The organism is Marinobacterium iners (genome assembly GCF_017310015.1).
Classification (GTDB): Bacteria; Pseudomonadota; Gammaproteobacteria; order Pseudomonadales; family Balneatricaceae; genus Marinobacterium; species Marinobacterium iners.
In genome coordinates this window covers 573,885-631,555 of the sequence record NZ_CP022297.1, presented here as the reverse complement: position 1 = coordinate 631,555, position 57,671 = coordinate 573,885, and the positions used below count along the sequence as shown (strand labels likewise).

The window sequence follows — 57,671 nt, the reverse complement described above, 5'->3', positions numbered from 1 at the left end:
ATCCAATTTCCTTACAGATTCAGGAGACTCTGAATGCCTCAGGTTAAAGTAAAAGACAACGAGCCGTTTGACGTTGCTCTGCGTCGTTTCAAGCGTTCTTGCGAAAAAGCCGGCATCCTGGCTGAAGTACGTCGTCGTGAATGCTATGAAAAGCCCACTTCCGTTCGCAAGCGTAAGGCTGCTGCTGCCGTTAAGCGTCATGCCAAGAAGCTGCAGCGCGAAACTTCACGCCGCGTACGTCTGTACTGATTTGACGTTTTAGCATCTGAACTCACTGCCACCGGAGCCTCTTGAATGTCTGATCTGAAAAGTACACTGACAGAACAGATGAAAGATGCCATGCGCGCAAAGGACAAGGTTCGCCTTGGTACGATCCGCATGATTCAGGCCGAGATACAGCGTGTCGAAGTCGATGAGCGTGTTGAGCTCAACGATGAACGCATTCTGGCCGTGATGGACAAGATGCAGAAGCAGAGAAAAGACTCCATTACCCAGTACCTGGCGGCTGAGCGCCCGGAGCTGGCAGAAAAGGAGCAGCAGGAGCTGGAGGTGATTAAAACTTTCCTGCCGCAGCCACTCAGTGATACTGAGATCGCTCAGATAATTGATGACGCCATCGCCGCATCAGGCGCAAGCTCGATGCAGGATATGGGCAAAGTGATGGCACTCGTCAAACCCCAGGTTCAGGGCCGCGCCGACATGGGCAGCATCTCCGGCCTGGTGAAGCAGAAACTCTAAGGTCCGCATACGCTGACCTGTCCGCAGCGGAGCGAACATGGCAGGTCGAATACCCCAACACTTCATTGACGACCTCCTTGCACGCGTCAACATTGTTGACGTGATAGACGGCCGCGTAAAGCTCAAGCGCGCCGGCAAGAATTACTCTGGCCTCTGTCCTTTCCACAAGGAAAAGAGCCCCTCCTTTTCGGTAAGCCCCGACAAACAGTTCTATTATTGTTTCGGCTGCGGCGCCGGCGGCAACGCGCTCGGCTTCCTGATGGAATATGATCGTCTCAACTTCCCCGAAGCCGTAGAAGAACTGGCCAAACTCGCCGGTGTCGACGTTCCCCGAGATGAAGGCCGACCTGCCGACCATCAGCGCGAACAGGAGATCAAGCGCCAGTTTGAAGCATTGGAGCACTCCAACCGTTACTTTCAGGACATGCTGCGCAGCTCCTCCGAGCGCGAGCGCGCCATCGGCTACCTGAAGCAGCGAGGCCTCAGCGGCCAGATCGCCGCGGCTTTCGGTATCGGCTACGCTCCTCCGGGCTGGGACAATCTGTTGCAACACTTTGCTCATCTGGAGAATGCCGCCCCCCTGCTGGAGCAGTCCGGCATGGTGATCCACAACGAAGACAAGCAACGCTATTACGACCGTTTTCGTGACCGTATCATGTTTCCAATCCGGGATGTGCGCGGGCGTGTACTCGGCTTCGGCGGACGCGTTCTGGGCGACGACAAGCCAAAATACCTGAACTCGCCGGAAACACCGACCTTCCACAAGGGGCGTGAACTCTACGGACTGTATGAAGCGCGCAAGCACAGCAATCAGCTGGAACGACTGCTGATTGTCGAGGGCTACATGGACGTGGTCAGCCTGGCCCAGCACGGCATCCACTGGTCCGTCGCCACACTGGGAACCGCAACCACTGCGCAACACCTTGAGCGCCTGTTCAAGCTGGTACCCGAGGTGATCTTCTGCTTCGACGGCGATGCAGCCGGGCGCCAGGCAGCCCAACGCGCACTGGGCGTTACACTGCCAGTGATTCGTGACGGCCAGGAAGCTCGATTCCTGTTTCTTCCCGATGGCGAAGATCCTGACACACTGGTTCGCCGCGAAGGCGAAACGGCTTTTTCCCAGCGAGTAAACCAGGCCCTGCCGCTGAGTGAGTTCTTCTTCCGACAACTGTCAGATGAAGCCGATTTGAGCAGCATGGATGGCCGCGCCCGTTTCAGCAACCAGGCCCTGCCGCTCATCCAGTCGATGCAGCCCAGCCTGTTGAAGCAAATGATGCTGGATCGCATCTGTGAAATCACCGGGCTGTCACTGGAACAGATCAGCAGCGTTATCGACCTGCACCAAGCAACCAGCACGCCAGCACCAATCAGTGCAGAGAAAGGCTCGCAGCCGGCTTCCACGCCCAACCCTTACCAGCAAGTACGACCAGCATCTGTACGCAACAAACCAACCCAAAGCGAGCATCGCAACCTAGTCAATCAGGCCATTTCCATCCTGCTGCACCGACCAGACCTGGCTCGCTCTACAGCACCAGCGGCCGACTTTGTCAGCATTAGTGAAACCAACATCGGCGTACTGATCCGACTGCTGCATTATCTACAGCAGGAACCTGAAGGCTCTCTCGGCACGCTGCTGGTTGACTGGCAGGACGACCCCGACCATCGCGCCGATCTGATGTTGCTGAATGAGATCTCACACCTGGACCCGGTGATGGGTGATGTGGACGCTGCACGCCTGCTGGAGGACACTCTCAACCGCCTGTTGGGCCGTCGCCATGAGACTTTGCTTGACCAGCTCTTGAAAAAATCGCGTCAGGCCCCATTAACCGATGATGAGAAACGCGAGCTGCAGCAGCTACTGCAAAGCCGCCAACCATGAAGGTTTTTTGCTTTTTTCTGCAAGCGTCTGATTTCTGGTCTATTCTCATACCAACTCAGGTATATGCCTGCAGTGCAGTAAAGACCAGCTGTAGCCGCAACGTCGGCAAACAGGTATAATACTGCGCTTATTTTTACGCCATCCGTCACACCAGCATTCATTCGTCGCAGGGGCTCTATGTCAGACAAATCCCAACAGCAGTCTCGTCTAAAGGAACTGATCGCCCGGGGTAAAGAGCAGGGCTATCTCACCTATGCCGAGGTTAACGATCACCTGCCGGAAGATATCGCCGACCCGGATCAGGTCGAAGACATCATTCGCATGATCAACGACATGGGTATCCGCGTTGCTGAAGAAGCACCGGATGCCGAAGATCTTCTGCTGACAGGCGGTGACTCGGCCGATGAAGCCGATGAAGAAGCCGTTGCCGCCCTGGCCGCCGTAGAGTCAGATGCCGGCCGCACAACGGACCCCGTGCGCATGTACATGCGTGAGATGGGTACGGTTGAACTGCTGACGCGTGAAGGTGAAATCGACATTGCCAAGCGGATCGAAGAAGGTATCCGTGAAGTCATGATGGCCCTGTCCCGCTTCCCGGGCAGCGTTGACATCATTCTCAATGCCTATAATCAGGTATTGCAGGAAGAAGGCCGCCTGAGTGACATTTTCAGTGGCTATATCGACCCCGATGCAGAAGTTCCTGAAGATGAAACCGATGCACCGGTCGATATCGATGACGACGATGATGATCGCAGTGACGACGATGATGACGACGACGATGACAGCGACAACAGCGACTCCAGCACTGACGAAAAAGAGCGCGGCCCGGATCCCGAGGAAGCCCGTCAGCGCTTTGGCCTGATTCAGGAGTGCCTGGACAACCTGAACGCAGCTCGCGAGCGCAATGCCAGCAAGGATGATATCTCCGAAGCGGTAATGGCATTGTGCAACGCCTTTGCACCGATCAAGTTGTCGCCGCGTTACTATGAGTTACTGGTCGAGCGTGTGCGCAACTGCATTGAAGGCATCCGCAAGCAGGAGCGCAGCATCATGCGCATCTGCACCCAGAAAGCCAAGATGCCACGCCCTGCGTTCATCAAAAGCTTCCCGGGCAATGAAACCAGCAGCGAGTGGCTCGAATCACTGGCAAACGGCAACAAGCCCTATGCTGCTGCCATCAGCCGTAACCTGTATGATCTGCAGCGCGCGCAGCGCAAACTGATTCAGATTGAAGAGACCATAGGCCTGAGCCTGGCTGACATCAAGGAAGTCAACCGCGCCATGTCCATTGGCGAAGCACATGCCCGCCGCGCCAAGAAAGAGATGGTTGAAGCCAACCTGCGTCTGGTTATTTCCATTGCCAAGAAGTACACCAACCGCGGCCTGCAATTCCTTGACCTGATTCAGGAAGGCAACATCGGCCTGATGAAGGCGGTGGACAAGTTCGAATACCGTCGCGGCTACAAGTTCTCCACCTACGCTACCTGGTGGATTCGTCAGGCGATCACCCGCTCCATCGCCGACCAGGCTCGCACCATCCGTATTCCGGTGCACATGATCGAAACGATCAACAAGCTCAACCGTATCTCCCGCCAGATGCTGCAGGAGATGGGCCGCGAAGCGACCCCGGAAGAACTGGCCGAGCGTATGGAAATGCCGGAAGACAAGATCCGTAAGGTGCTGAAGATCGCCAAAGAACCGATCTCCATGGAAACCCCGATCGGCGACGACGAAGACTCCAGCCTGGGCGACTTCATCGAGGACACCACCCTGTCCTCCCCGGTCGACACCGCGACTGGCGAAGGCCTGCGTGAAGCCACCAAGGAGATCCTCTCCGGCCTGACCGCACGTGAAGCCAAGGTACTGCGCATGCGCTTCGGTATCGACATGAACACCGACCACACCCTTGAGGAAGTGGGCAAGCAGTTCGATGTCACCCGTGAGCGTATCCGCCAGATCGAAGCAAAGGCCCTGCGAAAGCTGCGCCACCCAAGCCGCTCCGATCACCTGCGCACCTTCATCGACGAAGGCTAAGTACTTCATTTCAATAGTATTGCGCCAATGACCGGAAATGGTATCATTGGCGCTCTTTTTGGGGCCTTTAGCTCAGTTGGTTAGAGCATCCGACTCATAATCGGCAGGTCCTGGGTTCAAGTCCCGGAAGGCCCACCATTATTTTCAATCACTTAGGCGAATTCTGTCACCCCAAGGCCCCTTCCCTCCGGTCCATCGCCGGTACAATTTCGCAGATCTCATAGCACAGGGCTTTTCCGAAACCACTGAACCAAAAGCAAGAAACACCTACCTCAAATTCAAAATTTGACCTCTATCCATGCGGACGGTCGAAAGTTCCCTCACTTAAGTTACTGCAATACGTGAGTCCTTTGCCCCTTCGGTAGCTCTATGCCGGACTCCTCCCGGGTGTTTGTGAATGATTGATTGACCACTACAAACTGATGCCAGCCCTGAATCAATTTATACAGTCTACTGTTGTTTTGCTTGGGAGTTGAATTCGCGGGATGCCCTATTTCCACAAAAAGTCTTTATATTGCTACACAACCCTTAAGCAGCATTACAATTATCCACCGCACTGTTGCCATCTTCTGTTTTATGCTTTAAAAACCCATACCAATCGGTTGATACAAAAGCACGACAATAATAATCGTTCTGACTCCTACTGGTAGAGCGACCGACGAGCAGGGATAGTACATGAAGATAGGGACGCTGGGTTTCCCCTCTGATCAGCTGAAAAAACTGGAAAAAATTCTCAGCCTGTCAAAACGGCCGCTTGTGCTCGTAAGTTTTGATCAGAATGAGTTACCCGACCTTCTTCTCGTGTTCGGGCCAGAGCTACTGCAGCAACCGGCGGTTTCAGAACTGCCACAGGAATATCACCGCCGGGTGATCCTGGTCAGCAAAGCCCGCCCAAATGACAGCAGCTTGCCTCACATCAAATCACCTCTGATCTCATCCCGCGTCATCCGTACACTGGAACAGTACCAACCGTTTGAACCGTCACTCTCTACACCTGTAGCCGAACCCACTGAAAGGCCACTTTCTGAGCCGGATGCCATTGATCTTGATGTCCAGGCGGAAACGGAGAACCCGTTCAGCAAATACGACGCCCGCATCGCTGAGGTCCAGAAGCTGAAAGATACCGCCCCTGAGACGGTGACTGATGCGTCCTATGCCGTTCTGGTCGTGGACGACAGCCACCCAATGCAGCAGATGCTTGCCAGGGAACTGCAACAGCTGGATCACCCAGTAAATCTGGACTTTGCCGATGATGGTGAATCGGCTCTGGCCAAGGTGGCCGACAACCATTATGACTTTATTTTCCTCGACATCATGATGCCTGGCATCGATGGTTTTGAGACCTGTACTCGCATGCGATCCATGCCAGCATTGAAGAAAACACCGATCATCATGCTGTCATCGAAAACATCTCCTCTGGATGAGGTCAAGGGAATCATGGCTGGCTCTTCAACCTACCTGACCAAGCCCATCGAGCATGCCGAGTTCCAAAAAGTGATCCGGCGTGTTTCCCGCTGGGTCAGCGAATTCAGAAAATAACGCGTTTCATCTACCGGAGTAAGATATCTGCCATGGCCATCAACAAAATCCTGATTGTAGAAGACGATCCTGTTCAACAGCAGCACCTGAAAACCATTCTTCAGACAACCGGCGCCAAGATTCTTGTCGCCGAAAACGGCCAGCAAGGCATCACCCTGGCTGAGCAGGAAAAGCCCGATCTGATATTCATGGATATTGTAATGCCCGAGGTGGACGGCTTTTCTGCCTGCCGGCATATCACCAGCGCCGAAAGCACCCGTTCTATTCCAGTCGTTATCGTATCCAGCAAGCACCAGGAGGCAGACCGGGTTTGGGCGCAGTTACAGGGTGCGAGTGCACTGGTCGCCAAGCCGTTTTCTGATCAGGACATACTGGATCAGGTCAAGGCCTTCAGCTGACAGGAGAGCATCATGGACGATATCAACAGTACGCTTGACCGACTGCTGCAAGCCGACATGGCTACAACGGCAGCAGCATCTGGTGAGATTCGTCACGGCTTCAGCCTTAGCGGCCATCATTTCCTTTTACAGCCAGGTACGTACTGCGAACTGGCGGCAAAGCAGAGCATTTGCGCCTTGCCAGACTGCCCCGACTGGTTTGCCGGGTTTATCAATCATCGCGGCCATGCCGTTCCGGTCTATGACCTGGCACGTTACCTTGACACGAACACTCCCAGGGCAGGACAGAAACGAGAATTCTGGATTCTGCTGCTGGATGCTCACCCCAATACAGCAGGATTTATGATTCCGACTCTGCCAACCGTGTTAACAGACCTCTCCTCTGTCGAACATCTCAACGCCACCGATCAGCCCGCAAACCTGTCATCCTTTATCAGCCAAGCATGGCAACAAAACGGGCAACGGTGGTACGAAATTGACCACACGGCGCTGCTGAACCATTTAAAGCTGCAATTTCAACCCTCCAAACAACAATAAAAAGCCAACAATACGTTTCAAGGGAACAGATATGACTTCTTCACGGAACCTGCAAGGCATACGGATAAGCACCAAGTTTGCGATAGCAGGCATTATGCTGCTCATCTGTATGGTAGCCATCGCAATTGCCTACTACCGTACCATCGTTATTGATGAGGAATCGCAACGCATTGACGCTGAAACCCGTGCCGTGTCGAATGTCGCTTCCGTTTTGACACAGCAACTCAATGAAGCGCAGCTGGCATTTACGCGGGCTCGCCTGACCCTTTCGGTGGCGTCTCTGAATACGCTTGAAAACAGTACTCGAGCCTTTTTTATTCAACTTGAGAAATTACCGGCTCTGTTGACCAATTTGCCCGGGGGCGATGAGTTGAAAGATCGCCTTTCTACACTGGACATTGAGCATGCTCTGGCAGAGCTGAGGGCTGTTAAAGCCTCGTCAGCCCCACGCAAGGAGCGGGTACTCCGGCTGCAAAAGGCGTTCGGCCCCATTTTCGCCACGCTGCAGCATGAAAACATCGTGCTGAAACTGCTGCCGGACATCTACAGTGCTGAAGCCATTGCCCAACGCAACGAAGCCAAGACGGAAATGCTCAAACTGTTTCTTGGATCATTGCTACTGCTCTGCTTCGCCCTTATCGCCGCCATGGCAATCGTCAAGCACGGCGTTCTGGATCCGATTGCCAAACTCTACGCCACTGTAAATGCAGTACGCAATGGTGATACCGATGCACGTACAGAGTTGGAAAGCCGCGATGAACTTGGACAAATGGCAAGCGTACTGAACAGTTTGCTGGATGAAAAGGAGGCGGCAATTGCCCGCCAGTCGGAAGAAAACAAGAAACTGAACGACTCAATCATTCAGCTGATTCAGAATGTATTCAAGATCAGTCAGCGTGACCTGACTGTACGCGTACCGGTTGCAGAAGATATCACCGGTGCAGTGGCGGACTCCATCAACCAGCTGACCAACTCGATTGAAAACGTATTGCGTGAAGTCAGCGCGGTCACCTCTGAGGTCAACAGCACCTCGGTACAGGTTAAAACACAGTCGGAAGCGGTGCTTCTGCACGCCAGTAAAGAACAGGAGCAGATCAACGAAACACTGCAAGGCCTTGATTCAGCCATTCAGGCGATGCAACTGATTGCCAAATTGGCAGCCGTTACCAACAGTGCCTCTCAAAAGGCGATCAATACGACAGAAAATGCCAAGGAATCCGTTTCGGCAACAGTAGCCAGTATCAACAAGATTCGCCAGACGATCCATGAGGCCGAGAAACGCATCAAACGTCTGGGAGAACGTTCACAGGAGATAGGCGGTATTATCAGCCTGATCAACAACATTTCCGAACGAACCCACATTTTGTCATTGAACGCCAGTATGCATGCCGCTTCGGCAGGCGAGGCCGGCCGCGGTCTGATGGTTGTTGTTGATGAGGTGCAGCGATTGGCTGAAAACTCACGTGAAGCGACCGCCGAGATCGAAAGCCTAGTTAACAATATTCAGTTGGAAACTGCTGATACCATTCACGTCATAAACACCGTAATTGAAGATGTGGTATCCGGTACACGATTGGCCGAACAGGCGGGTGAACGTATGGAAGAAACCCGCAAAACGACCCAGTCCCTGGTTGAGTCCGTGGTACGTATTGCGCAAAGCGCAACCGGCCAGGCAAAGCTGGCCCAGAATCTGCGCCAGCGTGCTGGCAGCATTAACGACTTCACACACGCAACCAATACCGAGATGCTGCAGCAGAAACAGTTGTCTGAACGACTGGTTGGCGCGGCCGATGAACTGCAACGCTCCATAAGCGTATTCAAGCTGCAGCAGGCCGAGTAAAGGGGGTCGTCATGGACCAGACCACAAGCACGACGGCTCTTGAGTCGCTGCAGCAACTGATTGAGTGCCTTCAAACCGACAGCGGGAGTGAGCCAGACAGTATCAGCGAGCAAATGAATCAGCTGGCAGATCTGTTTCACGATCTGGGGATGCCGGGATGTGGCGACCTGTTGGCCCTGCTGGCAGAGCAGATCGAGGCTGAACAGGGAGCAGCTCTGAGCCCGGACCAGGCAGAGAGTGTGCTGCACCAACTGGGCCTGATCTTGAATGCGGACACGCCGAAAAGCCTGCTGGAATATGTGCAGCAGGCGCATTTAACAGACGTATGGGACTCGCCACTCGACCCACAGGATCTGGAGTTACTGCCACAGCTGTTGGAAGAAGAATGGCCACGCCTGCGTCGCCTTACAGCTCCTCTCGAAACAGCTGCCGCGATCGCGGCTCAAGCTGACATGGACAGCTGCACGCCTTCAGAACAGTTATTGAACTGCTTTGAGCACGCTGACGACCCAGAGGCACTGGCCGAGGGGCTGGCTGAGCTAAGTGAAACACTTGCTGCGGATTCGCCGGTATTAGCGGACCTGGTGGCCCTGGCGGCCGAACGGGTTGAGGGAGTAGAAGCCCTTCATGCCACTCCCGTTCTTGAATTACAGTCTGCATTGCAACAGCTGCTGCAACACCCTGACCAACAGCGGGCAATCAGTATTCTGGATCTATTGCTCGACCCACGCTGGCCAGAACCGCTGGACCCGAGTGAACAAAAGGATCAGTTAGAGCTTATTCAAGAGACGTTGCCCGCCGCCCCCGAGGGGCCCGAAAATCACACACAGGCCGATGCAGATCCATTCATTGATGAGCACCGAAGTGGCGACCGCTTTTGTGAGGTGGACATGTCGCTGCTGGAGCAGGATGGCCCCGCCGTAGATCCGGGCATTATGGCCATGCTGACGAGTTCACTGCAGGCATTGGAGCTGCAGTGGCAACAACCACCCAGCGACACTATGGCACTATTGGAGACCAGCCTGGACGCCCTCCAGCCCTTGAGCCGCGCCTGCGCTACCGTCAATCTGACTGGAGCCCAGTTGCTGCTGCAGGGTCTTGGCGCCAACCTCGACCTCTTTCGCCAGCATCCGGAACAATTTTTCGACTATAACCGCACCCACTTTGCCCACTGCCTCAGCGCTTTGCATCGACACCTGGACGCTCCGGCCGACAAGTTGATCCGAGAAGATCTGATTGATTGCCTCAGTGATGACTGCCTGCCTATTCATACTGACCCCCAGCAGGCCGCTTTTATTTCAGGACTGCTGGCACTAACCAGTCTCCGATCACCGGACCAAATAGAACTTCAGACCGCCACAGCAGACGATATTGACCTGAGCACAGGTGATGAAATAGATCTTCAGCTGATGGATATGCTGTGCGCCGAGTTGCCGCTTTTGGTGGATGAGTTCCAGCTACAGCTGCAAGCTGTGATAAGTGATCGAGATGTCAACGGTTTGCTGGGCGCACAACGTGCCGCACACACCATCAAGGGGCTGGCCAACATGGCAGGCATACGCGGCCTTGCCAACTTGACTCATCATCTTGAAGACATTCTGGAAGTATTGACCGATACCTCCACGCTCCCCGGTGAGCAGCTGTCACAGGACCTGACAGATGCAGCCGACTGTCTGGCCCAGATGAGCGAGGCTGTAACCGAAGGCGGTCAACTGCCTGAAACCGCCGTGACCCAGCTACAGCAGTTGATGAACTGGTTCTTCCGGTTGCAGACAGAGGGGGTTGAGTGTGCTTCAGCAGCACTCGACGATGCAGAGCGCCACCGTCGTCGCGAACAGGCCGAGTTTCAAGCAGCAGAGCCGCAGCTCAACACTCCGGTTCAGCAGGAATCTCGTGACAATAACCAGATACGGGTTCCGGTCGGTATCCTCGACAATCTGTTCCGTATCACCGGAGAGTCAAGCACGCTGAACGCACAGCTGGATGACAGCCTGCTGCAACTGCGCCGCCTGACCCGCTCCAACCGAGACCGCCAGCGTGTACTGCAGACAGTGATGTTTGATCTGGAGCAGCAACTGCACGACCATTTCACCCTGACACCTTCCATGCAGGAAGGTGACACGGACTTTGACCCGTTGGAGATGGACCGTTATCACGATATGCACGCGACCTTGTCGCAGCTGCAGGAAGCCGTTGCTGACGTACGTGAAGTTGACCATCAGACAGCTCAGCAACTGAGGCAACTCACTGAACTGCACGTGGCTCAGGCCAACTTGCAGAAAGAGTCTCTGGAAAACGTACTCAACACCCGATTGGTGCCTGTCAGAAGCATCACCTCCCGCATGCAACGCATCATGCGACAAGCCTGCCGAGCCTCGGGCAAACAGGCGCGACTGGTAATTGAAGGTGAAGGCGTGATGATGGACAGTCAGATCTTGAATCAGCTGGCTGACCCTCTGATGCACATCATCCGCAATGCCGTCGATCATGGCCTGGAAACACCGCACATGCGGTTCGAGGCTGGCAAGGATGAAACCGGCACACTGAAAATCAGTTTCAGCCAGCGCCAGAGTAAAGTCCAGGTCAGTTGTGAAGATGACGGCGCCGGTATTAATCTGCAACGCGTACGTGAAATTGCCGAGCGCAAGCAGTTGATTCAGCCATCCTCGGTATTGAGCGATGCTGAAATCCAGCGCTTGATTCTTGTGCCCGGTTTTTCAACGCGGGACGAAATCAGCCAGCTGTCCGGTCGCGGTATCGGCATGGATGTGGTCTATCAGCAGGTTTCCCGCATGCAGGGTACACTCACCATTCATTCACAGACGGGCAAAGGCACCCGGTTTGACCTGTCGATGCCGGCATCTTCCCTCCTCGTACACACCCTGCTGGTACGTTCGGGCAACGGAAAAATCCATGCCTTGTCCAGCCACAGCATCAGCAAGAACCTGCTTTCACTTGACGGGCAGCTGCAGACACATAATGAACGGCCCGTTTTCGTTACGGCAGATGCAGAATACCCTGCCTATACCCTTGAAGGCCTGACGGGTGAAGCCGTTCCGGATTATGCCGCCATGCGCATACACCCTGTCGTACTGGTACAGCTTGATCAGGATGAGGAAGCAGCCGTATTTGTACCTGAAATACTGGCGCACCGAGAGCAGGTCTTCAAATCGATGGGGGAGCATATACCCGACATCCCTGGCATTCCAGGCGTGACCATTCTTGCCAACGGCGAAATCGCTCCCATTATTGACCTGCAGGCCCGCGTACGTCACCGGCACTCGGTACTGGCAACGGCTCTGGAATCGCCTGATGCCAACCTTGACCTGCACTTGCCACGCTTGCTGGTCGTTGACGACTCACTCAGTGCACGCAAAACACTCGAGACATTGCTCAGCGACAGTGGCTACGATGTCACCACGGCCATTGATGGACTGGATGCACTCGACAAGGTGCGCGCCAACCCGCCCGACATGATTTTGACGGACCTGGAAATGCCCCGCATGAGCGGCATGGAACTGGCGGCCATTGTACGCAACAGCCAAAACTTCAATGATATCCCCATCATCATGATAACCTCCCGCTCAACGCGCAAGCACCGTGGCGAAGCCGAAGCCGCAGGTGTTTCTGCCTACCTGACCAAGCCCTGGACAGAAACGGCCGTGCTTGAACAAGTACAACAGCTCCTGTTCTGAACTTTTCTGACATCAAGGCGGTCTTTTCACTGGCACACATGTTGCTGGAAAGTCCGCCCTGCTCGACCGCATTTGGTGGACTCTGGAGCCGTCAAAAGGTATAAATTACTCTCATTCAGCGCATATTTCATCGACCGCTAATACATGAATTCACCCGCTACCGACCGGAGCACGCCCAGCAGATGAGCCTATTCTGGATTCCGTTATTACCCCTGATCGGCACCCTGGTCCCCCTGTTCACCGAACGCTTCGGTCGCAGCGCCTGTGCATGGTTCACTGCCATGTTGCCGGCACTGTCACTGTTTCTGGTACTGCAGGCCGTGCCGCAGATATTTGCCGGCGAAACCCTGCAACAAACGTTCAGCTGGATACCCGAGCTTGGACTGGAGCTGTCGTTCCGGCTCGACGGCCTTGCGCTGCTGTTTCTGCTGCTGATTCTTGGCATTGGTCTGCTGATCATTTTGTATGCCCGCTATTACCTCTCGCCCCAGGATTCCATGGCGCGCTTTTATGCCTACCTGATCCTGTTCATGACATCGATGGTCGGCATCGTGACATCCAACAACCTGCTGCAGCTATGGATGTTCTGGGAGCTGACCAGTATCAGCTCCTTTCTGTTGATCAGTTTCTGGCACCACAAGAGCGAGGCACGCAAGGGCGCCCGCATGGCCCTGACGGTTACGGGTGCCGGGGGGCTTGCCCTGCTTGCAGGCCTGCTGCTGGTCGCTCATATTGTCGGCAGCTACGATCTCAGCGTGGTACTGGCCAGCGGTGATACTCTGCGCGAGCATGCAGCCTACCCGGTTGCACTGATTCTGGTTCTGCTCGGTGCATTCACCAAGTCGGCCCAGTTTCCATTTCATTTCTGGCTGCCACATGCCATGTCGGCCCCCACACCCGTCAGTGCTTACCTCCACTCGGCTACCATGGTCAAGGCAGGCATCTTCCTGCTGGCTCGCTTCTATCCGGTTTTGTCCGGTACCGAGCTCTGGTTCCTGACCGTCAGCCTGACCGGTCTTGCCACCCTGCTGCTGGGTGCCTATATCGCGCTGTTCAAGCATGATTTGAAAGGGCTGCTGGCCTATTCCACCGTGAGCCATTTGGGCCTGATCACGCTGTTGCTGGGCATGGACACCGAACTGGCCGCCGTGGCGGCCGTGTTTCATATCATTAACCATGCCACATTCAAGGCGTCGCTATTCATGGCTGCCGGCATCATTGATCACGAATCCGGTTCACGCGACATGCGCAAGCTGAACGGTCTGTGGCATTACATGCCGCATACTGCCACGCTGGCGATGGTGGCAGCAGCATCCATGGCCGGTGTACCTTTGCTCAACGGCTTTCTGTCGAAGGAGATGTTCTTTGCCGAGACGCTGCATCAGGTAGCTCTGGGCTCACTGTCCTGGATGGTACCGGTACTGGCGACGCTGGCGGGTATTTTTGCAGTGGCTTACTCGATGCGCTTTATCCATGACGTGTTTTTTAACGGCGAGCCGATCGACCTGCCCAAGACACCCCATGAACCACCGCGCTATATGAAAATACCGGTCGAGATTCTGGTAACACTGTGTCTTCTGCTTGGCATTTTCCCCGGCTTCATCGTGGGCGGGCTACTGGAGTCCGCATCGTCGGCGGTGCTGGACGGCAATGTGCCGGAATACAGCCTGTCGATCTGGCACGGCTTCAACCTGCCATTGCTGATGAGCATCATCGCACTGGCTGGCGGCCTGATGATCTACTATAACCGCCGTCACCTGTATCAGTTCCAGGCTCAATTCCCGGAAACCGATGCCAAGCTGGTGTTTGAGCGCATCATTCAACAAATGGTGCGCACGGCTCGCAGTATCCACGGCTTCCTCGAGAACGGCTCTCTGCAGCGCTACATGTTCCTGTTGCTGCTGTTTGCACTGGTTTTGATGGCAGGCCCATTGATGGATCTGAACACCACAGCCGGCCTGCGCCCTCACCTGCCGATCGATGCAGTTGAAATCACGGCAGCCGTACTGCTCTGCCTCAGCGCACTGGCGACGGTGGTGTGGCACCGCAAGCGTATGATTTCACTGCTGACCCTGTCGGTGGTCGGGCTGATCGTGTCCATTACCTTTGCCCGCTTCTCGGCGCCGGATCTGGCCCTTACTCAGCTTTCGGTCGAGGTGGTGACCGTAATCCTGCTGATGTTGGCCCTGTTCTTCTTGCCACAGAAGACGCCCAAGGAATCCTCCCCCAAGCGGGTGGTCCGCGATCTGGGTATTGCAGCCATGCTCGGCGGCATCATTGGCACCATCAACTATGCGTTGATGACCCGACCGCTGCACAGCATCTCTGACTTTTTCCTGGCCAACAGCAAAACCGGTGGCGGTGGTACCAACGTAGTCAACGTGATTCTGGTGGATTTCCGTGGTTTCGATACCCTGGGTGAAATTACGGTACTGGGTATTGCAGCTCTGGGTATCTATAAACTGATCGTACGCATGCGGCTCTACATGCCTGCCGGGGACGAGAGTGGCCGTGCCTGGGCCAGCGACCGTCACCCCATGATGCTGGCCGTCATTTCGCAGAGCCTGCTGCCCTTGGCCCTGCTGGTGTCGGTTTACATTTTCTTGCGCGGCCATAACCTGCCCGGCGGCGGCTTCATTGCGGGTCTTGTTACCTCTGTCGCTCTGGTCCAGCAATATGTTGCTCATGGGGTCGACTGGATCAAAGAGCGCTTGAAGGTCAATTACCAGTGGCTAATTGCCAGCGGTGTGCTGATCGCCACCCTGACCGGAATGGGCAGCTGGGTCTTCGATCGCCCGTTCCTGACATCCTGGTTCGACTATTTCAGCTTGCCCTGGATCGGCGAATTTGAACTGGCCAGCGCCATGCTGTTTGATCTTGGGGTTTACCTGACCGTTGTGGGGGCTACCCTGCTGATCCTGGCCAACCTGGGCAAACTGACTACCAACCATCGACCCACTTTGCCGGAGTCTGAATAATGGAAGCCGTATACGCGACCTGTGTCGGCCTGCTGACCTTTTCAGGGATTTTCCTCTGCCTGCGGGGCAGAACCTTCCCGGTGGTGCTCGGCATTACCTTGCTGTCCTACGCCGTCAATCTGTTCCTGTTTTCCAGTGGGCGTTTGAAGCTGGATGGTGCGGCCATTCTTGGTACCTCTTACAGTTACGCTGACCCGCTGCCACAGGCGCTGGTACTGACAGCCATTGTGATCGGTTTTGCCATGACCGCCTTCATCGTCATTCTGGCCATGCGTGCCCGTGCCGACCTTGGCAATGATCATGTGGACGGTCGTCTGCCTCCTCAGCCCGAAACCAAGGCCCGCAGCCGTAAGGAGAAGGCATGACCGCACACCTGCCCATTCTGCCGATCCTGATTCCCATGATTGGCGCTCTGTTGCTGCTGTTGCCTCCACTGTGCGGCAGTCCAGATCGACAGCGTGCAGCCGCTCTGTTCTTTTCGGCATTGACACTGCTCGTATCCATTCTGCTATTGCAGGTTCAGCAACAGGGGATTCAGCTTTACGTTCTGGGCGACTGGCAGCCTCCATTCGGTATTGTGCTGGTCGCTGACCGCCTCTCCAGCCTTCTGGTGCTGTTGACCTCGGTGCTGGGGCTGGCCTCGATTCTGTATGCCTGCGCCGGCGATGACCGCACTGGTTCCTACTTCCACCCGCTGGTACTGTTCCAGATCATGGGCATCAATGGCGCATTCCTGACCGGTGACGCCTTTAACCTGTTCGTCTTCTTTGAGGTGCTGTTGATTGCCTCCTACGCCCTGCTGATTCACGGTGGTGGCAAGCAGAAGACTCAGGCCAGCTTTCACTATGTCGCGCTGAACCTGGTCGGTTCCAGCCTGTTCCTGTTCGCCTTGGGCATTCTTTACGGCACACTGGGTACCCTGAACATCGCCGACATGTCGACCAAGATTGCAGCGCTTTCCGGCGGTGAGAAGACCCTGGCCCGTGCCGGTGGCCTGTTGTTGCTGGTGGTATTCGGCCTTAAGGCCGCGATGCTGCCGCTGCATTTCTGGCTGACACGTACCTATGCGTCGGCCAGCGCCCCCGTTGCTGCGCTGTTCGCGATCATGACCAAGGTCGGCATCTACAGTATTTTCAGAATCCATACCGTTGTATTCGGCGAAAATGCCGGTGAGCTGGCATTCATGGCCCAGCCCTGGATCTGGCCGCTGGCCCTGCTAACCCTGGTGGTTGGCAGTATTGGCGCACTTGCCAGCCCCAACCTGCGCGAGCTGACGGCCAACCTGGTGGTAATTTCGGTGGGGACACTGCTGGTATCGATCGCGCTGCAGAACGAAGATGCCACATCGGCCGGGCTCTATTACCTGGTCCACAGTACGCTGGTGTGCGCAGCGCTGTTTCTGATCGCAGATCTGATCGGGCAACAACGCGGCAAGGCCGCTGACCGTTTTGTGGTATCTCGTCGCGTACGCCAACCGGCGCTACTGGGTGTGCTGTTTTTTATTGGTGCCATGACAGTGGCTGGCATTCCGCCTTTCTCAGGCTTTGTCGGCAAGGTTTTGCTGCTGCAGGCCGCCCACGGCACCACTGAAATGCTTTGGGTATGGCCGGTCTTGCTGATCAGTAGCCTGATTGCCATCATCGCACTGTCACGTGCCGGTACAACGCTGTTCTGGCGTCGCAGCACCGACAAGAGTCAAGGCGAGGTCGCTTCACCCTGGCACCTCGCTGCCGTTACCTTGCTCCTGCTGGCAGCCCCGATGCTTGTGGTTTTGGGTGGCCCAATGACGGAGTATACCCGTGAGGCCGCACACCAGCTGCACTCTGTACCGATTCACTTGCCTGTTCTGCTGCCGGGAGGTCCTTCATGAGTCGCTCATTCTGGCTGCCCATGCCGATACACAGCCTGTTGCTGTTTATCGTTTGGCTGTTGCTGAACAACACGGTTGCACCGGGGCATATTGTACTCGGCGCGTTTCTGTCACTGGTGATCCCCATACTGTGTGCTCCACTCAAAACCGAGCAGCCTCATGTGAGGCGCCCTTTACTGGCACTGAAGTACATTCTCAAGGTGCTGGGGGATATCGTGGTTGCCAATATCGAGGTTGCCATTCTGGTACTGGGACCGGTGCGCCGGCTGCAGCCAGCGTTCGTTGCCGTGCCGTTGGATATTAAAGAAGAGTTGCCGATTACGCTGCTGGCCAGCACCGTTTCCCTGACACCGGGCACCGTGAGCTCGGAGCTGTCGTCTGACCACAAGTGGCTCTATATTCATGCGTTGCATGTGACCGACGAACAGGCTCTCATTGCCACCATCAAGTCACGTTATGAAGCGCCGCTGAAGGAGATTTTTGCATGCTAGACACGGCACTCATGATCGTCAGCGGCATTCTCTGTGTTGCCCTGATTCTCAACCTGTGGCGACTGCTGCGCGGGCCTGATCTGTCGGATCGAATTCTGGCGCTGGACACCATGTATATCAACAGCATCGCCCTGATTCTGCTGTACGGCATGTACATGCGTACCAGCCTCTATTTTGAAGCAGCTTTGCTGATTGCGATGCTAGGCTTCGTCAGCACCGTGGCCCTGTGCAAATATCTGCTGCGCGGCGACATCATTGAATAGGTTTGCATATGACTTTTTGGGTTGAACTTCTGGTATCCATATTGCTGCTGATCGGTGGCTTCTTTGTGCTGGTAGGCTCGGTCGGCCTCAGCCGGCTGCCTGACTTTTATACCCGCCTGCACGCACCAACCAAGGCGACCACACTAGGCATGGGCGGTATTCTGATCGCCTCCATGATCCTGATGACTTATGAACAGGGCTATCTCAGCCTGCACGAACTGCTGATCACCCTGTTCCTGCTGATCACGGCTCCGGTGACCGCTCACATGCTGGCAAAAACCGCGCTGCACCATGAGAACCGTGCCTTGAAGCGCACCCGCTCACTGCACCTGATGAAGCCGGCACGCGAGCAACAGGCGCCCTCAGCAGCAAACGAGCATGACTGACCCTCAAGCACCACTGCAGCAGGCCGATCTGGAGTGGCAGGATGGCGTACCGTCATCCACGCTGTTTGAAGATATCTATTTCAACCGCGCCGGCGGCATAGCGGAAACGCGCCATGTTTTTCTGGATGCCAATGCGCTTGAGCAACGATTCAGTGAAGCCAGCGGCGCCCCTTTCGTGGTGGCTGAAACCGGTTTTGGAACCGGGCTGAACTTTCTGTGTTGCCGCGCGTTATGGCTGCAACAAGCTCCAGCAGAGCAGCAGCTGCACTACATTTCCTGTGAGAAATACCCGCTAAGCGCTGCCGATCTCAGGCAAGCTCTGTCGAACTTTTCCGAATTCAGCGATGGGGCCAAGCAGCTTCTTAAAAGTTACCCACAGCCGGTCGCCGGAGCCTATACCCTCGTGTTTGATGCCGGGCGTATTCTGCTGACGCTGCTGTTTGGGGATGCACTGGAGACACTGCCCCGGCTTGATGCGCGAGTGGATACCTGGTTTCTGGACGGTTTCGCCCCGGCACGCAACCCTGAGCTCTGGAATGAACAACTGTTCAGTGAAATTGCACGCCTTAGCAGGCCGGGCAGCACCTTTGCGACCTTCACCGCAGCCGGAGTGGTTCGGCGTGGCCTGCAGGAGGTCGGTTTCGAAGTCATCAAGCGCCCTGGCTTTGGCCGCAAGCGGGAAATGCTCAGCGGTCGAATGACTCTCGCCCCCTTTGACGCCACACCGGCGGACACTCCGATCTGGTTTCAGCGCCCAGCCGCTGCCATCACGGACGAGCCAATTGTGGTGATTGGAGCCGGCATCGCCGGTGCTTCCACCGCCTACGCACTGGCATCGCAGGGCTACAGGGTCATCGTGCTGGAACGCCATGCAGCTCCGGCGATGGAGGGTTCTGGCAACCCTCAAGGGGCTCTGTATGCAAAGCTGCCCGCCAGCCCAACCCTACACAGCCACTTTCATCTCAGCGGCCTGATTCATACCAGCGCGTTGCTGGCTACTCTTAGCGAGGAACACCCCGAGCTAGGCCAGTGTTGCGGTGTACTGCAGCTGGCTCTGACCGATAAGGAAGCCGAACGGCAACAGCAGGTCATCGAACAGGCCGCCTACCCCTATTCTCTGGTTCGTGCCGTGGATGCGGCAACCGCCAGTGAGCTGGCAGGCATCACAACCGGTGAGGGCGGGCTGTTTTTCCCCACCGCAGGCTGGATAGCGCCTGCCCGGTTGTGTGAGTTGCTGCTGTCACACCCCAATATTGAGTGCCACTACAACACGCCCGTTGAGACACTTGAGCGTCGTTCCGGGCGCTGGCACCTGGGCAACAGCGGATTCAGTAGCGAGCAGGTCGTGGTCTGCTGCGCCAGCCAGGCCGTGAGGTTTGATCCACTGTCACAGTTGCCGCTCAAACCAATCAGAGGCCAGACCAGTCAGGCGTCTGCACCGGCCGGGCTCCCGCCGCTGAAAACGGTCGTCTGTGGTGAGGGCTATATCTCCCCTCCGCTGAATGGTGAGTACTGTTTCGGTGCATCATTTGTACTGCATGACAGCAATGATCAGGTACGACAGGAAGAGCACCAGCACAATCTGGATATTCTGCAGCGGGCTCTGCCAAAGCTGGGCCAGGCCCTGCAGCAGCAGTCGCTTGAGGGCAAGGTCGCATTTCGCTGTAGTACACCCGACTATCTGCCGCTGGCGGGTGCAGTAGCGGACCACGACGCTTTCATCGAGACCTATGCCAAGCTGCGCGATGATGCCCGTTGGCCCTTCACTGCACGGCCTCCGCTGCAGCGTGGGCTCTTCGTGAATGTGGGCCATGGATCGAAAGGGCTGCTCAGTGGTCCAATCTGTGGGCAGTTGATCGCGGCCCTGATCAGCGGTGCGCCGTTGCCGCTTGCTGCAGATCAGGTTCGGATCCTTAACCCGGCGCGTTTTATGGTCAAGAATTTGATCCGCAAGACGCTATAATAAGAAGGCCGGCATTATCCGGCACTGGCGGAGTAGCAGTTTATGGCACTTGTCATCTACGATCAGGGGTATCGGATCCAGACACCAGTTGAGTCTCTGTTTCGCCCCCGCGGAGTGGAAGGTCTGACTCAAAGCATCAACAGTGCTGCTGTACCGGGCTCTGAAGACCAGATTCGTCAGCAACAGGATCTTGAGCAGCGCATACAGCTATCAAAGGAGCGCTTTCAGGTTCCCGGTGAAAGTCCAGGCAAGGCTTCGCAGAAAGCCTATCAGGACGCCAGCACCGCCGGTGACAAGCCCAAAAAGCCGCAAGGGCTGCGGGCGGCCCAGATCATGACCAGCCCCGTGCTCACCATTCCGCCGGAAACCAGTCTGCGTCAGGCCTGGGCCTTGATGCAGGAGCAGGAAGTTTCGCATCTGATGGTGGTAGATGCTGACGAACGGGCATTGGGCATTATCTCCATACACGACATCATGCAACGTGGCACTGACTCACCGGTCAGTGTCACTCAGGCCTATCATCGCCAAATGATAGTAGCTTCGCCCGACACTGAAGTTTCCAGCATTGCCGCCAGCTTTGTGCGTTACCCCATCGGCGCAATTCCGGTGATAGACCGCGACGAGAAGCTGGAAGGCATTGTGTGTCGCACCGATCTGATCAGAATGCTGATCAATGATGGTCACGTAGAGAGCTGGGCCTGATCAGTCCGGAGGCAGCTGAGGCTTAATGCCTGGACGGGGTGCAGCCGCACGGCATGCATCACGTTCCAGATCACCTTCGGGGCTCGGGCTGTCATCTTTCTGGCCCCCAAACAGTCTGGCCAGAAACCCGAACACTTTTTTCACTCCGCGCCAGAGCTTCGGCAACAGCCAGACCAGCAGCAGGATAAACAGTATGAGCCCACCCAAAAACCATAACGGGTGGTTAAGGGCCGTCCAAAGCCCTCCGATTACAAGCAGGTCCTCACTGAATGACGCGACCCAATTGCTGACCGGCTCGGGCGAAGTGTTGATCATGACCCGACTGCCCGCCTTGAGTGCATGGCTGCCTGCGGCCACTGAAGCGCCGGTCAGGGCTGCTGCAAGTCCAACAGCTGGGCTCAGATCACCCACGGCTCCCGCCGCCAGAGCAGCTCCTGCAGGGATGCGAATAAAGGTATGCAAGGCGTCCCAGCCCGTATCAACCCCCGGTGTTTTGTCAGCGAAAAACTCAACGCAGTACATGAAACCGGCGGCAATCAGCACCAATGGATCAGAGACTATTTCCAGCCCCGGCGGCAGGCTGATATGGCCCATATTGTTCAGTACACCCAGCATGAGCACCGTGGCATAAAGATTGATGCCACTGGCCCAGGCCACCCCCATCGAAAGGGCGATCAGTGTACTGATCTGATCCAGTTGCTCCATCCACTATCTCCTCGCCGCCGGGCTCAGTGATCAAACTCCGGCAAGCGTTCACGGGGCACAATGTTGCACTGACCGGTGCTTTCGCTGAACAGCAGCAGAGCCTCACCGCTGATCAGCTTCAGTCGAATCTGCTCGGCCTTCTGTGCCAGACTGAGTTCCTGTTCACCATAGTCGGTGCCGTCACGACTGACAAACTCCTCCAGCAGATTCTGCAGTGTATCCGGGTCTAGTGACTGCCAGGGAACAATCATGCCTTTTCCCAAGCCTGTAACTGATTCATAAATGCATCCTCGTCCAGTACCTCAATGCCCAGCTCTGTCGCCTTGTTCAGCTTGGAACCCGCACCCGGACCGGCCACCACACACTGAGTCTTGCCGGAGACGGAGCCGCTGACCTTGGCACCCAGTGCCAGCAAGCGATCCTTGGCCTCGTCTCGGGTCATGGTTTCGAGCGTTCCAGTCAGTACCCAGGTCTGCCCGGCCAGTGGCTGTGTGGAGCCGGTATCAGACGGACCCTCGCACTGCCAGTGCATGCCAAAGGCCTTTAGTTGCTGCTCCAGTGCCCTTGCCTGCTCACACCAGTCAGGCTCTGCCAACTTCTGCAGCAGGCCGCTACGCGCCTTTTTGCTGAGCTTGGCAACCGATTCCAGTGCCTCGGCATCTGCCTGCAGAAGAGGCTCCAGTGACCGGAAGTGATCGGCCAGAGCCGTAGCACCGGTTTTGGCCACTCCCGGTATGTCCAGCCGCTGCAGCAACATCGGCAGACTGATGGCGCCCTGCAGCGCTGCTGCAATATCGGCCTCCTGCTGAAGTTCAATGCCCTGTGCCAGTAATGCATCCATCACTTGGCAGTTATGCTCGTCCTGCATGAAGTTATGAATCTCATGCCCTACTTCCAGCCCGATATCCGGCAACCATGTCAGCAGCAACGGCAGTGCCTGACGCAACCGCGCAAGAGACCCCAGCTGCAGCGCCAGCGTGCGCGCCGTGCCTTCCCCCACTTCCGGAATGCCAAGCGCGTAGATAAAGCGGGCCAGCTCCACGCGGCGGCTGGACGCAATGGCGCTGTACAGTTTTTCAGCTGACACCTGTGCGAAACCGTCGAGTTCGAGCAGGTCTTCCACCCGTAGTCGATACAGATCAGCCGGAGACTTTATCAGGCCACGCTCAACCAGCTGTTCAATATTCTTTTCGCCCAGCCCATCTATGTCCATCGCCTTGCGCGAGACAAAATGGATCAGGGCCTGGGTCAGCTGGGCACGGCACGAGAGTCGACCGACACAGCGGTAGATTGAGCCTTCACTGACCTGTTCCCGTCCCTTGCCTCGCTTGATCAGCCGAGTACGCTCCACATCCGATCCACATACCGGACAGGATGAAGGGATGCTGATGTTTTGTTCAGTGCCATCGCGACGCTCCTTCAATACCTGTACGATTTGCGGAATGACATCACCGGCACGGCGTACCGTGACCCAGTCACCGGCATGCACATCAAGTCGGGCGATTTCATCCATGTTATGCAGGGTCGCGTTGCTGACGGTGACTCCGCCCACAAAGACCGGCTCCAGCCTGGCCACCGGTGTGATTGCTCCGGTTCTGCCAACCTGAAACTCAACCGCCTTGAGGCGTGTAATCTCTTCCTGAGCCGGGAACTTGTGCGCAATGGCCCAGCGCGGTGCGCGGGCGACATAGCCCAGCGCTTCCTGCTGATCAAGCCGGTCCAGTTTGAATACAATGCCGTCAATGTCGTAGGGCAACTGATCACGCTTATCCGCCAGTGAGCGGTAGCTTTCCCGACACCCCTCCAACCCATCAACACGCCGCATTTCCGGATTGATTTTAAGTCCCCAGCGGTTGAGTTGTTGCAGCCGTTCAATGTGACTGCCCGGCAGCTCCCCGTCCGCAACCACGCCGGTACTGTAACAGCAGAACTCCAGCGGTCGCCGGGCGGTAACCGCCGGATCCAGCTGACGCAGGCTGCCAGCGGCGGCATTACGCGGATTGACGAAGGTTTTTTCACCGGCATCACGGGCCTGTTCATTGAGCCGTTCAAAACCGGCTCTGGGCATGTAAATCTCGCCCCGCACTTCCAGCAGCCGTGGCCAGCCTTCGCCCAACAAACGCAAAGGCACGCTGGGCAGGGTGCGTACATTAAGGGTGATATCCTCACCTGTATAACCATCGCCCCGGGTTGCAGCACGCACCAATCGGCCCTGCTCGTACAGCAAGCTGACCGCCAGGCCATCCAGCTTCGGTTCACTGACAATGGCCAGCGGCGCATCAGCGCTCAGCCCCAGACGCTCACGTGCGCGGCGAACAAAGGTAGCCATCTCGTCATCACTGAAGGCGTTGTCCAGAGACAGCATGGGCTGTTCATGACGCACTTCGGCAAAACCTGAGTCCGGCTTTTTACCGACTCGCTGCGTTGGTGAATCTTCACTCACAAGCTCTGGATATTCCGCTTCCAGCGCCTTGAGTTCATTGAAAAGCCGATCATATTCCGCATCCGGAACACTCGGCTCGTCCAGCACGTAATAACGGTAACTGTGTTGTTCGATCTCGGTGCGTAACTGCTCGGCACGGGTCACGACGGATTCAGGCAGGGTCATGGAGTCTGGGTCTGGTCAGAGGTGGAACGAAAGCGGGTATCAGTGTACCCGCCGGGTGCGGTTGTGCATCTCGAACTCGCGAATGCGCTCGCGATAGTGTTCCTTGGTTTGAGGACGCATGACGGAGCGGTCTTCATCCAGCAGATCGCCGTCGAGGTGCTTGGCAAGCGTTTCAGCGGTCGCCAGCATGCACTCATAAGCGTTCATTGGATCATCCGGTTCACTCATGGACATGAAGAAGGACACGGCAGGTGTTTGCAGCTGCTCCAGATGCTCTGGGTCAAAGGTACCCGGTGCAACGGCGTTGGTCATACTGAATTGGACGGCAGCATCGGGCGCATCTGTTTCACTGCGATGATAAATCGACATTTCGCCCCATTCCATGCCACAGGCCGTAACGATCTTGTGCAAAGCGGGTCCCGGCAGCAGCTGACGGTTACGGCCAACGACCGTGATCACCAGAACGTGCTCGGGATCGGGTGCACTGCGCAATCCGGGCCGTGGTTTTTCAGGAGCCGACGCTTCAGACACTGCAGGTGTCGGTTCTGCTACAGCGGGGCTTTCTTCATCCAGACCCAACTCGGTACTGCTGAACAGGGATTCGTCCGGTTCGGCTGGCAGCTCAGTGGCCGTCAGCCCTTGCAATGGATCGTTCTCAATACGCTGGCGCGGAGAAGGTTCTGGCTGTTCATTCAATGAGCGCTTATAGGCCGCAAGGGTGTCATCCGGGAGATCAGCCGCATCGGGTGAGGGTACCTTGTCGAACAGGATCGGAATGGGCTGCTCAAAATCCAGCTCCATGCGGTCATTCAGGCTGGTACTGATCTGACTCTCTTCGTGCGCGGTATCGGTATTGAAGTCAAGTGAACCGCCCTGCAGTTCACCCTGTTCGACGGCGCGCAGCAGCTCAGGATCATCGTCAATCGTCTGTTGTACCGGCGCTGGTGTTGAATCGTTTTCTGCTGTTGATTTCTTTCTGTTCCGAACCGGACGAGCACGGCCCGTCTCGGTATCGGCAGGAATATCATCAAACAGCGGGTCCATCTCGCTAAGCTCTGCCTGTACCGCCGTGGCATTCGATGGCTGCTTCGCGGGTTTGGAAGTGATCGATTCATTGAATACCGGCTCACGCCGCACTGGCTGTGGCGGTGTTGTTGCGGCTCGTTCAGGCTTTGCTGCGGCTGGCTTTTGTGTCGGGGTTTCTCGTACGGATTCCTGACTGCGCCGCCGTGCACCACCGTTAGGTAGTTCAGGGTTGTGCTGCGACGGTTCTGCCTCACCCAACTCCGAAAGAGTACGGTCAATTTCCAGACGCAAACGGTTGCGGTTGGCACTCACACGGCGCCAGCCGTCAATCAGAATCAGTACCACGATCAGTATACCGCCGATGATGAGCCATTCGCGCAGACTGATATCCATACCCTTGCCTTTTACCTGTTCGATGTTCGCCGGAAGGTTACTGTACCACCTGGTCGATGATCAGTGTAACTGCCTCGTCACCCTGACGAGTAGAAACCTGCAACGGACGGCTTTCGAAATCACCACTGCTGGCCTGCGGTTGCCCGGAAAGGCTGATCCGGGCCCCCACTTCAACCTGATCATGCAGTGACAGGCGTGCCTGTGGCATCATCGCCATACTGTCATCCAGAATCACCTCCACTGGTAAGTCCGATACTGTATAGCGTGCCGCTGCGAGCGGCATGCGACCACCTATCGGTCGTGCATAGATGAACACGACCTGATCAGGCTGCGCCCGCTCCGCAAGTTCGGCTGACAGTGATACCTGCAGTTTTACCTCAGCCAGCGCAGCCTGTTCTATTTCTATATCCGGGACCGGCTCCCCTCTCGCTTCCAGCTCAGCTCTTGCTCGCTCAATCCCGCTGCGCAGTGACTCAGCGGCCTGTCCTTCGGCACCGGCCAGTGCCTTGTTCCAGTGCTCTATGGCTGCATTGAAGTCCTGTTTTTCAAAGGCATCAATACCGAGCAACCCCAGCGCCGCAATTTCGGTCGGATCAATACTCAGCGTTGCATCAATCTGAGTGCGCACCTCATCCGTCATCTGTGTTTCACCGGCAAAGTAGAGTGCCTGTGCCAACTGCCCCATTACGCTGGCGTATTGCGGGGCATCCTGTGGCAGCACCTGAAGCAGTTCGCGGAACGCCTCTGCACCACCGGCATAGTTGCCCATGCTCATATAGGTATTGGCCAACAGGTACCAGCCTTGCGCGTTATCCGGATTTGCCGCCAGCTCACGCTCCAGCCCGGCAATAGCCTGCTCAAGACTCATCTGTTCACCTTGAGAGCCTTGGCTGACCGGCGCATTGAGTGCAAGGGCCAGGTCATCTGCACGCCCCAGATGGTTGTAAAGCCCCAATGCCGCAGCCGGGATCATCAACGCCAGCAAGGTGACGGTGACCAGCTGAGCCTGGCCAACACGAACCAGCGGCGCGCTCTGCATCGGCACATCCTCTGCATCGATCAACAGGTTACGCTCCAACTCAAGCTTAAGAGTCGCGAACTCCTCCGCTGCCAACGTTCCTTGTTCGCGCTCGGACTCCAGTTCGGCCAGTCGCTCACGGAAAATATCGATGTTTTGTTGCTGACGTTGAGTTGCCTCGGACTTTGCCAGCTGCTGATGACGCACCAGCGGCCAGAAAACACAGGCCAGGGCAACCAGTGTCAGGACAGCTATGCCGATCCACAATGTACTCATTTATCAGAATCCCGTTGCAGTAACTTCTTCAGACGCTCAGCCTCTTCCGGGTCAAGCCCCGGCTCCGGCGCATACTCGTCCGTTCGTCCGTCCGCTTGCCTGGTTCGACTCGTTTCCTCTCCAGAGGTGGATCCAACGTGCTGGCGGCGATTGCGGCTGATCATCACAACCGCCAACACACCGATCCCCAACAGGACAAAAGGTCCGTACCACAGCAACCATGTCACTTCATTGACCCTTGGGCGGTACAGCACAAACTCACCGTAACGGGTCACCATGAAATCGATGATGCTTTCATTAGGCTCCCCCTGTTCCAGCATGCGGTACACTTCACGTCGCAAGTCCGCCGCCAGCGGAGCATCAGAATCCGCAATATTCTGGTTCTGGCACTTGGGACAACGCAGCTCGCCGGTCAGCTCATGAAACCGCTTTTCGTACTGTTCGTCGCTGAACTCGTAAGCATCAATTGTTGCCTGAGACAGACCAGGCAGCAGGATCAGCAAAGTCAGCAAAAATACCCTCATTGTGTGCTCTCCTGCTCTACACTGGCCATTACCTGTTGCAGGGTCTGCCATACGTCGGCATCAACAGCTCCCACATGGCGGTAACGAATACGTCCAGCCGCATCCAGCACATAGGTTTCAGGTGCACCGTAGACCCCCAGGTCCAGGCCCAGTGAGCCATTCTGATCCAGCACCACAGCCCTGTATGGATCCTTGTAGCGGCGCAGCCATTCACGGGCCTTCGCAGGATCATCCTTGTAGTTGACGCCGTATATGGTCACACCCTGCTCCAGTGCAAGCATATTCAGGAAATCATGTTCCTCCTTGCAGGTCGGACACCAGGTCGCCCAGACATTGAGCAGGGCGACTTCACCGGTCAGGTCCGCTTCCGTCAGAGTCCGCTCGGGGTCCGTGACCGACGGCAGACTGAACTGCGGTACAGGACGCTTGTTTTTTGCCAGCTCGGAAGGCAGCTCACGGGGGTCAAGATACAGCCCGACCCAAAGAAACACGCCAAGCAGGATGAAAACCAGCAGTGGAACAAAAACCAGAATCTTGCGGTTATTCATCTCAAATCCTCATGCTTCAGCCAGCGCCGCTGCCGGGCGCAGACGCTTACGGTAGCGCGGATCGGAAGCGGCCAACAGGCCACCCGCCGTCATCAACAGCCCGCCAAGCCAAAGCCAGCGTACATAGGGCTTGTACTGCATGCGCACAGCCCAGGCGCCATTTTCGAGCGGCTCGCCCAAGGCCACATACAGGTCACGGGTAAACCCGGGATCAATCGCGGCTTCGGTCATTACATTGCCACGCGCGGTATAGAGTCGTTTCTCAGGCTTCATGAATCCATAGGGTTCGCCCTTGTGCAGCACCCTGATCTGCCCCTGGTCGGAGGTAAAATTAGGGCCTTCCACGTGCTTACTTCCTTCAAACACAAAGGTGTAATCACGGAAACTCAGGGTATCACCCGGCTGCATTCGAAGATCGCGCTGCTCGGTGTACACCGACACCAGAGAAACCCCCACCACCGTAACGGCCACTCCCACATGCGCCAGCACCATGCCGTAGTAGCTGCGAGTCTGCTTCGACAAGCCCTTCAGCTTCTCGCGGCGGTGACGCAGGCGGTTGTACAGATCACGCAAGCCGGCCAGCACTACCCACCAGGACAGCACCAGCCCCAGCACTACCCAGGGCTTCAACTCACCGGCATAGAGCCAGGCACTGCCCGCTCCCAGCACCAGCGCCAACACACCCGGCAGCCAGAGCTGCTGCACCATCATTGACATGGATGTCTGCTTCCAGCGGCTGACGGCGCCGACCCCCATCGCCAGCATCAGGATCGCCATCAAGGGGTTGAACAAAGCATTGAAATAGGGGGGCCCAACAGACAGTTTGCCCAACCCCAGTGCATCAACGATCAACGGGTAGATTGTACCCAGCAGTACCATTGCACAGACAACAACCAGCAGTACGTTATTGACCAGCAGCATGCTTTCACGGGACATCAGGCCAAAGCTTGATTCACTCTTCATCTGACCGGCACGCAGTGCATACAACAAGAGCGAGCCGCCAATGACAATCGCCAGCATAATCAGAATGAACAGTCCACGCTCAGGGTCGGAAGCAAAAGCATGTACCGATGTCAGTACACCGGAGCGTACAAGGAAGGTACCCAGCAGACTCAACGAGAAGGTGAAGATCGCAAGCAGTACGGTCCAGCTTTTGAATACACCGCGTTTTTCGGTCACGGCCAGGCTGTGCATCAGTGCGGTACCCACCAGCCACGGCATGAGGGATGCGTTTTCAACCGGATCCCAGAACCACCAGCCTCCCCAGCCTAGCTCGTAGTAGGCCCACCAGCTGCCCAGAGCGATACCAAGGGTCAGAAAAGCCCAGGCAACGGACGTCCAGGGACGTGACCAGCGCGCCCATGCCGCATCAAGCCGCCCACTGAGCAGGGCCGCAATGGCAAAAGCGAAGGAAACCGCAAAGCCCACATAACCCATATACAGCATGGGCGGATGGACGATAAGGCCAAAATCCTGCAGCAGAGGATTAAGGTCTGCACCTTCCTGCGGAAAACCAGGCAGATAGCGTTCAAACGGGCTGGAAGTAAACAGGATAAACAGATAAAAACCGACCGATATCAACCCCATTACCGCCAGCACGCGGGCAATGATGTCCGGTGGAAGGTCGCGGCTTTTTATCGCTACGGCTACGGTCCAGCCCGAAAGAATCAGCGCCCACAGCAGCAGGGAGCCTTCATGGCCACCCCAGACGGCGCTAAGACGATAATACCAGGGCAGCGCCGTATTGGAGTTGTTAGCTACATAGACAACGGAGAAGTCATTATCCAGAAAGGCCCAGCCCAGACACAAAAAGCTGAACAGCGTGAACAGAAACATACCCTTGCTCAGAGGGCGGGCAAATCCCATCCAGAGAGCATTACCGCGGGTCGCGCCGACCATCGGCACCACGGTCAACAATACTGACAGGCACAGTGCAAGAATCAGTGCATATTCACCCAGTTCGGGAAAGATCATTTATTGAACTCCTGTCCCTCAGGCATCGGCATTTTACCAGCCTTCGCCAGCGCTTCGGCCACTTCGGGGGGCATGTAGTTTTCATCATGCTTGGCCAGAACTTCAGCCGCATTCAGGACACCACGCTCATTCAGCGTGCCCTGAGCCACAATTCCCTGCCCTTCACGGAACAGGTCCGGCAGGATGCCAACATATTCAACCGTCACGGTCTTGTCATAGTCGGTAATGTCAAATTGCACGAACAGTGAATCGGGATCACGTTTGACGCTGCCATCCACCACCATCCCACCGGCACGAATACGTGTATTTTGAGGTGCTTCACCTGAGACGATCTGGGTGGGTGAGTAGAACAGATTGATGTTCTGGTTCAGTGCAAAAAGCGTCAGCCCTACGGACACGCTTACACCTACCAGAATGAACATCACAATTATCAGACGCTGTTTGCGTTTTGGGGTCATGCGGTTTCCTCCCGGCGCAGGCGGCGTTTTTGTTCCGCCAACAGACGGTTACGACTCAACTTCGGCAGGATCAGGTTGGCTACAATCACGCCTGCCCCCAAACCGTAGCTGAGCCAAACATAGAGACCATGTCCACCCATGGCCAGAAACTCGGAGACACTGTTGAAACTCACCTGAACCTCACTGCTTATTCAGTAGTTCGCGAACCCAACTGGCACGACGTTCGCGCCAGATTATTTCGTTACGCAGCCGCTGCATCAGGCTGACTGCAAAAAAACAGTAAAAGCCAATCACCATGACCAGCAGCGGCAGCCACATATCCGGCGGCATGGCCGGTTTTTCTGTCAGTTTGAACGTGGCTGGCTGATGCAGCGTATTCCACCACTCCACCGAATACTTGATAATCGGGATATTGACCACCCCGACCAGCGCCAGCACGGCCGATGCCTGAGCAGCAGTTGACTCGTTTTCGATCGCAGAGTTCAGTGCCATTATGCCCAAGTAGAGAAACAGCAGAATCAGCATGGAGGTCAGGCGTGCATCCCAGACCCACCATGAGCCCCAGGTGGGCTTACCCCAGATTGCGCCGGTGGCCAACGCCAGTACTGCCATAGAGGCGCCGATCGGTGCGGCCGACTTGAGTACCATATCGGCCATCTTCATTTTCCAGATCAGACCAATGGCTCCGGCTACCGCCATCAACATATAGGCCGACTGCGCCAGAATGGCCGATGGGACATGCAGATAGATGATGCGGAAACTGTTGCCCTGCTGATAGTCTGCCGGGGCAAACAACAGCGACCAGACAGTCCCCCCTGCCAGCAGTATCAGGGTTGCCAGCAGAAACCAGGGCAATAGACGTCCGGTGATCTGATAACACCACCGAGGTGAAGCAAGCTGGAAGAACCAGCGCGGCAACCATTTTTTGTCAGCCATAGTCTCTCTTCTTGTTAACTACTGATTGAGATCCGCAATGCGGCCGCAATAGCCAGTGGCGCAAGCGCCAGCGCAAGCGCCAGCAGCGCGCCCAAAAGCGCGAGGTATCCTCCCAGCGGCAACCCCGTTACGGCAGCCTGCACAGCACTGGAACCAAAGATCAGTACCGGGATATACAGCGGCAAGACCAGCAGTGAGATCAATACACCGCCCTTTTTCAGCCCTACCGTCAAAGCAGCACCGATAGCCCCCACCAAGCTGAGCGTGGGTGTTCCCAAAAGCAGGCTCAACATCAGCCCTGGCATCCCTTCAGCAGGCAAAAACAGCATCACGGCCAGCAGGGGCGCCATCACGGTCAGTGCCAACCCGGTCATGCACCAGTGGGCACTGACTTTCGCCAGCACCACCACAAACAGCGGCTGTGGGCTAAGCAGCAGCTGTTCCAGCGAGCCGTCCTCATAGTCCGAGCGAAACAGGGCATCCATCGACAGCAGGGTTGCCAGCAGGGCAGCCACCCATACAACCCCGGGTGCTAGCTGAGCCAGAAAGCCGGATTCAGGACTCACCCCCAGCGGGAACAGCGTCGCCACCATGAGAAAAAAGATCAGCGGGTTCGCCAGGTCACTTTTTCGTCTGAACGAGAGTAGAAACTCGCGCCGCATGGTGGCCATAAACAACGCCGGCGCTGACACTTTCTGCATGTTATCGGGGTTAGTCCCTGTGCTCATGCTGAAGTTCCCGCCAGCTGATCAAGATTGATTTTACGTACCGGCCCCTCGATGCCCAGCTCGTGATGCGTCGTCAAAATCACGCTACCACCTCGGCGGGCATGCTCAAGCAACAGTTTTTCCTTGGCTGCCACCCCTTGCTTGTCGATCGCAGTAAAGGGTTCGTCCAGAATCCAAAGTGGTGCACGACTGAGATACAATCTGGCCAGACTGACGCGTCTATTTTGCCCGGCCGAAAGCGAATGACAGGGAACATCTTCGTAACCGCGCAGCCCCACCCGCTCCAGAGCCGCCTGAATATCGGCTGCGGCAATACTGGGCTGCAGGGCAGCATACCAGCGCAGGTTTTCTTCAGGCGTCAGTACCGCCTTGACCCCTGCCTGGTGACCAAAATAGAGCATCTCACGACAAAACTGCTCACGCACATCCTGAACCGGCTCACCCCGCCAGAGAATCTCGCCTTCATAATTGCGTGACAGACCACAGAGAATACGCAGCAGCGTAGTCTTGCCGCTGCCATTCTGACCTTCGATCTGAACAATTTCGCCAGCAGACAGCGCAAAATCAAGATGACTGAACAGTACCCGATCATCGCGTTCACAGTACAACTGACTTACTTTGAGCAGGGGTTCAGACAAGCCTCTATCCTTCAAAAATCGCCGAGCTGGCCGATAGCACATTAAGGCGCCATTATATACAGATAGAGACTTGATCGTCAGGTTCCAGATGCAATATCAGGGAGTCATGCGGTGTTAACACCCACCACCAGTTCTACCACACCTGCAGCCGGTACCAGCAAGGGCGGCAGTGCTGACAGTCTTCTGCCCGCGGCTGGGCGTGAACTGGCAGCGACTGTTCGTAGCGTAGCGGCCAGCGGGGGTAACGCGGCTGTTTTCCGTATTCAGGTGGAGATCAACAGCCGCCTGCTGGAATTGACTACCCAGGCTCCTTTGACACAGGGAGATCGCATCGTACTGCAGCGGGGTAATACGGGCGAGTTGCAGATTCGTTTGCCCGCACCAGCGCAGCCAAACGTTCAAGGCAACACCACCCCGGCCGCGCAAAGCAGCATGACGCTGCAGTTGACCTCATCCGATGGTGCTCGCCTGCAACAGCTGTTACCCCTGAACGTGCCTCGAAATGCGCAGGTAACCGGGTCTGAGCCCGTTATCCCACGCCAGCCTGCCGCTGCAACCAGCCCTCAACCAGGAGCAGGAACAACGCCAGCCGAAACTTCTGCCAAACCGGCTGCCGCCTATCTCCAACCACCCGGTGGCAATACCTCACAAGGGGCAACTCAAGGCAATGCAGCCACCACAAGCGGGAACAACAGTTCGCTGCAAGGTCGGACACAACCGACCGGCAATGCACCAACACCTGCACGCAGCGAAAGCCCTGCTGCGCAGGCAACCATCATCGGTTCACGTCAGCCTGACAGCGTAGCCAAAACTCAACCTCAACCCGGAACAGGAACAACGCCAGCCGAAACTTCTGCCAAACCGGCTGCCGCCTATCCCCAACCACCCGGTGGCAATACCTCACAAGGGGCAACTCAAGGCAATGCAGCCACCACAAGCGGGAACAACAGTTCGCTGCAAGGTCGGACACAACCGACCGGCAATGCACCAACACCTGCACGCAGCGAAAGCCCTGCTGCGCAGGCAACCAGCGGTTCACGTCAGTCTGCCGGCGTAGCCAACCCTCAACCTCAACTCGGAACAGGAACAGCCCCAGCCGAAACGGCTACCAAACCGACCGCAGACTCTCCCCAGCCGCCACCCGGCGGCAATGTCTCACAAAGGGCCAATGCAGCCGCCACAAGCGGGAACAACAGTCCGCTGCGGGGCCAGACTCAACCGACCGGGAATGCACCAACCCCTGCCCGCAGCGAAAGCCCCGCTGCGCAGGCAACCATCATCGGTTCACGTCAGCCTGACAGCGTAGCCAAAACTCAACCTCAACCCGGAACAGGAACAGCGCCAGCCGAAACGGCTGCCAAACCGACCGCAGCCTATTCCCAGCCACCCGGTGGCAATGCCTCACAAGGGGCAACTCAAGGCAATGCACCCGCCACAAGCGGGAACAACAGTCCGCTGCAGGGTCAGACGCAGCCGACCAGCAATGCGCAAACTCCTGCCCGCAGCGAAAGCCCTGCTGCACAGGCAACCAGCGGTTCACGTCAGCCTGACAGCGTAGCCAACACTCAACCTCAACCCGGAACAGGAACAGCGCCAGCCGAAACGGCTGCCAAACCGACCGCAGCCTATCCCCAGCCCACCGGTGGCAATACCTCACAAGGGGCAACTCAAGGCAATGCACCCGCCACAAGCGGGAACAACAGTCCGCTGCAGGGTCAGACGCAGCCGACCAGCAATGCGCCAACTCCTGCCCGCAGCGAAAGCCCTGCTGCACAGGCTATCAGCGGTTCACGTCAGCCTGCCGGCGTAGCCGACCCTCAACTTCAACTCGGAACAGGAGCAGCGCCAGCCGAAACGGCTGCCAGACCGACCACAGACTCTATCCAGCCGTCACCCGGCGGCAATGTCTCACAAGGAGCTACTCGAGGCAATGCACCCGCCACAAGCATGAACAACAGTCCGCTGCAGGGTCAGACGCAGCCGACCGGGAATGCACCAACCCCTGCACGCAGCGAAAGCCCTGCTGCGCAGGCAACCAGCGGTTCACGTCAACCTGCCAGTGCAGTGACAGGCCAGCCCCCTTCTTCGGCAACACCGTCATCACAGGCCACACAGATGTCCCCCTCGGGGACAATAAGCTCACAGGTGCAGGTATACTCGGCTCAGCTACAGTCATCCGCGGTCAATCAGGTCAGTACCGCCACCTCAGCAACCACGCCGACGAACCAGCCCCCTGCAGCACAGGCGCAAACGGCAGGTTCTGAGGCTCGCCCGGTGGCGCCTGCACCCACCACACAGGCCACTTCACCCGACACCGCAGCCAAAACTCAGACTGCACCAGCCGACAGTACCGCGCGCGCTTCGACATCTGCTTCCCCGGCTGTCCAGACAGCTCAAACAACTACTCAGCCCAGCGTCAGCCATACGGGACAGGCTCTACTGCAAACGCTTGGCAAACAGGTCCCGGTACAAGCCGACAACCATATGATCCGGCTTAATCTCAACAACCAGACACTCAACCTGATCAGCCCAAAACCCCTGCTCAGCGGGCAGCAGGTGGTCCTGACTCGAGTGAGTGAACAGCAGGTCAACCTGCAACCAGTCCCTATACCCACAACCCCGTCCCAGGAAGCCACGGCACAACAGCAGATGCAACTGGCACTACGCGAAGCATTGCCTCGCCAGATCCCGTTTGGAGATGCCCTGAACCAATTGGTTCAGCTGAGTCAAAGCCCGGCCGGTCGCAGTCAGGGGGCCATTGGCCAGCTGGTGCAGTCGATGTTAAGCATGTTCTCGGTCAGCCCAGGCAGTGCCGATGCCGAACAGGCAATTCAGCGCAACCTGCAGCAGGGTGGCCTGTTGACCGAATCCAGACTGGCTCAAGGGGGGGGTACTGAGCGCGGCGCAACGCCGGACCTGAAGCAGCAACTAGGCCAACTGCTGAAAGCAGCGGAACAACTGCCACCGGATGCACGCCAGCAAATGACACGTCTGGTGGAAGCCCTTCAGGCTCGCAGCACAACCCAGCAGGTCAGCAGTTTGCAAGGGTGGAAGGACCAGCCAGACGGTACTCAGGAGCGTGTCTACCGCCTTGACCTGCCGATCCGTCAGGCAGATCAACACGATAACGCTGAGCTGACCATAACCGAGCAGCGCAGGCGCAGCAGTAACGGTGAAGTCGAGACCCTTTGGGGTGTGGCTCTGCATTTCGATCTTGAACAACACGGCAGTGTCGATGCTCGTTTAAGCCTGAGTGAGGAGTGGCGCCTGCAGGTACAACTCTGGGCCGAGCAGGCTTCCACCCTGCGCCAGATTGAGCGCCGTCTCGACGATTTCAGCGATGGTTTGCATCGCAAGGGTTTTTTGGTTGAAACGCTACAGGCGCGCCAAGGGCGCCAAAGCCAACCTGAGCTGACTGACGTTCAGCGCCGACTGGTGGATGTACATACATGAGCGAGCATAACCCGAAACGCAGTGCCGTAGCCCTGCGCTATGACCAGGCAAAAGGGACCGCACCGAAGATAGTGGCCAAGGGCAGAGGCCTGATCGCCGAGCAGATACTGGCACTAGCTCAGGAGCATGACATCCATATCCATGAAAGCCCTGAGCTGATCGAGGTATTGATTCGTCTGGAATTGGGTGAGGAAATACCTGAGGCACTGTATCGTGCCATCGCGGAAGTGATTGCCTTCGCCTACGGGCTCAAGCAGTCAGGCAGCAACATCTAGTGACGTTGATGTTGTTCCGGCAACATTTGAGTCGTGTGAAGCTCGCGGTGAAGCAACGCCATAAGCTCTGCTTCGGGACGACCGATACCGCAGTTGCGCACCAGATCATCCACCGACGCCCCCATTTCCATAAGCTTGGCGGCCTGATTGTAGGCCAGCACGCCCGGATCACGGTTCTCCAGCTCCTGCTGTTTCTCAACCGTTATGTTGAGCGTACGCTCTATCGCCAGCAGGCGTTTGCCCATGCCGATCGAGCCGTTGGTCATGGCGCGAATTTCATTCCGCAGTACATTGATCAGCGCCTGCTGCTGCCGCTCCTGCCGCTTGATGCGCACCAGTACATAGACGCAGATCACCGCTGACAGAACAGCTGTCAGTGTCAGCACAAGCAACAGTATCGACGTATATTCGGCCACACCCGGTCCCAGCCCATTAGCAATGTTCACGCACAGCCGGTGAGTCTACCCCATCTGTCTAAACGGTTCACGGCCTTCAGACACTGCAGGCTTCAAACTCGAGCAACAGTTGATCGATGTCCAGTATGGCACAACGCTCAGGCATGTAGGTACCCAGCAGCCATGAGCGGTGACTTTTGTCCTGATGCCAGTTGATCTGACGGGTATCGACACGTATCGACTTGACCAACTCATCACAGGCAATGGCCCAACGGCGGCCTTTCAGGATAATCACCTCGGCATACTTGGAGTATTCCGGTTTGTAGCGCTCCGGTATCAGCCAGCGTGCAGTGTCCACGACCTGCGTCCAGGCCGGTTCTTCACCGAAACGGCCAAGGACCCATTCCGGCCCATCAAGCCTCAGTGAAAGCGACTCCAGCTGCAGAGCCCCTTCCACATAGTCGAACGGTACCGCCAGCTTCAGGCCGTGCATATCGAGCAGTATGCAATTCATCTCCTCACCTGAAGCCACCTTCGGTATAACGGGTTCAGGTGCGAGACCGGGCTCGGGTTCCGGTTCGGGTTCCGGTTCCGGTTCCGGTTCGGGTTCCGGTTCCGGTTCGGGTTCGGGTTCGGGTTCGGGTTCGGGTTCGGGTTCGGGTTCGGGTTCGGGTTCGGGTTCGGGTTCGGGTTCGAGCAATGATGGCTCGCTTTCCTGTATAACGGAATCAGCAGGCGTGATCTCTACCGTCGGTTGCACGACCTCAACCACTTCATCTTCCGTTGCTATAACAGACTCATCTACAACAGACTCATCCTCTGCTGGCTGTTCGTCTTCAGCTATCGGCGGATTAACGGCATCGGGCTCAACTGCAGTCGCTGCACCCGTTTCCATTTTATCTTCTGCAACAGCCTTCTCTTCGTCAGCCTGAGGGTCCTGCAAAAGTGCCTCGAGGTACTCAAATACAACTTTTTTCTGGTCTGCCATCAGTTCACCCCTGTTTACGCCGTTCAAGCAGGCTGCGCAGGAGGCGCGCATACGCGTGCACGCCACGGCTACCTGCATCGAGTGACGACGGCACCAGCCCCTTCAGGCTGGCATTTCTGAATTTGGTATCAACCGGTACAACTGCATTGGAAATATGATCAGGGTAGCGGTGGTGCAGCTCGCGAAGACTACTGACGGACGCCTGCGTGCGACGGTCATAGAAAGTGGGCACAATGGTATAGGCAAGCTTGTTCTTGCGCGCACGATTGATCATTTCAATGGTTCTGACCATTCGTTCCAGCCCCTTAAGGGCCAGAAACTCGGTCTGGACAGGCACCAACAGGTGATTGCAGGCAGCCAACGCATTGACCATCAACACTCCCAACACCGGCGGGCTGTCCATAATCACAAAATCATACTCGGCTTTCAGGTGTCGCAGTGCTTTCGCCACCTGCAGTCCCATGCCCTCCTGGGCGACAGCCTTTCGCTCCAGCGTGGCCAGGGCGGTAGAGGCGGGTATGAGCTTGATGCTTTCATGGGATGTGTCGAGAATCAGTCCATGCACCCGTTCGGAATCCACCTGAATCTGCTCAAACAGGTCGTAAACGCTGTGTTCGAGCTCATCCGGGTCATAGCGGAAATAGCTGGTCATGGAGCCATGGGGATCCAGGTCCACCAGCAGCACCCGATATCCGACCTCTGCCAGCAGACCTGCCAGGGTGATAGCGGTTGTCGTCTTGCCCACCCCGCCTTTCTGATTTGAGACTGCCCATACCTGCATCGTTATTGTTCCTGTTGTTGCTCCGGTCGTGCCTGCCGAAACAGAATACCGGACTCAGTATCGACCTGTTCCAGTGCAGGCGGCTCGCCTGTCACTTCGTTCTCGTCAGCGGTCAACAGTGCACGCACCGCATCTTCACTGACTCGCTGACTGCCAAAGGCCTGTACGAGGCGGCGGACACGCTCATCCCGTGCGATCACAATTACCAGACGCCGATTGCGCTGCCGCCCCTCTTCGGTTCGGTTACTGTAGGCAGGCTGGTACTCACCGTAACCCACCGCTGCCATTCGTTCGGGGTTAACGCCCTGTAACTGCAGCATGCGGACCACCGCAGCTGCCCGGGCCGCAGACAGCTCCCAATTGGACGGAAAGCGGTCAGTACTGATCGGCCGATTATCGGTGAAGCCTTCCACATGCACGGGATTATCCCTGCCTGCAGCAAGTGCAGCAACCTGCTGTAACAGCGGCTCTGCCTCGATCACCGGCAGTGCGTCGCCACTTTCAAACAGCAAACTGGCATTCAGCTCAATGGCGATCCACAAGGCGTTGCCAGTGACTTGTACACTGCCGTCTTCAATCCAGTCACGGAACTGCTCCTCAGCTTGGCGCTGCAACTGCTCCAGTGCCTGCGTTTGCTCCGCATCCGGTGCTTGTACGGTTACCGGCGGAACCTGCATTTGCTGTCCACGCCCAGGCAACAGCCCCTCTCCGCCATCCGGCGATACGACCTGGCTACCACCTTCGGCCCGAAACACCTCGGAAAGGGACTGCGCCAATTGTCGATACTTTTCTTCATGCACGCTGGACAAACCATACATCACCACAAAAAATGCAAACAGCAGGGTGACAAAGTCCGCCCAGGAAATCATCCAGCGATCTGTTCGCAGGTCAGCTTCAGGCCGGCGACGTCTTGGCATCTGACCGCTCCAGGTAACCCTGCAGGCGTAGCTGCACGCTCTTTGGCCCCTGTCCTTCCGCAATGAACAAGAGCCCTTCGAGCATCATCTCCTGATACAGGCTACGACTGTCAATGATCTGGCGCATTTTACCGGCCAGTGGCAGCAGTAGCAGGTTGGCCAGTGCAATACCATAGATGGTTGCCACGAAAGCGGTAGCTATGCCGGCACCCAGCAGAGCAGGATCTTCAAGATTCACCATCACCTGAATCAACCCCAGCACGGCACCGATGATACCGAGGGTCGGGGCATACCCACCCATGCTTTCGATAACACGAGCGGCCTGGTAGTCTCGCTGCTCACGAGCCACCAGCTCTACCTCCAGAGTGGCGCGGATCAACTCAACCGACTTGCCGTCAGCCAGCAACTGCAAACCGTTTCGTATCAGCGGATCGTCAACGCCCGTCAGCTCGTTCTCAAGCGCCAACAAACCTTTGCGACGGGCCGTGATACACCAATGCACCAGCTGACTGATCCCGTCGGCATGATGTGGCTGAGGGTCGCTCAGTGCCAGCCGCACCAAATGCAGGGTGCGCAGCAACAGGTTTTTGGGTGTTTGTACCAGCGCGGCACCGCAGGTCCCGCCCAGCACGATGAGAGCAGCAGGCAGGTTAAGCAGCGCCTGCAGTTGGCCACCTTCAAGGTAGTTGGCCCCCAGGATGGCGACCGTACTGAGCAACAGGCCCAGCAGCACCCACATCAGCGCGAACCTCGCCCTGCCAGTAACGGGCCAATATCATCCAGATCAAGTATTGCATCTGCCAGTCCTGCATTGATGACGGCCTGAGGCATTCCATAGATGGTGCAGCTTTCACGGTTCTGTGCCCACTGGGTCGAGCCGGCCTGCTTCAGCAGACGCGAGCCATCGCAGCCATCCGCCCCCATCCCCGTCAGCGTGATACCCAGCACCTTCGCCCCATAGGTTTTGGCTGCCGAGGCATAGGTAACATCGGCGCTGGGCTTGTAGGTCAAACGCTCGTCACCCGGCAGAATGCGTACCCGGTCGGTTTGCTTGGAATCAATGATCATTTGCAGCCCACCCGGAGCAAGCAATGCACGTCCGGGCTGAAGCCGATCACCGTCTTCCGCTTCCTTGACACTGATATGACACTGCTGGTTCAGTCGTTCGGCAAATACCTGGGTAAAGGTCTTTGGCATATGTTGAACCAAAAGAATGGGGTAGGGAAAGTTCGCGGGCAGTGCCGTCAGCACCTTTTGCAGGGCAGCAGGACCACCGGTGGAAGCAGCAATAACTACCAGTTTGCAGTCCGGAAAACGTACCCGTGCTGCCGGTGTCGTGGCCGGGCCAGATACCTCCCGCGCAGTAGCAGGGGCAGCCGCGGGCGCTGACACTGGACGCTCACGACGCGTACTCAGACCACCAGACACTGACGAACGGGCTGGTTCCGCCATCGTTGTACGGGCAGGTGTTGCAGTGCGCCGAGATGGAGGCTCCGGATCATCCGGACGGAACACCATGGTGGTGCCCGGTTTGGCTTTGCCTGGAAAATCGCGCTCGAAAACAGAGCTGCGCTGAAAACGACGACTCCGCCCCAGTGCGACAAGCCGGTCAATCAGCTGGCTGCGCACATTGCTGCCCTTGTCCATCCAGGCACGAATATCCTTGGGCAGATAATCGGCAGCACCTGCTTCGAGTGCCTGCAGGGTCACACGCGCACCTTCATGGGTAAGCGAAGACAACATCAACACGTTGGTAGGTGCTTCTCGCATGATGATACGGACCGCTTCGATCCCGTTCATCTGCGGCATCTCCACATCCATGGTGACCACATCAGGACGCAGCTGCTTTACCTTTTCGACAGCTTCGCGTCCATTTACCGCCGTACCGACAACTTCCATTCGAGGATCATCGCTCAGCATCTCTTCGATGCGATGGCGAAAGAAACCCGAGTCATCGACAATCAACACTTTTACCGGCATAGCGCTCCCTCAGTCACACCTGCCGAATCAGGTCGATGCGTAGTGTTTCAGCAGATTCGGTATATCAATGATCAGTGCGATGCGCCCGTCGCCCGTGATGGTGGCACCCGAAAGGCCCGGCGTTCCATGCAAAATGCTGCCCAACGGTTTGATCACGACTTCTTCCTGACCTACCAGCTGGTCGACAACAAAGCCCACTCTGGAGGTACCAACACTGACGATGACCACATGCCCCTGGTCCGGCAGTCGTGCATTTTCATGCCCTGTAATGAGCCAACGTTTGAGGTGGAACAACGGCAGCGCCTGGTCTCGAACAATAATCACCTGCTGCCCATCGACAATATTCGTTTTGGTCAAATCCAGGTTGAATATCTCGTTCACGTTCACCAACGGCAGTGCAAAGGCCTGGCCTTCAAGCACTACCATCAGCGTCGGCATGATCGCCAATGTCAGCGGTACCTGAATCGCAATCCGGGTCCCTTGCCCCATCACCGAGTCGATACTGAGAGTACCGTTAAGCTGGGTAATCTTGGTCTTGACCACATCCATGCCAACACCGCGGCCGGATACATCAGACACCTCGGTCTTGGTAGAAAAGCCAGCCTGGAAAATCAGATTGAAACATTCCTGATCGGTTAGGCGGCGAGCGGCTTCCACATCCATCATGCCGCGCTTGACCGCCAGGTTACGCAACACTTCCGGATCCATGCCGGCACCGTCATCCTGGATAATCAGCAGGATGTGATCACCCTCCTGCTCAGCCGACAGCAGCACGTTACCTTCACGCGGCTTGCCCGATGCAGAACGTTTTTCAGGCGACTCGATACCATGATCAACGGCGTTGCGCACCAAGTGAATCAGCGGATCAGCCAGCGCTTCGACCAGGTTTTTGTCGAGATCGGTTTCTTCACCGCGAAGCTCAAGCCGCACCTCTTTTTTGAGATTGCGCGACAGATCACGAATGAGACGGGGAAAACGGCCAAATACCTTTTTCACCGGCTGCATGCGGGTCTTCATAACCGAGGTTTGCAGATCGGCGGTGACCATATCCAGTGTGCCGAGCGCCTTGCCCATCTCTTCATCTTCACGAGCACCGCCCAGACGCACCAGACGGTTACGCACCAACACCAGCTCACCGACCATGTTCATGATCTTGTCGAGCAAACGGGTATCGACACGGACATTACTCTCGGCAGCCGGTTTGTTGCCAGCAGCCGGTTTGCCTTTCACTTCTTTGGCGTCATCTGCAACAGTAGCGACTGGCTCGGCAGAGGGGGGAGGCGGTGGCTCAGCCGAGGCCGGCGCAGGCGCAGGCGCAACGGATGCAGCGACCGGTTTGGCCTGCTCTGCATCCGGCATATGAGCAAAGGCACCCTGGCCACTGGACTGAAGTTCATCCAGCAGCGCTTCAAATTCATCGTCGGTGATCAATTCACCATCGCTGTTGGTTGCCGGTGTAGCCGCGGCCGCTTCAATTTTCGGCGCTTTACCGGGGCCATGCAGCTCGTCCAGCAACGCCTCGAATTCGTCTTCAGTGATAAGCTCATCGCCACCCGACTCAGATTCACTTTGCTGGTGGCTGCCCGCCAGATCACCCAGCAGCATCTCGAATTCATCGTTCGGTGTATTTGGGTTAACAGGGGCTGATGCTTGGGGGACAGGCGCTGCCGGTTTTGGAGTGCTGGCAGCTGCCGGTGCCGGTGCCGGTGCCGGTGCAGACGGTGCTGTTTCACCACGCCCTTCAGCAAAGTCCTGCAAACGCTGCAGCAATGCAGGCGATGCATGCTGGGGTTCTTCACCACCGCGTACCGCTTCAAACATGGCATTGACGGCATCAAGTGCCTGCAACACCACATCCATCAGTTCGGAGCTGATACTCAGTTCACCGTTGCGCAGCAGGTCAAACAGGTTTTCCGCCTTGTGACAGCATTCAACCATCGCTTCCAGCTGCAGAAAGCCGGCACCACCCTTGACGGTATGGAAACCGCGAAAGATTGCGTTCAGCAGATCCTTGTCATCGGGGCGCTGCTCAAGATCGACAAGCTGCTCAGACAGCTGCTCAAGTATCTCGCCGGCTTCGACGAGAAAGTCTTCCAGTATTTCCTGATCAACATCCAAACTCATAGGGAGCTCCTATCAAAATCCCAGGCTGGAAAGCAGGTCATCAACATCGTCCTGATCACACAGCGTATCTGTTTTCCCTGTCGGAAGCTGGGGCCCTTCCGCCCGGATAGGATCATGTTTTTGTTCTTGTTCAGCCGCGTGGCCCTTCCGGCGTACCGGCTTGTCATCAGAGGCTGCTATATCCTCTGCACTCTCCAGGCTGCTCAGCCGTTCTACTCTGGCCGCCATATCCATCAGTTTGACCAACTGACCCTCAACCTGAGTCACCAGCGTGATAACTCGGCGGATCAACTGACCGGTTATGTCCTGAACCCCCTGGGAGACGAGGATATCAGTCAAAGTTGTGCGCAGTTCAGTAATGGTTTTCTCGGACTGATCCTTGAGGCTGCAGGTGCGATCATAAACCCCGTTCAATGCCTCGAACTCACCCTCAAGCTGCCCTACCAGCAACAGCAGATCCTTGAAACGTTCACTCTGCTGATCCAGCTTATCAACCAGGCTGAGTGATCGATCCACACGATCCATGGTTTCATGGGCATTTTTTTCAGTGAGCTCAATCACGTAATTGAGTCGATCTGAAGCATCACCGATGGCCGAGACCGTACTTTCCGCATCGCTCGGCATTTTTTCGCCGACATCGCTGGAAAATGACTTGATCGCCTCATGCAGGCCGCGCGTCAGGTGACCGACCTCGTTATAGAACACCTGGTGACGGGCAAACTGAAGCTCATTGATAAGCCCCATCGCCTCTGCCATGTTGCCGGCCTCAAGTTCGGACACCAGTGCCTGGGCACGGCTACGCAGAAACTCATCGAAGCCGTTGAAGTCCACTTTACTGGCCGTTTGCGCTGCCATCTGTCTTCCCCGCTTCCGGTTAACCCTCGATACGCTCGAAGATCTTGTCGATCTTCTCTTTCAACACGGCGGCCGTGAACGGTTTTACGACATAACCGTTCACACCGGCTTGTGCTGCCGCAATAATCTGCTCGCGCTTGGCCTCTGCCGTTACCATCAGTACCGGAATGGAAGCCAGAGCAGGATCGGCTCGGACTGCCTTGAGCAGGTCTATACCGGTCATTTCCGGCATATTCCAGTCGGTAATGAGGAAGTCGATACCTCCCTGCTTGAGAATCGGCAACGCCGTCTTGCCGTCGTCTGCCTCGTCGACATTGGTAAAACCAAGGTCCCGCAGCAGGTTTTTTATGATGCGCCTCATTGTGGAGAAATCATCCACAACGAGAATTTTGATGTCTTTCTTCAAGACACTTCTCCCAGTTCAGAAAACACCTTCAAGAGTCGTCCTTATTCCAGACCACAATCGGTCAGCGCCAATCCCTTAGCCGGCCCCTGAGCCTCAGCGCAGCCTGGCTATGGATCTGGCTCACGCGCGACTCACTCACCCCAAGAATCTGTCCTATCTCTTTAAGGTTCAGCTCTTCATCATAATACAGCGACAGCACAAGCCGCTCACGCTCTGGCAAGACACCTATCGCCTGCGCCAGCGCCTGCCTGAATCCTTCCCCTTCATGGGCATGCCCAGGGTCTGGATCAGAGGCAACAAACTGCTCCGAGGGTGTTTCTTCGGAGCTGTCAGTCAACTGATCATAGCTGAACAGGCGGCTGTCGAGTGAATCCTGCAGCAGGGCATGGTACTCGGCAACCCCTATTCCCATTTCGGCCGCAACTTCTAAGTCTGTAGCGTCACGGCCGGTCCGGTTTTCAACCTGGGCAATCGCTTCGCTGACCCGACGCCCATTTCGGTGTACTGATCTCGGCGTCCAGTCACCCCGCCGTACCTCATCGATAATGGCACCGCGGATACGAATACCGGCATAGGTTTCAAAACTGGCACCCTTGCTGGAGTCGTAACGTTTGGCAGCTTCTAGCAGTCCCATCATGCCAGCCTGAAGCAAGTCGTCCAGCACAACATGGGACGGCAGGCGCGCCAGCAGATGATGCGCAATACGGCGCACCAGAGGGGTGTACTCCTCGATCAGCTCCTGCCCTGACTTAAACTCCAGTTCGTTGTACATATACGCTTCTTTTCAGTGTGCCCGCGCTCCCTGCACGAGCCGCTCGACAAAGAATTCAAGGTGCCCACGTGGGCTGGAACTGACCGGCCAGCTGTCCACCTTGTTCGCCAACTGGCGATAGGCCAATGCGGCCTTGTCCTTGGGAAAGGCTTTCAAAACAGCCTTTTGTCTCTGTACAGCCTTGCGCACCGTTTCATCATAAGGGATTGAGCCAACGTATTGAAGCGTAACATCCAGGAATCTGTCGGTCACCGTCAACAGTTTATTGAACATATTACGTCCTTCGGATTCCGTTCTGACCATATTGGCCAACACTCGAAAGCGTGTCATCTGATAGTCACGATTCAAAAGCTTGATCAGTGCATAGGCGTCGGTAATCGAAGTAGGCTCATCACAGACCACCACCAGCACCTCCTGAGCGGCACGCACAAAGCTGACCACCGAGTCCGAGATTCCAGCCGCAGTGTCAATAACCAATACATCCAGCTCATCGGCAATGTCGTTAAAGGCGTGGATCAACTCTGCATGCTCATGGGCGCTTAGAGCCGTCATTTCCTGCGTCCCCGAAGCCGCCGGCACTATCCAGAAATTATCCCCTGCCGGCACCATAACTTCCTTGAGACTGCAGTTGCCTGCAAGCACATCCGAAATGTTGCGTTGCGCTCTCAGCCCGAGCATCACGTCTACATTGGCAAGGCCCAGGTCAGCATCCATCAGCACCACCCGCTGCCCCATTTCACTGAGAGCGGTGGCCAGATTGACCGACACATTGGTCTTGCCAACGCCTCCCTTGCCGCCCGTTACTGCTATCACCTTGACCGGGTGGGTCTGCTTCATCAAATGACTCCTCAACCCGCCCTGAATAATGAACTGCCGGAAGCTTGATCTGCATCATGCTCCCCCGATTTCTGTGCAATCACCACGGCACGGCTGACCAGATCATGCCGCTTGGCGATACCGATATCATCCGGAATTTTCTGCCCATCAGTCACATAGGCGATCGGCAGCTGCTTTTCGATTGCCAGCGTAAGCGCCTCACCCAGGCTGCCCGACTCATCTGTCTTGCTGAGCACACAACCGTTCAGACCCAGCTCTCGATAGTTGTCGAACGCACTGCGCATCAACTGGCGCTGACTGGAGCAGGACAGCACCAGCAACTTTTTCAGGCGAACAGTGACACTGGAAAGCATCTGCATCTGCACCAGACCCTGTGGGTCGGATGCACTCATGCCAGCGGTATCAATCAGCACCAGACGCTTGTTGCGAAGACTTTGCAGCACTTCTTCCAGGCTATGGTTTTCATCCACCACGCGGACAGGCACATCCAGAATACGGCCAAAGGTTTTCAGCTGCTCATGAGCCGCGATGCGGAAACAGTCCGTGGTAACCAGTGCCACACTGGAGCTGCCGTGCTGCAGCACATGACGAGCAGCCAGCTTGCCGATGGTGGTGGTTTTGCCGACACCGGTAGGGCCGACAAAGGCGATCATGCCGCCACGCTCCACCAGCTCTTCACCCAGCACCGGCAAAGCATCCGAAAGGCGAGCGAGCGCATTGCGCCAGGCCTTGTCAGCGGCAAGCTCAGGCTCCACACCGCTCATCAGCTGCTGTACCAACTGTGAACCGAGGCCCAGCTGCTCCAGGCGGGCGTGTACAGCTGATCTTTCCTGCACTGAGTCTGCGGCAGGCGTGGCAAACACAGGCGCAGCCGGTTCGGGACGCGCCACCTGCTGCTGCAGCATATTACGCAGCTCTTGAATTTCCTGCTGCATACTCAGCAACGCATCGTCATCCGCAGGCAAGGTATCACTCTCAACAGGTCGTGACGTGGGACGGGGCGTTTCAACCTGACGGGAAGGCGGAGAGGGTACTTCCCGCTGGCGGTTGCGGGCACGAAGCGACTCAAGAATGGAGCGCAGATCTTCATCATCTTCGTCATCGATCTGGCGATTTGCGCTGCGGTCCGCTACCGGCGTAGGCTCGGTGATGCGTCGACTGGCTTCTGCGATTCGAGCCCTGGTACGGTTCAGTTCCTCTTCAAGCGCCGCATTGCGACTGGCCTGCTCCGATTGGTGCGAGTGCCCACCGGTAAGGATACGTATCTGCTCATCCCGATTGGGCGGCTGACGACGACTGCGGCTGCGCTTGAGCTCTGCCTGAGCAGCCTCATATTCATCTTCACGCGCGGCTACAACCTCGACCCCACCCGCTACACGGTGGTTGGAGATGATCACGGCATCAGGGCCGATTTCGTCACGCACCCGGCGCATTGCCTGGCGCATATCCGGTGCAAATATGCGTTTTACCTTCATACCCGTCCCTTATCGGCCGCCAGCCGCCAAACCCTAGCCATTTTGTCCACCCACAGTGGCCACAATCGTGACTTTCTTGTTCTCCGGGATCTCCTGATAGGAGAGTACATGAATCTGATGTTCTCCATAACGTACAAATTTGGCCATCAGCGGCCGAATCGGGGCTGCCACCAACAGGATGGACGGCTTGCCGGACATCTCCTGCTTTTGAGCGGTCTCGCCCAGCGAGCGCTGCAACCGCTCGGCCATACCGGGCTCCAGTACCATCCCTTCGTCCTGCCCCTGCTGCATGGATCCGAGCAACATCTGTTCCAGTGACGGGTCCAGCGTAATAACAGCGAGCTCCGGTTCCGAGCCATTGACCGTTTGCACAATCAGACGTGACAGCGCCACCCTCACGGCCGCAGTTAACGCCAGCGGATCCTGTGTCCGGTTGACCGCCTCGGCCAGCGCCTCGGCGATGGAGCGGAAATCCTTCAACGGCACCTGTTCCATCAGCAGGTTCTGCAACACCTTCAGCAACGCACTGATCGACAGTTTCTTCGGTACCAACTCTTCCACCAGCTTGGGCGAAGCCTTACTCAGCAGATCAAGCAGTTGCTGTACCTCCTCATGCCCCAGCAACTCATGGGCGTGGGTTTGCAACACCTGATTGATATGGGTCGCCACCACCGTACTTGCATCTACTACTGTATAGCCCAGTGTTTGCGCGTGCTCCTTATGGCTCTTTTCGATCCAGACTGCCTCCAGACCAAACGCCGGGTCACGCACGCTGACCCCTTTCAGCTCTCCGAATACCTGACCCGGGTTGATCGCCAGTTCGCGGTCGGGGTAGATCTCCGCCTCACCTGCTATAACGCCCATCAATGTAATGCGATAGGCGCCGGGCAACAGGTCCAGGTTATCCCGAATATGCACAGACGGCACCAGGAAGCCCAGATCCTGAGACAGCTTCTTGCGCACCCCCTTGATCCGCCCAAGCAACTGCCCACCCTGCATTTTGTCCACCATCGGAATCAGCCGGTAGCCGACTTCCAGTCCGATCATGTCCACCGGCATCACATCATCCCAGCCCAGCTCTTTCTGTTCTTCCGCCGCTGGTTTGCTGTCTGTTGGTGCCTCGGCCTCTTCCGCCTTTGCCTGTTCCAGCTTCTGCAGCTCCTGACGCCGAATCCACCAGGCAATACCGGCTGCGGCCATCGCCAGCATCAGGAAAGCAAAGTGCGGCATGCCGGGCACAATACCCATGATAAAGAGTATGGCAGCTGCCACAGTCAACGCACGTGGTGAGGCGAACATCTGACGGAATACCTGCGACCCCATCGCTTCGGAGGAGTTGGCACGGGTCACCATCACCGCAGCCGCAGTGGACAGCAACAGCGACGGGATCTGTGCAACCAGCCCGTCACCGATGGTCAGCAGGGAGTAATATTGCAGGGCCAGACTGAAATCCAGCCCGTGCTGCACCATGCCAATCCCCAGACCACCCAACAGGTTGATCACCAAAATCAGGATACCCGCCACCGCATCCCCGCGCACAAACTTCGAGGCACCATCCATGGCACCGTAGAAATCGGCTTCCTGCGTTACTTCTCGACGTCGATCACGCGCCTCTTCCTGACCAATCAGGCCCGCGTTCAAATCGGCATCGATGGCCATCTGCTTGCCGGGCATTGCGTCAAGGGTAAAGCGAGCACTCACTTCGGAAATACGGCCAGCACCCTTAGTCACAACCACAAAGTTGATGATCACAAGAATAAGGAACACGATGATACCGACGACATAGTTGCCGCCAACCATCACATCCCCGAAGGCCTCGATCACCTTACCGGCAGCATCCCCTCCCTCATGGCCGTACAGCAGAACCACCCGAGTTGACGCCACATTGAGAGCCAATCGCAGCAGGGTCGCAGCCAGCAGAATGGTTGGAAACACACCGAAATCAAGTGGCCGCAGGGCGTAGATCGCCACCAGCAACACCACGATCGATAGAGCAATATTGAAGGTGAAGAACACATCGAGCATGAACGGAGGAACAGGCAACGCCACCATGCCCAGCACGACAAGCAGCAGCAGCGGAATCCCCAGATTCCCCTGCGACAGGCTTCGCATATTGTTCAGGACGACTTGGCGTTCCACTCTTCCTCCGAATGCGTCAAAAAAACATCAAACCAAAGCAACAACACTGCAATCCGAATCAATCCGGCCACATACCGAGAAAAAACGCTGCTTTTCTGACGCTTAACGTACTTCAAGAGGGGTTAAATGCAAAAAACAGGCCAAGCCACCTACTCATCCGGATCCTTGCGATACTCTTCAGGAATATCGATATCTTCATCTCGCAACGGCTCCGGCGCTTCCTCCAACCGTTTGCGATAGCGCTTGAGCTGAAACACATAAGCCAATACCTGGGCAACCGATTGGTAGAGCCCGGCGGGAATCTCGTCACCAATCTCAGTGGCATGATAGAGTGCACGTGCCAGTGGAGGAGCCGACAAAAGCGGCACATCATGCTCCTGTGCGATCTCGCGGATCTTGAGGGCAACAAAGTCCACCCCCTTGGCAACCACACGTGGCGCCCCACTGCCACCCTGATCATACTTCAGCGCGACGGCATAGTGAGTCGGGTTGGTGATCACCACATCGGCCTCAGGCACTTCGGACATCATCTTGCGTTGTGAAATTTCACGCTGGAGTTGACGGATACGCCCCTTGACCTCAGGCTTACCCTCGGTGTTCTTCATCTCATCCTTGACTTCCTGCAGCGTCATTTTCAGCTTCTTGTTGTAGTCGTAGAGCTGAAACGGCACATCAATCAACGAGATGATAATCAACGACAAACTCATCACCAGAAAGGACCAACCCAGAATCTGCAGTGAATGGGCAATGGCCGGCTCCACCGCCTCTCTCGCAAGTGCAAACAGGTCAGGCCGATCCAGCCACAGAACCATGATTGCAAAGGCCCCCACCAATAGAAACTTGGCCAGCGCCTTGAACAACTCAATCAGAGCTTTGAGCGAGAACATCCGCTTGAGCCCGCTGAGCGGGTTGATGCGACTGCCCTTGGGCTGAATCGCCTGACCGCTGAAATTCCAGCCACCCAGAGCGATCGGGCTCAGCAGTGCCGCCAGCAACGTCAGCAGATAAAACCCCCACAGGCTGAAAAAGCCCTCATACAGAGCCTCACCCAGATGCGTAAACATGCGCGCTGTATCAAAAACATCTTGGCGATCGAGGGTAAAACTTTCCTGCATGATGCTTATCATGGTAGCGGCTACATTACCGCCAAACAGAATAGCGGCAGCTGCCGATGCCAGCAGCAATGCGGTGGAGGCAAGTTCACGTGAGCGTGGAATATCACCTTTTTGTCGCGCATCCTTGATGCGCTTCTCCGTAGGTTGTTCTGTCTTTTCCTGACCCGTCTCTTCAGCCATCTCAGCGCCCTGCTTTTAAAAGCTGACTGACATTCTCCAGCGCTTCGGCCGAGAATGTCTGATAGTGACTGAAAAAACCGGAAAGGCTGACCCAGACAATGAACACCCCCATCAGCATGGTGAAAGGGAAGCCAATCGCAAAGATATTCAACTGGGGTGCCGCCTTGGTCATGATGCCAAAGGCAAAGTTGATCACCAGCAACGCTGTCACGGCCGGTAGTGACATCATGAGCGCAGCCATGAACAGCCACCCGCCCCAATGGGCAATTTCCCATAGCGTCATTTTACTGACACCCTCCAGCCCTACCGGAATGACGTCAAAACTGTCCACCATAATTTCGATCAACACCAGATGGCCATTCATCCCCAGAAACAGCATCATCACCATCATCAGATAGATCTGGGACAGGATAACGGTATTCACACCGTTTGCCGGATCGGTCATGGAGGCAAAGCCAAGCCCCATCTGCATTGCCATAATCTGGCCACCAGCCACAAAACTCTGCAGCAGAATATTGGCTGAAAAGCCAAGCAAGGAACCAATCAGTACCTGCTGAGCCACCACAATCCAGTTCTGCAGCGACAAGCCATCAAATTCAGGCATGGGGGGCAACACCGGCACGATTAAAACAGTCACCGCCAGTGCCAGCCCAAGGCGCAAACGCATCGGCAACATCTGGGTACCGATGATCGGCATTGCCATGAAAAAGGAGGAAACACGGAACAGAGGCCAAAGAAAACTGCTGACCATTTGCTCGACCTGCAGCAGGGTAATTTCCATGGCCTAGGAGATCAGTCTGGGGATGTTCATGAACAGGTAATTAAACAGATCCGATATATTGGTAACGATCCAGGGACCTGCCCACATCACCGCCAGCAGCGTTACAATCAGGCGGGGCAAAAAACTCAGCGTCTGTTCGTTGATCTGGGTTGCGGCCTGAAACACCGATATGATCAAACCGACCGCCAGTGCCGGACCAACAATGACGGCGACGATGATGACCACCAGCCAGAGTGCGCGACCGAACAGGTCAAGCGTCATGCCCGGATCCATAACACCTCCCTAAACACCAAAACTCGCGGCCAGCGTACCGATCACCATGGCCCAACCATCCACCAATACAAACAACATGATTTTGAATGGCAAAGAGATGATGATTGGAGACAACATCATCATACCCATGGCCATCAGCACACTGGCGACCACCAGGTCGATCACCAGAAAGGGTATGAACAGCATGAAACCGATCTGAAAGGCGGTTTTCAGCTCACTGGTAACGAACGCCGGTATCAGTATAGTAAACGGGATTTCTTCTGCCGTTTCCACTGGAGGCGTTTCCGAGATCCGCATGAACAGCTGCAGATCGCTCTCGCGAGTCTGGTTCAACATGAACTCATGAAAGGGGACACCTGCCGCTTCAAAGGCCTCCATCGGCCCCAGCTCTTCAGCCATATACGGCTGCACAGCGCGGACATTCACCTCTTCCAGCACCGGCGACATGATGAACAGCGTCAGGAATAGAGACAGGCCGATGATGATCTGGTTGGAAGGTGTCTGTTGCAGACCCAATGCCTGCCGCAGAATGGCAAATACGATAATGATGCGTGCAAATGAGGTCATCATCATCAACATGGCCGGCAGGAACGTCAGCAGCGTCATCAATGCCAGGATCTGGATGGTGACGCTGTAGTTGCTGGTTCCATCCTCGCCGGTAACCAGCGTCACGGCCGGAATGCCGGTTTCAGCTACTGCAGCCATGGAGGGCAGCATCAACAGCGGCAATAACAGCATGGGAAGCAGCCTGCATTTCATGACCCGCTTTGCCCCCGTCCCAGTACTTGCTGCAAACGATCGGCAAAGGCTGCCCCTCGCAGCTCTGCCGAATCCAGCACAGGTTCATCAAACCGTGCCAGCAAGCTTACACGACCTGGCGCCACGCCAAGCAACATCTGCTCCTGCCCGATCTGAACCAACACGGCACGTTCGCGTTGCCCCAGCGGCAGCGCTGCCAGCACTTTCATCCCCCTGCCCTGCGCCGGCGCACCATTCACTCGACGGACCAGCCAGGCCAACACCAGGATAAGCCCAACCACCAGCGCCAACCCGAGCAGCAGCTGGCCTATAGCACCCAACGACAGCGGGTCCGGCAGATCGACACGTGCACTGGCCTTGCCGGTCTCTTCAGCAGCCGATGCCAGTGTCGGCAACAGCATCAGAGCAAGCAAAGCCCTCATTTAAGCCGCCGAATGCGTTCCTGCGGACTGATCACGTCGGTCAGGCGAATACCATAGCGGTCATTCACCACGACCACCTCACCGTGCGCGATGAGGGTACCATTTACTTTCACATCCAGCGGCTCTCCCGCCACACGGTCGAGTTCAATGACCGATCCCTGACTCAGCTGCAGAAGGTTGCGAATGGCGATCTCCGTACCGCCCACCTCCATGGTCAGGTGTACCGGAATATCCAGAATCACATCCAGCTTGGGATCCGCAATCGGCGTGGATTCGTCCTTCAGCTCATCGAGTTCGACACCTTGAGCCCCGCCCCCGGACTGCGCCTGAACATCATCCAGCAGAGCATCTGTATCCACACCGGCATCACCGGTCTGCTGTTCCAGCGCTGCGGCCCACTCGTCCGCCAGCGCCTGTTGATCCTGATCGTTGTTCTCGTCACTCACCTTGGTCACTCTCCGCCGGCCGGTTTACTCACTACCCGGCCGCTTGATGGGGTCCTTGATTTTAACCGCCAGATTACCACGCGAGGTCCCCAGCTGGCACTCAAACATGGGGATGCCGTTGGCTCTCAGCTCAAGATTTTCAGGCATTTCTACCGGGATAACATCGCCCGCTTCCAGCTGCATCACATCACGCAGTGTCAACTCGCGTTCGGCCACGGTCAGATCGAGTTCCAGCGTGGCCATCATGATGTCACGCCGCAATGCTGTCAGCCAGCGCTCATCACCCTTCTCTTCATTGGCCTGCACGCCCGATACCAGTTGCTCGCGGATCGGCTCCAGCATTGAATAGGGCATGGTAATATGCAGCTCGCCGGTACCGCCTTCAAGGTCGATCTGAAACGAGCTCACCACCACAACCTCAGCCGGGTTGATGGCGTTAGCCATGGCCGGATTCACTTCATGACCAATATGCTCAAACTCCAGCTCGGCTACTGAACGCCAGGCATCCTTGAGATCCTGAAACAGCTGCTGCAGAGTTTTGTGAACAATGCGTGTTTCGGTGGGAGTAAACTCTCGCCCCTCGATCTTCGCATGCCGTCCATCCCCTCCAAAGAACTGGTCCACCAGCTTGAATACCAACCGTGCATCCATGATGAACAGCGCCGTACCCCGTAATGGATGAACCTTGACCAGGCTCATGCTGGTGGGGACGTAAAGGGTGTGGATATAGTCGCCGTACTTCATGACCTGGATGCCACCGACGGTCACATCGGCAGTGCGGCGCAACAAATTAAACAGACTGATTCGGGTGTGGCGGGCAAAACGCTCATTGATCATTTCGAGCGTTGGCATTCGCCCACGCACGATACGCTCATGGCTGGCCAGATCATATGGCCTTATGCCATCAGCATCCTCATCGGCATTGTCTTCGGTCTCGACATCACCGTCATCAACACCGTGCAACAGCGCATCTATTTCATCCTGTGAAAGCAGGTCCTTGACCGACATGGATAACCCTACTGCATCACAAAGTTGGTAAAGAGGATCGTTTCGACCCCGGGCTGGCCGATTTTTTCCTGCATAATCGACTGTACCAGCGCCGTAGCTTCTGTTCGCAGTACCTGTTTGCCTTCCAGCGTCTGCAGCTCTTCAAATGCCTGGGTAGCGAACAGAGCATTGAGACGTGCCACGATCAACGGCATGTGCAGCTTCAGTGCCTCATCCACAACCGGGTCCCGACTTTTGGCCTCGATGAAGGCCTGCATGTAGTGCCGCTTGCCATCAGACGACTGCAGGGTTACCACAAAGGATGGCTTGCCCTCCAGCGTACGGACCTTGGTATAGATCGCCTCTCGCTTGACCGCCTCAACCTGCTGAGCCTCACCATCAGAGCCGCCATCGCCCGACAGCAGGAAGAATGCAGCGGCACCACCCCCACCCAACAACAGGAGCGTCACGGCCACGAGTATGATGATTAACTTCTTTTTGGAACCCTTGGCTCCCTGTTCGTCATCTGCCGCTTCTTCTTTATCTGCCATCAGTGCCTCCGCTGGTCGAGCGTTAATCCGCTTGGATGGAGACTAATATAACACACTGTTTTTGGGGCTGAAGCCTCAGGCGTAATAGTCCACCAGACCGACCTTGACCGAATGCAGAGTCAACCCTTCGTTCGGACCCGCGTCACCCTGCCCATAACGGCCACCGGGCTGGCCCTGCCGCGCCTGTTCGTGCTGCCCGGATTGCTGCTGGGAGGACTGGTCCGCCACTGAAGAATCCTGCAGATTGAGTCCCTGCTCGGCAAACATTTCGCGCAGACGTGGCATCTGCTGCTCCAGCGCCTCACGAACCATTGGATTGGGGCTGGTGAAGCTGACACTGACCTGATCGCCGCCCTGCATGTGGATACGAATCTGCATGGCACCCAACTCAGGCGGATCAAGCTGAATCTGGGCCGTTCGCGGACCGTGCTGGGCCATCATAATCGCACGCTCACCCATCGCACGCCCCCAGTTGGGCGAGAGCAGCTGTTGCTGAGCCAGTGAAAAGGGTTGCTGTGGCAGGGCACCTCCTGACGCAACACTCTGCGTACGGTTGCCGGCGGCAGCCTGGGCCTGCTGTGAATCCTGCCGTTGAGACGGTTGTTCCTCTCGCCCCTCATCACCCATGTTACTGCCGCTGCCGCTCTGCACTACCTGGTCTGCACGACTGGCCACCATTTCAGCCTGAGCTCGCCCACCAGCCACATCAGGACCGGAGCGTTGCGCACCATTAGCCGTAACAGCAGTGTCCAGCACGCCATCAGATGATGTTGACGCCGTTGCGCCGATTGCCGACTGAGTGGAACTGCTCTGCGGCTGCAGATTGAGTGGCTGACGCGCCTCATCAGCGGCCGAATCACTGCTCACAAGCGGCTGTTCAGGAACCGACTGTTCGGCACCGGGCTGTGTAATGGTTTCGGGTTGACCTGTTTCAGTAAGGCGCAATGGATCGACATTCACTTCTGCGCCCATGCCCGCAGCCGGGACGGTTTCAGTGGCTCCACGCTCACCTGCCGTCGCGCCCCCCGACTGTGCCTGCGCACGCATTACCGATGCGGGTATCGCAGGCTGTGCTGGTTCACCCCCTCCTGGGAACGGGTGTGCCGGTGTAGCTCGCACAGTATGTGCCGTTTCATTCTGACGGACGGCCTCACTTTGCCGCACCGCTTCGGCCCTGCTGGCTGCCTGTGCATCTGAACGCATGGCAGCACGCTTCTGGTCGGCACTGACCTCTTGCTGTGACTGCGCCATTTGCTGCTGTGTTTGCGTTACTTGCTGTACCTGCTGCGATATCTGTGGTGTCGGTTCTACACGCTGTCCTTGACTCACTGGCTGCGATGTCTGTGGTGTCGGTTCTACACGCTGCCCTTGACTCACTGGCTGCGATGTTTGTGGTGTCGGTTCTACACGCTGCCCTTGACTCACTGGCTGCGATGTCTGTGGTGTCGGTTCTACACGCTGTCCTTGGCTCACTGGCTGCGATGTCTGTGGTGTCGGTTCTACACGCTGCCCTTGACTCACTGGCTGCGATGTCTGTGGTGTCGGTTCTACACGCTGCCCTTGACTCACTGGCTGCGATGTCTGTGGTGTAGGTTCTACACGCTGTCCTTGACTC

Annotated in this window: 54 protein-coding genes and 1 tRNA gene (1 of these 55 only partly in view); 20 read left to right on the top strand and 35 right to left on the bottom strand. The window is 56.6% G+C overall.

Going from position 1 to position 57,671, the window contains the following annotated elements; genetic code table 11:
• The first annotated feature begins 33 nt into the window (after positions 1-33).
• From rpsU to CFI10_RS02960, 18 genes are all read left to right on the top strand, one after another.
• Positions 34-249, top strand: coding sequence for a 30S ribosomal protein S21 (gene rpsU / locus CFI10_RS03045; protein ID WP_091822206.1), 216 nt, complete (start codon positions 34-36; stop codon positions 247-249).
• Positions 250-294: 45 nt separating this feature from the next.
• Positions 295-738 (top strand): GatB/YqeY domain-containing protein, encoded by a 444-nt coding sequence (locus CFI10_RS03040; RefSeq protein ID WP_091822209.1) that lies wholly within the window; start codon positions 295-297, stop codon positions 736-738.
• A 37-nt stretch (positions 739-775) separates the two neighbouring features.
• Positions 776-2,617 (top strand): DNA primase, encoded by a 1,842-nt coding sequence (gene dnaG / locus CFI10_RS03035; RefSeq protein WP_206839186.1) that lies wholly within the window; start codon positions 776-778, stop codon positions 2,615-2,617.
• A 177-nt stretch (positions 2,618-2,794) separates the two neighbouring features.
• Positions 2,795-4,651: an RNA polymerase sigma factor RpoD gene (gene rpoD, locus CFI10_RS03030; RefSeq protein ID WP_206839184.1), complete on the top strand. Its 1,857-nt coding sequence runs from the start codon at positions 2,795-2,797 to the stop codon at positions 4,649-4,651.
• Positions 4,652-4,712: 61 nt separating this feature from the next.
• Positions 4,713-4,789 (top strand) — tRNA-Ile (locus tag CFI10_RS03025).
• 537 nt (positions 4,790-5,326) lie between these two features.
• On the top strand, positions 5,327-6,190 hold the full coding sequence (locus tag CFI10_RS03020; RefSeq protein WP_206839182.1) for a response regulator: 864 nt from the start codon (positions 5,327-5,329) through the stop codon (positions 6,188-6,190).
• 32 nt (positions 6,191-6,222) lie between these two features.
• Positions 6,223-6,588 carry a response regulator gene (locus tag CFI10_RS03015; protein ID WP_206839180.1) on the top strand — a complete coding sequence of 122 codons (366 nt, stop codon included), beginning with the start codon at positions 6,223-6,225 and terminating at the stop codon, positions 6,586-6,588.
• A 12-nt stretch (positions 6,589-6,600) separates the two neighbouring features.
• Entirely contained in the window at positions 6,601-7,125 is a 525-nt protein-coding gene (locus tag CFI10_RS03010) for a chemotaxis protein CheW (RefSeq protein ID WP_206839178.1), read from the top strand.
• 31 nt (positions 7,126-7,156) lie between these two features.
• Positions 7,157-8,965: a methyl-accepting chemotaxis protein gene (locus tag CFI10_RS03005; protein ID WP_206839176.1), complete on the top strand. Its 1,809-nt coding sequence runs from the start codon at positions 7,157-7,159 to the stop codon at positions 8,963-8,965.
• An 11-nt stretch (positions 8,966-8,976) separates the two neighbouring features.
• Entirely contained in the window at positions 8,977-12,660 is a 3,684-nt protein-coding gene (locus tag CFI10_RS03000) for a hybrid sensor histidine kinase/response regulator (RefSeq protein ID WP_242530088.1), read from the top strand.
• A 182-nt stretch (positions 12,661-12,842) separates the two neighbouring features.
• The gene (locus CFI10_RS02995; RefSeq protein ID WP_206839167.1) at positions 12,843-15,638 is read left to right on the top strand and encodes a monovalent cation/H+ antiporter subunit A; all 2,796 of its coding nucleotides are present in this window, start codon (positions 12,843-12,845) and stop codon (positions 15,636-15,638) included.
• Positions 15,638-16,003 carry a Na+/H+ antiporter subunit C gene (locus tag CFI10_RS02990; RefSeq protein ID WP_091822323.1) on the top strand — a complete coding sequence of 122 codons (366 nt, stop codon included), beginning with the start codon at positions 15,638-15,640 and terminating at the stop codon, positions 16,001-16,003. The genes CFI10_RS02995 and CFI10_RS02990 overlap by 1 nt, the downstream gene beginning before the upstream one ends.
• A complete protein-coding gene (locus CFI10_RS02985; RefSeq protein WP_206839159.1) occupies positions 16,000-17,508 on the top strand; it encodes a monovalent cation/H+ antiporter subunit D in 1,509 nt (502 codons plus the stop codon). The genes CFI10_RS02990 and CFI10_RS02985 overlap by 4 nt, the downstream gene beginning before the upstream one ends.
• A complete protein-coding gene (locus CFI10_RS02980) occupies positions 17,505-17,999 on the top strand; it encodes a Na+/H+ antiporter subunit E (RefSeq protein WP_091822328.1) in 495 nt (164 codons plus the stop codon). Before CFI10_RS02985 ends, CFI10_RS02980 begins: the two co-directional genes overlap by 4 nt.
• Positions 17,993-18,262 carry a K+/H+ antiporter subunit F gene (locus CFI10_RS02975; protein ID WP_091822331.1) on the top strand — a complete coding sequence of 90 codons (270 nt, stop codon included), beginning with the start codon at positions 17,993-17,995 and terminating at the stop codon, positions 18,260-18,262. The genes CFI10_RS02980 and CFI10_RS02975 overlap by 7 nt, the downstream gene beginning before the upstream one ends.
• Before the next feature lie 8 nt (positions 18,263-18,270).
• Positions 18,271-18,648 (top strand): Na+/H+ antiporter subunit G, encoded by a 378-nt coding sequence (locus CFI10_RS02970; protein WP_206839157.1) that lies wholly within the window; start codon positions 18,271-18,273, stop codon positions 18,646-18,648.
• Positions 18,641-20,611 (top strand): bifunctional tRNA (5-methylaminomethyl-2-thiouridine)(34)-methyltransferase MnmC2/FAD-dependent 5-carboxymethylaminomethyl-2-thiouridine(34) oxidoreductase MnmC1, encoded by a 1,971-nt coding sequence (gene mnmC / locus CFI10_RS02965; protein WP_206839155.1) that lies wholly within the window; start codon positions 18,641-18,643, stop codon positions 20,609-20,611. Before CFI10_RS02970 ends, mnmC begins: the two co-directional genes overlap by 8 nt.
• 42 nt (positions 20,612-20,653) lie before the next feature.
• Positions 20,654-21,313: a CBS domain-containing protein gene (locus CFI10_RS02960; protein ID WP_091822339.1), complete on the top strand. Its 660-nt coding sequence runs from the start codon at positions 20,654-20,656 to the stop codon at positions 21,311-21,313.
• On the opposite strand, the gene CFI10_RS02955 is transcribed toward CFI10_RS02960, so the two are convergent.
• The 13 genes from CFI10_RS02955 to ccmA all read right to left on the bottom strand — a co-directional run bounded on the left by CFI10_RS02955 (position 21,314) and on the right by ccmA (position 33,145).
• Positions 21,314-22,018, bottom strand: coding sequence for a DUF4126 domain-containing protein (locus CFI10_RS02955; RefSeq protein WP_206839153.1), 705 nt, complete (start codon positions 22,016-22,018; stop codon positions 21,314-21,316). It lies immediately after the preceding gene.
• Positions 22,019-22,041: 23 nt separating this feature from the next.
• Positions 22,042-22,269 carry a YheU family protein gene (locus CFI10_RS02950; protein WP_206839151.1) on the bottom strand — a complete coding sequence of 76 codons (228 nt, stop codon included), beginning with the start codon at positions 22,267-22,269 and terminating at the stop codon, positions 22,042-22,044.
• On the bottom strand, positions 22,266-24,626 hold the full coding sequence (ligA, locus tag CFI10_RS02945) for an NAD-dependent DNA ligase LigA (protein ID WP_206839148.1): 2,361 nt from the start codon (positions 24,624-24,626) through the stop codon (positions 22,266-22,268). Before ligA ends, CFI10_RS02950 begins: the two co-directional genes overlap by 4 nt.
• Before the next feature lie 39 nt (positions 24,627-24,665).
• Positions 24,666-26,045 (bottom strand): cell division protein ZipA, encoded by a 1,380-nt coding sequence (zipA, locus tag CFI10_RS02940; protein WP_091822351.1) that lies wholly within the window; start codon positions 26,043-26,045, stop codon positions 24,666-24,668.
• Positions 26,046-26,082: 37 nt separating this feature from the next.
• On the bottom strand, positions 26,083-27,339 hold the full coding sequence (gene ccmI / locus CFI10_RS02935) for a c-type cytochrome biogenesis protein CcmI (RefSeq protein ID WP_091822354.1): 1,257 nt from the start codon (positions 27,337-27,339) through the stop codon (positions 26,083-26,085).
• Positions 27,336-27,863 carry a cytochrome c-type biogenesis protein gene (locus tag CFI10_RS02930; RefSeq protein ID WP_206839146.1) on the bottom strand — a complete coding sequence of 176 codons (528 nt, stop codon included), beginning with the start codon at positions 27,861-27,863 and terminating at the stop codon, positions 27,336-27,338. The genes ccmI and CFI10_RS02930 overlap by 4 nt, the downstream gene beginning before the upstream one ends.
• The gene (locus CFI10_RS02925; protein ID WP_206839144.1) at positions 27,860-28,411 is read right to left on the bottom strand and encodes a DsbE family thiol:disulfide interchange protein; all 552 of its coding nucleotides are present in this window, start codon (positions 28,409-28,411) and stop codon (positions 27,860-27,862) included. The genes CFI10_RS02930 and CFI10_RS02925 overlap by 4 nt, the downstream gene beginning before the upstream one ends.
• Before the next feature lie 9 nt (positions 28,412-28,420).
• Complete coding sequence (locus CFI10_RS02920; protein ID WP_206841869.1) at positions 28,421-30,382, bottom strand: heme lyase CcmF/NrfE family subunit; 1,962 nt, start codon at positions 30,380-30,382, stop codon at positions 28,421-28,423.
• Entirely contained in the window at positions 30,382-30,843 is a 462-nt protein-coding gene (gene ccmE, locus CFI10_RS02915) for a cytochrome c maturation protein CcmE (RefSeq protein ID WP_206839143.1), read from the bottom strand. The genes CFI10_RS02920 and ccmE overlap by 1 nt, the downstream gene beginning before the upstream one ends.
• Entirely contained in the window at positions 30,840-31,016 is a 177-nt protein-coding gene (gene ccmD, locus CFI10_RS02910) for a heme exporter protein CcmD (RefSeq protein WP_091822364.1), read from the bottom strand. Before ccmD ends, ccmE begins: the two co-directional genes overlap by 4 nt.
• A gap of 7 nt (positions 31,017-31,023) precedes the next feature.
• Positions 31,024-31,779 (bottom strand): heme ABC transporter permease, encoded by a 756-nt coding sequence (locus tag CFI10_RS02905; RefSeq protein WP_091822367.1) that lies wholly within the window; start codon positions 31,777-31,779, stop codon positions 31,024-31,026.
• A gap of 14 nt (positions 31,780-31,793) precedes the next feature.
• Positions 31,794-32,441 (bottom strand): heme exporter protein CcmB, encoded by a 648-nt coding sequence (gene ccmB / locus CFI10_RS02900; protein WP_425270440.1) that lies wholly within the window; start codon positions 32,439-32,441, stop codon positions 31,794-31,796.
• Positions 32,442-32,503: 62 nt separating this feature from the next.
• Positions 32,504-33,145: a cytochrome c biogenesis heme-transporting ATPase CcmA gene (gene ccmA, locus CFI10_RS02895; RefSeq protein WP_206839142.1), complete on the bottom strand. Its 642-nt coding sequence runs from the start codon at positions 33,143-33,145 to the stop codon at positions 32,504-32,506.
• 111 nt (positions 33,146-33,256) lie between these two features.
• Here ccmA and fliK point away from each other — a divergent pair, with 111 nt between their 5' ends.
• Both fliK and CFI10_RS02885 read left to right on the top strand, forming a co-directional pair.
• Positions 33,257-36,598 (top strand): flagellar hook-length control protein FliK, encoded by a 3,342-nt coding sequence (fliK, locus tag CFI10_RS02890; protein WP_206839141.1) that lies wholly within the window; start codon positions 33,257-33,259, stop codon positions 36,596-36,598.
• On the top strand, positions 36,595-36,873 hold the full coding sequence (locus CFI10_RS02885) for an EscU/YscU/HrcU family type III secretion system export apparatus switch protein (RefSeq protein ID WP_206839139.1): 279 nt from the start codon (positions 36,595-36,597) through the stop codon (positions 36,871-36,873). The genes fliK and CFI10_RS02885 overlap by 4 nt, the downstream gene beginning before the upstream one ends.
• Here the strand turns inward: CFI10_RS02885 and CFI10_RS02880 are convergent.
• The 22 genes from CFI10_RS02880 to CFI10_RS02775 form a co-directional block, all read right to left on the bottom strand.
• Positions 36,870-37,319: a DUF2802 domain-containing protein gene (locus tag CFI10_RS02880; protein WP_242530086.1), complete on the bottom strand. Its 450-nt coding sequence runs from the start codon at positions 37,317-37,319 to the stop codon at positions 36,870-36,872. The two genes, CFI10_RS02885 and CFI10_RS02880, sit on opposite strands and share 4 nt — an antisense overlap.
• A 46-nt stretch (positions 37,320-37,365) precedes the next feature.
• The gene (locus CFI10_RS02875; protein ID WP_206839136.1) at positions 37,366-38,256 is read right to left on the bottom strand and encodes a chemotaxis protein CheW; all 891 of its coding nucleotides are present in this window, start codon (positions 38,254-38,256) and stop codon (positions 37,366-37,368) included.
• 4 nt (positions 38,257-38,260) lie between these two features.
• Complete coding sequence (locus tag CFI10_RS02870; protein ID WP_091822382.1) at positions 38,261-39,037, bottom strand: ParA family protein; 777 nt, start codon at positions 39,035-39,037, stop codon at positions 38,261-38,263.
• A gap of 2 nt (positions 39,038-39,039) precedes the next feature.
• Positions 39,040-39,954, bottom strand: a complete 915-nt coding sequence (gene motD / locus CFI10_RS02865; protein ID WP_206839135.1) for a flagellar motor protein MotD — start codon at positions 39,952-39,954, stop codon at positions 39,040-39,042.
• Positions 39,932-40,693 carry a flagellar motor protein gene (locus tag CFI10_RS02860; protein ID WP_206839133.1) on the bottom strand — a complete coding sequence of 254 codons (762 nt, stop codon included), beginning with the start codon at positions 40,691-40,693 and terminating at the stop codon, positions 39,932-39,934. Before CFI10_RS02860 ends, motD begins: the two co-directional genes overlap by 23 nt.
• Positions 40,693-41,934, bottom strand: coding sequence for a protein-glutamate methylesterase/protein-glutamine glutaminase (locus tag CFI10_RS02855; protein WP_206839131.1), 1,242 nt, complete (start codon positions 41,932-41,934; stop codon positions 40,693-40,695). Before CFI10_RS02855 ends, CFI10_RS02860 begins: the two co-directional genes overlap by 1 nt.
• 27 nt (positions 41,935-41,961) lie before the next feature.
• Positions 41,962-44,058 carry a chemotaxis protein CheA gene (locus CFI10_RS02850; RefSeq protein ID WP_206839128.1) on the bottom strand — a complete coding sequence of 699 codons (2,097 nt, stop codon included), beginning with the start codon at positions 44,056-44,058 and terminating at the stop codon, positions 41,962-41,964.
• A gap of 12 nt (positions 44,059-44,070) precedes the next feature.
• Entirely contained in the window at positions 44,071-44,913 is an 843-nt protein-coding gene (locus tag CFI10_RS02845) for a protein phosphatase CheZ (protein ID WP_091822396.1), read from the bottom strand.
• A gap of 19 nt (positions 44,914-44,932) precedes the next feature.
• Positions 44,933-45,319 (bottom strand): chemotaxis response regulator CheY, encoded by a 387-nt coding sequence (cheY, locus tag CFI10_RS02840; protein WP_091822399.1) that lies wholly within the window; start codon positions 45,317-45,319, stop codon positions 44,933-44,935.
• A 61-nt stretch (positions 45,320-45,380) separates the two neighbouring features.
• On the bottom strand, positions 45,381-46,091 hold the full coding sequence (locus CFI10_RS02835; protein ID WP_206839126.1) for an RNA polymerase sigma factor FliA: 711 nt from the start codon (positions 46,089-46,091) through the stop codon (positions 45,381-45,383).
• Positions 46,092-46,103: 12 nt separating this feature from the next.
• Positions 46,104-46,928, bottom strand: a complete 825-nt coding sequence (locus tag CFI10_RS02830) for a MinD/ParA family protein (protein WP_091822405.1) — start codon at positions 46,926-46,928, stop codon at positions 46,104-46,106.
• An 11-nt stretch (positions 46,929-46,939) separates the two neighbouring features.
• Positions 46,940-48,403, bottom strand: a complete 1,464-nt coding sequence (gene flhF, locus CFI10_RS02825; RefSeq protein ID WP_206839124.1) for a flagellar biosynthesis GTPase FlhF — start codon at positions 48,401-48,403, stop codon at positions 46,940-46,942.
• A gap of 33 nt (positions 48,404-48,436) precedes the next feature.
• Positions 48,437-50,515 carry a flagellar biosynthesis protein FlhA gene (gene flhA, locus CFI10_RS02820; protein WP_206841866.1) on the bottom strand — a complete coding sequence of 693 codons (2,079 nt, stop codon included), beginning with the start codon at positions 50,513-50,515 and terminating at the stop codon, positions 48,437-48,439.
• A 176-nt stretch (positions 50,516-50,691) separates the two neighbouring features.
• Positions 50,692-51,837, bottom strand: coding sequence for a flagellar biosynthesis protein FlhB (flhB, locus tag CFI10_RS02815; protein WP_206839122.1), 1,146 nt, complete (start codon positions 51,835-51,837; stop codon positions 50,692-50,694).
• Position 51,838: 1 nt separating this feature from the next.
• Positions 51,839-52,618, bottom strand: coding sequence for a flagellar biosynthetic protein FliR (fliR, locus tag CFI10_RS02810; RefSeq protein WP_091822416.1), 780 nt, complete (start codon positions 52,616-52,618; stop codon positions 51,839-51,841).
• A 3-nt stretch (positions 52,619-52,621) separates the two neighbouring features.
• Positions 52,622-52,891 carry a flagellar biosynthesis protein FliQ gene (gene fliQ / locus CFI10_RS02805; RefSeq protein ID WP_091822419.1) on the bottom strand — a complete coding sequence of 90 codons (270 nt, stop codon included), beginning with the start codon at positions 52,889-52,891 and terminating at the stop codon, positions 52,622-52,624.
• 9 nt (positions 52,892-52,900) lie between these two features.
• On the bottom strand, positions 52,901-53,650 hold the full coding sequence (gene fliP, locus CFI10_RS02800) for a flagellar type III secretion system pore protein FliP (protein WP_206839120.1): 750 nt from the start codon (positions 53,648-53,650) through the stop codon (positions 52,901-52,903).
• Positions 53,647-54,072 carry a flagellar biosynthetic protein FliO gene (gene fliO, locus CFI10_RS02795; protein WP_091822424.1) on the bottom strand — a complete coding sequence of 142 codons (426 nt, stop codon included), beginning with the start codon at positions 54,070-54,072 and terminating at the stop codon, positions 53,647-53,649. The genes fliP and fliO overlap by 4 nt, the downstream gene beginning before the upstream one ends.
• Complete coding sequence (gene fliN / locus CFI10_RS02790; RefSeq protein ID WP_091822880.1) at positions 54,069-54,518, bottom strand: flagellar motor switch protein FliN; 450 nt, start codon at positions 54,516-54,518, stop codon at positions 54,069-54,071. Before fliN ends, fliO begins: the two co-directional genes overlap by 4 nt.
• 24 nt (positions 54,519-54,542) lie before the next feature.
• Positions 54,543-55,526, bottom strand: a complete 984-nt coding sequence (gene fliM, locus CFI10_RS02785; RefSeq protein WP_206839112.1) for a flagellar motor switch protein FliM — start codon at positions 55,524-55,526, stop codon at positions 54,543-54,545.
• An 8-nt stretch (positions 55,527-55,534) separates the two neighbouring features.
• On the bottom strand, positions 55,535-56,056 hold the full coding sequence (locus CFI10_RS02780) for a flagellar basal body-associated FliL family protein (protein WP_206839111.1): 522 nt from the start codon (positions 56,054-56,056) through the stop codon (positions 55,535-55,537).
• 75 nt (positions 56,057-56,131) lie between these two features.
• A protein-coding gene (locus CFI10_RS02775; protein WP_206839109.1) for a flagellar hook-length control protein FliK crosses the window boundary here: on the bottom strand, positions 56,132-57,671 show its 3' portion. It continues 1,304 nt past the right edge of the window; only the last 1,540 of its 2,844 coding nucleotides appear in the window; its start codon lies beyond the right edge, outside the window — the gene reads right to left on this strand; its stop codon occupies positions 56,132-56,134.

Coding starts and splice junctions, on each gene's coding strand:
- flhB (WP_206839122.1), bottom strand. CDS start 51,837: ATGGCTGAAGAGACGGGTCAGGAAAAGACAGAACAACCTACGGAGAAG.
- fliQ (WP_091822419.1), bottom strand. CDS start 52,891: ATGGATCCGGGCATGACGCTTGACCTGTTCGGTCGCGCACTCTGGCTG.
- CFI10_RS02990 (WP_091822323.1), top strand. CDS start 15,638: ATGGAAGCCGTATACGCGACCTGTGTCGGCCTGCTGACCTTTTCAGGG.
- fliR (WP_091822416.1), bottom strand. CDS start 52,618: ATGGAAATTACCCTGCTGCAGGTCGAGCAAATGGTCAGCAGTTTTCTT.
- CFI10_RS03005 (WP_206839176.1), top strand. CDS start 7,157: ATGACTTCTTCACGGAACCTGCAAGGCATACGGATAAGCACCAAGTTT.
- CFI10_RS02950 (WP_206839151.1), bottom strand. CDS start 22,269: ATGATTGTTCCCTGGCAGTCACTAGACCCGGATACACTGCAGAATCTG.
- CFI10_RS02885 (WP_206839139.1), top strand. CDS start 36,595: ATGAGCGAGCATAACCCGAAACGCAGTGCCGTAGCCCTGCGCTATGAC.
- CFI10_RS02905 (WP_091822367.1), bottom strand. CDS start 31,779: ATGGCTGACAAAAAATGGTTGCCGCGCTGGTTCTTCCAGCTTGCTTCA.
- flhA (WP_206841866.1), bottom strand. CDS start 50,515: ATGCGAAGCCTGTCGCAGGGGAATCTGGGGATTCCGCTGCTGCTGCTT.
- CFI10_RS02870 (WP_091822382.1), bottom strand. CDS start 39,037: ATGCAGGTATGGGCAGTCTCAAATCAGAAAGGCGGGGTGGGCAAGACG.
- CFI10_RS02975 (WP_091822331.1), top strand. CDS start 17,993: ATGCTAGACACGGCACTCATGATCGTCAGCGGCATTCTCTGTGTTGCC.
- fliM (WP_206839112.1), bottom strand. CDS start 55,526: ATGTCGGTCAAGGACCTGCTTTCACAGGATGAAATAGATGCGCTGTTG.
- CFI10_RS03010 (WP_206839178.1), top strand. CDS start 6,601: ATGGACGATATCAACAGTACGCTTGACCGACTGCTGCAAGCCGACATG.
- CFI10_RS03015 (WP_206839180.1), top strand. CDS start 6,223: ATGGCCATCAACAAAATCCTGATTGTAGAAGACGATCCTGTTCAACAG.
- CFI10_RS02835 (WP_206839126.1), bottom strand. CDS start 46,091: ATGTACAACGAACTGGAGTTTAAGTCAGGGCAGGAGCTGATCGAGGAG.
- CFI10_RS02830 (WP_091822405.1), bottom strand. CDS start 46,928: ATGAAGCAGACCCACCCGGTCAAGGTGATAGCAGTAACGGGCGGCAAG.
- fliP (WP_206839120.1), bottom strand. CDS start 53,650: ATGAAATGCAGGCTGCTTCCCATGCTGTTATTGCCGCTGTTGATGCTG.
- ccmB (WP_425270440.1), bottom strand. CDS start 32,441: ATGCGGCGCGAGTTTCTACTCTCGTTCAGACGAAAAAGTGACCTGGCG.
- motD (WP_206839135.1), bottom strand. CDS start 39,954: ATGCCAAGACGTCGCCGGCCTGAAGCTGACCTGCGAACAGATCGCTGG.
- CFI10_RS03000 (WP_242530088.1), top strand. CDS start 8,977: ATGGACCAGACCACAAGCACGACGGCTCTTGAGTCGCTGCAGCAACTG.
- CFI10_RS02855 (WP_206839131.1), bottom strand. CDS start 41,934: ATGCCGGTAAAAGTGTTGATTGTCGATGACTCGGGTTTCTTTCGCCAT.
- rpsU (WP_091822206.1), top strand. CDS start 34: ATGCCTCAGGTTAAAGTAAAAGACAACGAGCCGTTTGACGTTGCTCTG.
- rpoD (WP_206839184.1), top strand. CDS start 2,795: ATGTCAGACAAATCCCAACAGCAGTCTCGTCTAAAGGAACTGATCGCC.
- zipA (WP_091822351.1), bottom strand. CDS start 26,045: ATGGATATCAGTCTGCGCGAATGGCTCATCATCGGCGGTATACTGATC.
- CFI10_RS02985 (WP_206839159.1), top strand. CDS start 16,000: ATGACCGCACACCTGCCCATTCTGCCGATCCTGATTCCCATGATTGGC.
- CFI10_RS02960 (WP_091822339.1), top strand. CDS start 20,654: ATGGCACTTGTCATCTACGATCAGGGGTATCGGATCCAGACACCAGTT.
- CFI10_RS03040 (WP_091822209.1), top strand. CDS start 295: ATGTCTGATCTGAAAAGTACACTGACAGAACAGATGAAAGATGCCATG.
- ccmI (WP_091822354.1), bottom strand. CDS start 27,339: ATGAGTACATTGTGGATCGGCATAGCTGTCCTGACACTGGTTGCCCTG.
- dnaG (WP_206839186.1), top strand. CDS start 776: ATGGCAGGTCGAATACCCCAACACTTCATTGACGACCTCCTTGCACGC.
- CFI10_RS02970 (WP_206839157.1), top strand. CDS start 18,271: ATGACTTTTTGGGTTGAACTTCTGGTATCCATATTGCTGCTGATCGGT.
- ccmE (WP_206839143.1), bottom strand. CDS start 30,843: ATGACCCCAAAACGCAAACAGCGTCTGATAATTGTGATGTTCATTCTG.
- CFI10_RS02995 (WP_206839167.1), top strand. CDS start 12,843: ATGAGCCTATTCTGGATTCCGTTATTACCCCTGATCGGCACCCTGGTC.
- CFI10_RS02850 (WP_206839128.1), bottom strand. CDS start 44,058: ATGAGTTTGGATGTTGATCAGGAAATACTGGAAGACTTTCTCGTCGAA.
- ligA (WP_206839148.1), bottom strand. CDS start 24,626: ATGACCCTGCCTGAATCCGTCGTGACCCGTGCCGAGCAGTTACGCACC.
- CFI10_RS03020 (WP_206839182.1), top strand. CDS start 5,327: ATGAAGATAGGGACGCTGGGTTTCCCCTCTGATCAGCTGAAAAAACTG.
- CFI10_RS02930 (WP_206839146.1), bottom strand. CDS start 27,863: ATGAGGGTATTTTTGCTGACTTTGCTGATCCTGCTGCCTGGTCTGTCT.
- CFI10_RS02980 (WP_091822328.1), top strand. CDS start 17,505: ATGAGTCGCTCATTCTGGCTGCCCATGCCGATACACAGCCTGTTGCTG.
- mnmC (WP_206839155.1), top strand. CDS start 18,641: ATGACTGACCCTCAAGCACCACTGCAGCAGGCCGATCTGGAGTGGCAG.
- flhF (WP_206839124.1), bottom strand. CDS start 48,403: ATGAAGGTAAAACGCATATTTGCACCGGATATGCGCCAGGCAATGCGC.
- CFI10_RS02780 (WP_206839111.1), bottom strand. CDS start 56,056: ATGGCAGATAAAGAAGAAGCGGCAGATGACGAACAGGGAGCCAAGGGT.
- CFI10_RS02860 (WP_206839133.1), bottom strand. CDS start 40,693: ATGTGGGTGCTGCTGGGCCTGTTGCTCAGTACGGTCGCCATCCTGGGG.
- CFI10_RS02925 (WP_206839144.1), bottom strand. CDS start 28,411: ATGAATAACCGCAAGATTCTGGTTTTTGTTCCACTGCTGGTTTTCATC.
- CFI10_RS02955 (WP_206839153.1), bottom strand. CDS start 22,018: ATGGAGCAACTGGATCAGATCAGTACACTGATCGCCCTTTCGATGGGG.
- CFI10_RS02845 (WP_091822396.1), bottom strand. CDS start 44,913: ATGGCAGCGCAAACGGCCAGTAAAGTGGACTTCAACGGCTTCGATGAG.
- fliO (WP_091822424.1), bottom strand. CDS start 54,072: ATGAGGGCTTTGCTTGCTCTGATGCTGTTGCCGACACTGGCATCGGCT.
- CFI10_RS02875 (WP_206839136.1), bottom strand. CDS start 38,256: ATGGCAGACCAGAAAAAAGTTGTATTTGAGTACCTCGAGGCACTTTTG.